The 57,671-nt window shown below is 41.9% G+C and carries 37 protein-coding genes and 3 tRNA genes (2 of these 40 running past the window's edge); 8 read left to right on the top strand and 32 right to left on the bottom strand.

Annotated elements, in window-relative coordinates:
* The 18 genes from KXD93_RS03100 to KXD93_RS03015 form a co-directional block, all read right to left on the bottom strand.
* Positions 1 to 463 carry the start of a SusC/RagA family TonB-linked outer membrane protein gene (locus KXD93_RS03100; RefSeq protein ID WP_258135397.1) on the bottom strand. Its footprint begins 2,984 nt before the window's first position, so the window shows 463 of its 3,447 coding nt (coding positions 1-463); its start codon is at positions 461 to 463; its stop codon lies off the left edge, out of view.
* A gap of 26 nt (positions 464 to 489) precedes the next feature.
* The gene (locus KXD93_RS03095) at positions 490 to 1,527 is read right to left on the bottom strand and encodes a FecR family protein (protein WP_258135396.1); all 1,038 of its coding nucleotides are present in this window, start codon (positions 1,525 to 1,527) and stop codon (positions 490 to 492) included.
* Positions 1,528 to 1,598: 71 nt separating this feature from the next.
* Positions 1,599 to 2,225, bottom strand: coding sequence for an RNA polymerase sigma factor (locus KXD93_RS03090; RefSeq protein ID WP_258135395.1), 627 nt, complete (start codon positions 2,223 to 2,225; stop codon positions 1,599 to 1,601).
* A gap of 133 nt (positions 2,226 to 2,358) precedes the next feature.
* Positions 2,359 to 3,483: a bile acid:sodium symporter family protein gene (locus KXD93_RS03085; protein WP_258135394.1), complete on the bottom strand. Its 1,125-nt coding sequence runs from the start codon at positions 3,481 to 3,483 to the stop codon at positions 2,359 to 2,361.
* 25 nt (positions 3,484 to 3,508) lie between these two features.
* Positions 3,509 to 4,438 (bottom strand): RraA family protein, encoded by a 930-nt coding sequence (locus tag KXD93_RS03080; protein ID WP_258135393.1) that lies wholly within the window; start codon positions 4,436 to 4,438, stop codon positions 3,509 to 3,511.
* Between the two features lie 31 nt (positions 4,439 to 4,469).
* Positions 4,470 to 5,762, bottom strand: coding sequence for an amidohydrolase/deacetylase family metallohydrolase (locus KXD93_RS03075; protein ID WP_258135392.1), 1,293 nt, complete (start codon positions 5,760 to 5,762; stop codon positions 4,470 to 4,472).
* A 74-nt stretch (positions 5,763 to 5,836) separates the two neighbouring features.
* Entirely contained in the window at positions 5,837 to 7,048 is a 1,212-nt protein-coding gene (locus KXD93_RS03070; RefSeq protein WP_258135391.1) for an aminotransferase class V-fold PLP-dependent enzyme, read from the bottom strand.
* Between the two features lie 11 nt (positions 7,049 to 7,059).
* Positions 7,060 to 7,521 (bottom strand): RidA family protein, encoded by a 462-nt coding sequence (locus KXD93_RS03065; RefSeq protein WP_258135390.1) that lies wholly within the window; start codon positions 7,519 to 7,521, stop codon positions 7,060 to 7,062.
* A 49-nt stretch (positions 7,522 to 7,570) separates the two neighbouring features.
* Positions 7,571 to 8,011, bottom strand: a complete 441-nt coding sequence (locus tag KXD93_RS03060) for a c-type cytochrome (protein ID WP_258135389.1) — start codon at positions 8,009 to 8,011, stop codon at positions 7,571 to 7,573.
* A gap of 10 nt (positions 8,012 to 8,021) precedes the next feature.
* A complete protein-coding gene (locus tag KXD93_RS03055; protein ID WP_258135388.1) occupies positions 8,022 to 8,948 on the bottom strand; it encodes an SMP-30/gluconolactonase/LRE family protein in 927 nt (308 codons plus the stop codon).
* Complete coding sequence (locus KXD93_RS03050) at positions 8,941 to 10,755, bottom strand: PQQ-dependent sugar dehydrogenase (RefSeq protein ID WP_258135387.1); 1,815 nt, start codon at positions 10,753 to 10,755, stop codon at positions 8,941 to 8,943. The genes KXD93_RS03055 and KXD93_RS03050 overlap by 8 nt, the downstream gene beginning before the upstream one ends.
* 611 nt (positions 10,756 to 11,366) lie before the next feature.
* Complete coding sequence (locus KXD93_RS03045) at positions 11,367 to 14,621, bottom strand: GH92 family glycosyl hydrolase (protein WP_258135386.1); 3,255 nt, start codon at positions 14,619 to 14,621, stop codon at positions 11,367 to 11,369.
* A 60-nt stretch (positions 14,622 to 14,681) separates the two neighbouring features.
* Positions 14,682 to 15,809, bottom strand: coding sequence for an acyltransferase family protein (locus tag KXD93_RS03040; protein WP_258135385.1), 1,128 nt, complete (start codon positions 15,807 to 15,809; stop codon positions 14,682 to 14,684).
* A gap of 129 nt (positions 15,810 to 15,938) precedes the next feature.
* The gene (locus KXD93_RS03035; protein WP_258135384.1) at positions 15,939 to 18,899 is read right to left on the bottom strand and encodes a beta-galactosidase; all 2,961 of its coding nucleotides are present in this window, start codon (positions 18,897 to 18,899) and stop codon (positions 15,939 to 15,941) included.
* Positions 18,900 to 18,909: 10 nt separating this feature from the next.
* Complete coding sequence (locus KXD93_RS03030; protein ID WP_258135383.1) at positions 18,910 to 21,108, bottom strand: alpha-N-acetylglucosaminidase; 2,199 nt, start codon at positions 21,106 to 21,108, stop codon at positions 18,910 to 18,912.
* Positions 21,109 to 21,486: 378 nt separating this feature from the next.
* Positions 21,487 to 22,962 carry a RagB/SusD family nutrient uptake outer membrane protein gene (locus KXD93_RS03025; RefSeq protein WP_258135382.1) on the bottom strand — a complete coding sequence of 492 codons (1,476 nt, stop codon included), beginning with the start codon at positions 22,960 to 22,962 and terminating at the stop codon, positions 21,487 to 21,489.
* A 4-nt stretch (positions 22,963 to 22,966) separates the two neighbouring features.
* On the bottom strand, positions 22,967 to 26,335 hold the full coding sequence (locus KXD93_RS03020) for a TonB-dependent receptor (protein ID WP_258135381.1): 3,369 nt from the start codon (positions 26,333 to 26,335) through the stop codon (positions 22,967 to 22,969).
* Between the two features lie 176 nt (positions 26,336 to 26,511).
* Positions 26,512 to 27,609: a FecR family protein gene (locus KXD93_RS03015; RefSeq protein ID WP_258135380.1), complete on the bottom strand. Its 1,098-nt coding sequence runs from the start codon at positions 27,607 to 27,609 to the stop codon at positions 26,512 to 26,514.
* 190 nt (positions 27,610 to 27,799) lie between these two features.
* Here KXD93_RS03015 and KXD93_RS03010 point away from each other — a divergent pair, with 190 nt between their 5' ends.
* On the top strand, positions 27,800 to 31,288 hold the full coding sequence (locus tag KXD93_RS03010; protein ID WP_258135379.1) for an ABC transporter permease: 3,489 nt from the start codon (positions 27,800 to 27,802) through the stop codon (positions 31,286 to 31,288).
* A 150-nt stretch (positions 31,289 to 31,438) separates the two neighbouring features.
* Here the strand turns inward: KXD93_RS03010 and KXD93_RS03005 are convergent, their stop codons facing one another.
* From KXD93_RS03005 to KXD93_RS02980, 6 genes are all read right to left on the bottom strand, one after another.
* The gene (locus tag KXD93_RS03005) at positions 31,439 to 31,978 is read right to left on the bottom strand and encodes an RNA polymerase sigma-70 factor (RefSeq protein WP_258135378.1); all 540 of its coding nucleotides are present in this window, start codon (positions 31,976 to 31,978) and stop codon (positions 31,439 to 31,441) included.
* Between the two features lie 403 nt (positions 31,979 to 32,381).
* Positions 32,382 to 32,455, bottom strand: a tRNA-Pro gene (locus KXD93_RS03000).
* 561 nt (positions 32,456 to 33,016) lie between these two features.
* Positions 33,017 to 33,586, bottom strand: a complete 570-nt coding sequence (locus KXD93_RS02995) for a hypothetical protein (protein ID WP_258135377.1) — start codon at positions 33,584 to 33,586, stop codon at positions 33,017 to 33,019.
* Positions 33,587 to 33,654: 68 nt separating this feature from the next.
* Positions 33,655 to 34,356: a ribose 5-phosphate isomerase A gene (gene rpiA / locus KXD93_RS02990; protein ID WP_258135376.1), complete on the bottom strand. Its 702-nt coding sequence runs from the start codon at positions 34,354 to 34,356 to the stop codon at positions 33,655 to 33,657.
* A 104-nt stretch (positions 34,357 to 34,460) separates the two neighbouring features.
* Positions 34,461 to 35,687 carry an RNA polymerase sigma factor gene (locus KXD93_RS02985; RefSeq protein ID WP_258135375.1) on the bottom strand — a complete coding sequence of 409 codons (1,227 nt, stop codon included), beginning with the start codon at positions 35,685 to 35,687 and terminating at the stop codon, positions 34,461 to 34,463.
* Between the two features lie 45 nt (positions 35,688 to 35,732).
* Positions 35,733 to 36,086, bottom strand: a complete 354-nt coding sequence (locus tag KXD93_RS02980) for a YciI family protein (protein WP_258135374.1) — start codon at positions 36,084 to 36,086, stop codon at positions 35,733 to 35,735.
* A 29-nt stretch (positions 36,087 to 36,115) separates the two neighbouring features.
* Between KXD93_RS02980 and KXD93_RS02975 the strand changes: the two genes are divergently transcribed.
* Positions 36,116 to 36,283, top strand: a complete 168-nt coding sequence (locus tag KXD93_RS02975; RefSeq protein WP_258135373.1) for a hypothetical protein — start codon at positions 36,116 to 36,118, stop codon at positions 36,281 to 36,283.
* A 61-nt stretch (positions 36,284 to 36,344) separates the two neighbouring features.
* Here KXD93_RS02975 and KXD93_RS02970 read toward each other — a convergent pair whose 3' ends face one another.
* Positions 36,345 to 39,722 carry a DEAD/DEAH box helicase gene (locus KXD93_RS02970; RefSeq protein WP_258135372.1) on the bottom strand — a complete coding sequence of 1,126 codons (3,378 nt, stop codon included), beginning with the start codon at positions 39,720 to 39,722 and terminating at the stop codon, positions 36,345 to 36,347.
* Positions 39,723 to 40,281: 559 nt separating this feature from the next.
* On the opposite strand from KXD93_RS02970, the gene KXD93_RS02965 reads away from it, so the two are divergent.
* Positions 40,282 to 41,685 (top strand): glycosyl hydrolase family 18 protein, encoded by a 1,404-nt coding sequence (locus KXD93_RS02965; RefSeq protein WP_258135371.1) that lies wholly within the window; start codon positions 40,282 to 40,284, stop codon positions 41,683 to 41,685.
* A gap of 252 nt (positions 41,686 to 41,937) precedes the next feature.
* Here the strand turns inward: KXD93_RS02965 and KXD93_RS02960 are convergent, their stop codons facing one another.
* From KXD93_RS02960 to KXD93_RS02945, 4 genes are all read right to left on the bottom strand, one after another.
* Positions 41,938 to 43,569: a hypothetical protein gene (locus KXD93_RS02960; protein WP_258135370.1), complete on the bottom strand. Its 1,632-nt coding sequence runs from the start codon at positions 43,567 to 43,569 to the stop codon at positions 41,938 to 41,940.
* Positions 43,570 to 43,712: 143 nt separating this feature from the next.
* Positions 43,713 to 43,796: transfer RNA gene (locus tag KXD93_RS02955), tRNA-Ser, on the bottom strand.
* A gap of 53 nt (positions 43,797 to 43,849) precedes the next feature.
* Positions 43,850 to 45,088 (bottom strand): glutamyl-tRNA reductase, encoded by a 1,239-nt coding sequence (gene hemA, locus KXD93_RS02950; RefSeq protein WP_258135369.1) that lies wholly within the window; start codon positions 45,086 to 45,088, stop codon positions 43,850 to 43,852.
* Between the two features lie 263 nt (positions 45,089 to 45,351).
* Positions 45,352 to 45,439, bottom strand: a tRNA-Ser gene (locus tag KXD93_RS02945).
* 233 nt (positions 45,440 to 45,672) lie between these two features.
* On the opposite strand from KXD93_RS02945, the gene KXD93_RS02940 reads away from it, so the two are divergent.
* The 5 genes from KXD93_RS02940 to KXD93_RS02920 all read left to right on the top strand — a co-directional run bounded on the left by KXD93_RS02940 (position 45,673) and on the right by KXD93_RS02920 (position 52,379).
* Positions 45,673 to 46,407 (top strand): ImuA family protein, encoded by a 735-nt coding sequence (locus KXD93_RS02940; RefSeq protein WP_258135368.1) that lies wholly within the window; start codon positions 45,673 to 45,675, stop codon positions 46,405 to 46,407.
* A gap of 2 nt (positions 46,408 to 46,409) precedes the next feature.
* A complete protein-coding gene (locus KXD93_RS02935; RefSeq protein ID WP_258135367.1) occupies positions 46,410 to 47,915 on the top strand; it encodes a Y-family DNA polymerase in 1,506 nt (501 codons plus the stop codon).
* A 3-nt stretch (positions 47,916 to 47,918) separates the two neighbouring features.
* On the top strand, positions 47,919 to 51,143 hold the full coding sequence (locus tag KXD93_RS02930; RefSeq protein ID WP_258135366.1) for an error-prone DNA polymerase: 3,225 nt from the start codon (positions 47,919 to 47,921) through the stop codon (positions 51,141 to 51,143).
* 87 nt (positions 51,144 to 51,230) lie between these two features.
* Positions 51,231 to 51,527: a hypothetical protein gene (locus KXD93_RS02925; RefSeq protein WP_258135365.1), complete on the top strand. Its 297-nt coding sequence runs from the start codon at positions 51,231 to 51,233 to the stop codon at positions 51,525 to 51,527.
* Positions 51,528 to 51,938: 411 nt separating this feature from the next.
* Positions 51,939 to 52,379 carry a response regulator gene (locus tag KXD93_RS02920; protein ID WP_258135364.1) on the top strand — a complete coding sequence of 147 codons (441 nt, stop codon included), beginning with the start codon at positions 51,939 to 51,941 and terminating at the stop codon, positions 52,377 to 52,379.
* Positions 52,380 to 52,516: 137 nt separating this feature from the next.
* Here the strand turns inward: KXD93_RS02920 and KXD93_RS02915 are convergent, their stop codons facing one another.
* The 3 genes in view from KXD93_RS02915 to KXD93_RS02905 are tightly spaced (at most 7 nt apart) and all read right to left on the bottom strand, a layout consistent with a single transcriptional unit that may run on beyond the window.
* On the bottom strand, positions 52,517 to 54,016 hold the full coding sequence (locus KXD93_RS02915; RefSeq protein ID WP_258135363.1) for a response regulator: 1,500 nt from the start codon (positions 54,014 to 54,016) through the stop codon (positions 52,517 to 52,519).
* A 1-nt stretch (position 54,017) separates the two neighbouring features.
* Complete coding sequence (locus tag KXD93_RS02910) at positions 54,018 to 55,160, bottom strand: FIST signal transduction protein (RefSeq protein WP_258135362.1); 1,143 nt, start codon at positions 55,158 to 55,160, stop codon at positions 54,018 to 54,020.
* A 7-nt stretch (positions 55,161 to 55,167) separates the two neighbouring features.
* Positions 55,168 to 57,671, bottom strand: partial view of a PAS domain S-box protein gene (locus tag KXD93_RS02905; RefSeq protein WP_258135361.1) — the 3' portion only. Its footprint extends 973 nt past the window's final position; the window shows 2,504 of its 3,477 coding nt (coding positions 974-3,477); its start codon lies off the right edge, out of view; it ends in the stop codon at positions 55,168 to 55,170.

The following is a 57,671-nucleotide window of genomic DNA, read 5'->3' as shown; positions in this document are numbered from 1 at the left end:
CGTCGCTAATTGGTTCATTACTGGCTGCATCCACAACCTTTCCGGTAACAACAACTAAAGCCGCAACACGGTTATCAGACGACTCCTTTAAAGAAAAAATAGAGATCTGGTTGTCATTGATCTTGCGGTATTCCAGCTGAAAAACTGACAACAGTTGTTTCAGGTTGTCGTCAAGATTAAACATGCGGGCATTAGTGACCAAACTGGCCGGTACAAATTTGTTGTCAAGCAGTCCTTCGTGGTAAGCAATCTGGATTTTGAATTGCTTTTTAAGATTGTCGAGCGCATCCTTTAACAACACTTTGTTTTCGCCGACCTGTTGCACTGTAAGGTTCCTGGCCTTTAAATGAAAGCTGTTGTTGCTGGCGAGGGCTGTTTGGCCAAAGCCGTAAACTGACTGGCCGAGCAAAGCCAACAAGAAACAGCAACATTTTAAGAAAGCTGATAAGTCAAGTTTTTGCATAATTAGTTTGTTTAAAGGTTAGTTTGTTAGTTTTCTGTGATGGTAATATTTTTATCAGTATGCGTAATTTTTACTGATAATGTGGTGGCAATGGTTTCCAGCAACTCGTCAACGTTTGATACACTTATCTCTCCCTCAATTTTCAGATCGCCAAGTTTAGGGTTCTGAATTTCAATATGATAGCCGTAATCATCGGTCATTACCTCACTGATCTGGGCTAGGGTAGCATTATTAAATAGAAGTTGATGGCTGGTCCACTCTGTAAGCTTTTCGGGCACAGCAAGCTTTTTCTGCTCTACCACGTGTTTTTGGGCATATTCCACGTAATCGCCTTTTTTCATAACAAGCAATTGATTGCTGCTTGATACTTTGTCAAGATATTCCAAACGGATTTTACCGCTAATCAAGCCGACATTGGTTTTGTTATGGCGTGTACGTACGTTAAAGGACGTACCTAATACCTCAATATTAATATCGTTGCAGTGAACAATAAATCTTTCGGTAGCTTTTATATGAGCTGGATTTTTGTTGATGTGCCTCACATTAAAAAAGCCTTCTCCGCTAATCCAAACTTCCCTCGCCTTTTTATTCCAGTTGTTTACATAACTCAATTTAGAGTTCCCATTTAGAATAACTATTGAGTTATCGGGCAGTGTAATAGTGCGCACCTCGCCAAAGGCAGTGGCAATCACAGTGGTTGTATTATGGTTAAGTACCCATATTGTAATAGCTACAGATGAAACCAACAGCACCATTGCTGCAATACGCATAAATGTATTTAACCGGAATACTTTTTGCTTTGGAGCGCGCTGCAATTGAAGAGAGGCCTCAATATTTCCCCAGATTTTTTGCTGGCTACCTTCATTTGTAAAAACATCCTGTTGGCGATAAGCGCGTATGATTTTTGAAGCTTCATCAATCGCTTCCTGTTGTGCCGGATACATGGCAGTAACCGAGCGCCAAAAATTTATATCATTTTCTGATGGGTTAATTACAAAGCGAACAAAATCGTCGTCATCTAAAAAATCCGGAACGGTGTAGGTACTGTATTTCGCAATCTTCATGTATATAAGTTTCTTATTTAAAACCTATATACATGGCTACCCCTAAATTATCCCTTTGAAAATGAAAAAAATTATTTTGTGTGAATATTTGTGCTTAAACAAGAATAAAGACTTAAGAAAATAACCAGTTTGGATGTTTTTAATGCGGTCTGCAGATTATTAAAAGCCTTATAAATGAGCTTATATGCCGAGCTGGTATTTATCTCCATGATATCGGCAATTTCTTCATAGCCTAAGCCTTCGTAAAAGCGGAGGAAAATAATTTCCTGCTGCCTCGCCGGTAAATCTTTAATAACCGATCTTAGCTTATATTGCAGCTCACGCTCCTCTTCGTCAGCCATGATACGGTGGTCAAAAGAAATTTCAAAGGAAAAATTATAATTCGGCTCTTCCTCAAGGTCAACAAACCGCGATTGAGATTGTAATTTGCGGAAGATTATATTTCGCAGCGACTTGTACAGGTAATTTTTTACGGATACGGGATTACCTAACGAAGCCCTGTTTGTCCATAATTTAATAAACAAATCATGTATAGCGTCCTCAATAATATTTACGTCTCTTGTAAATTTATAACCGTAATTATTGAGCATTTTAAAGTAATTGTTGTATAATTTCCTGTATGCCTCCCAATCACCTTCTTTAAAGGCAATCCATATTGCAGTGTTATCTTCGTTAAAACTCACAATACTTTCACGCATAATTTAATTAATACTACATACTTCTTAAAAAAATTGAAAATAGTATATTTTATTAAATATAACAATAATTTTACATAGGATTCAATATTATGTGTCGCATTAATGCAATACATAATATTGAATCAAAAGATTTTTACCTGGTTAATTCCCCTTTTAATACTGAAGAGTCATGTTCTTCCACTTTAAGCGGTTTGCGGTGCCAGTAATTAGCCAGCAATGATCCCGTAATATTCATTAGTGGGCCAAACACAGCTGGAGCAAGGCCTACCGTAGCAATTTTACCCATTCCCTTTGCTATACCCGATGCAAGCCCTCCGTTTTGCATTCCCACTTCTATGGCCATTGTACGGCAATCACGCTCGGGCATTTTGAATAAACGCCCGGCCCAGTAGCCCAATGTGTAGCCGGTTAAATTATGGATCAGCACCAGTAATACCAGCAAAAAGCCAATGTGCAGCAGGCTATCTCTGCCTGCGGCCGTAATTACCACAATAATGGCGGCTATCCCGAACATTGATACCAGCGGCATCAATGTCTCTACCCATGAAGCTTTTTTTAGTAAGTATTTATTGAAAACAATACCTGCACCAATAGGGATGATCACCATTTTTGTGATGTCCCACATCATGCTCAGCATATCTATTTTAATAAACGTACCGCCCAGAAGTTTCATAAGGAGCGGCGTAAAAAATGGCGCCAACATGGTTGATACAGCGGTTATGGTGATGGACAATGCCAGGTTAGCTTTAGCCAGGTATGAGATCACGTTTGAAGCCATACCGTTTGGCGAGCAACCTATCAGGATTATACCGGCGGCAATTTCGGGTGGGAAACCGCTTAATTTGGCTAATGTAAAACCAAGCAGCGGCATGATAATAAAATGGCTTCCAACGCCTATAAACACGCCTTTTGGCATTTTAATAACCCCAGCAAAATCGCCAATGCTCATAGATGTGCCCATTCCAAACATAATAAGTTGTATGAGCGGTGTAATAAGCCCGGCCAGTTTAAAACCATTTACCTGGACAAAATACTGCGGATAATATAAGGCAGTCGTCACCGCTGCAAAAATGATAAGCGTATACGAAAAACCTTTTGTGAGTTCTGACCCTCGGGAGGCAAGGGATAACATTACAAAAAAAGCAATGACAACGGGCCCTGCATGGCCGATGCCTTCCTGGAAGGCCCACCAGGCGGCACCAAGAAGGCAAAGTACCGCAATGCCCGCAACACCCTTATAGATATTAATACTTTTCAACTGTTTAAATTTAGGTCTGGGTTTATTACCAGGTACGTTTTTCCATAAAGGCATCTAATTGTGCCCTTGTTATTCTTACTTCATTAGGGTTTTGGTCGAGCCATTTCATGAAGGTGTCCTTGATCTTGTCGGTCCATTGGCTGTCAATTTCGCCAGTGGCAAATGTGCCCGCTTTAAGCATAGCGTGACTGAATTTATCGCGGAGGTCAATAAATTCGGCGACAGCTATCACTTTTTCGGCTAAATGGGCAGGGATAAAAAGCACACCTTCTTTTTCTGAGATTACCAAATCGCCCGGTAGCACAACAGCTCGGCCTATTCGAATAGGCGTATTAAGCCCCATCAATACCATCTCTTCTAAATAGGAAGGATCAAAATCGCGTACAAAGGCATTAAACCCCTTGATATCCCTTAACCCACTCAAATCGCGCGCAGAGCCGTCAAAGATTACCCCGTTACCTGATTTACTGAATATCGAGTTTCCAAGGTTGTCACCTATTAACGTTCCTCCCCTTATCTTCCCGAAGCCATCAGCAACATAGACGTCCCCCTTAGTCAAAACATCTATAGGCCACGAATTGGTGTTGCCCTTTCGGCCCTGCTTTACACCTCGGTCTTTAATGTTTTTTTCGATGTCCGGTCGGCTTGGCATAAACATGGCGGTAACCGCACGACCGACAACCGGCACTGTATCATTCACCAATTTCCAGCCGCCTTCAAACTGGTTATTGTAGCCTTCGTTTTTTAACACTGTCCAGGCTTCCTCAATGCCAATTTTTTTTGCTCTTTCAATCAGGGCATCCGGTATTTTCGGCCTACCGTCAGCAAAGCGTTCGCCTTTCCATTCTGATGTATAAAATATCAGTTCATCTCTCGAAATGGTTTGCGCCTTAGCGGAACCAAAGCTGCCAATGCCCGTAATAAGCGCTAATGTTAAAAGTTTATAGTATTTCATAATTTATATTCAAAACAAAATGTACCTAAAGTTAATGGGTTTCTGACTTTAACGCTGCCGCCTTGCTTTTGGAAACCTTTTTAGGGGGATAAACAGGTGTTGCCAACCCGTCAAGATCGTAAACAATGTTACCGGCCCTTATGGTAAGCTCACACTCCAGTTTCTTATCGGTAGTTACCTTATACCCTGTATAATCAAACAAACCGAATTTGCCTTCGCGAACGTTTAATATCGCTATATCGGCGCCAGCACCTACGGATAAGTTACCCAACTCCTCATGTTTTATTTCTTTCGCCGGGTTTGAAGTACTGGCCTGTATTACGTCATGCAGGGACATGCCCATTGCTAAAAATTTCGTCATGCAGGTAAGCATATCCTTCATGGCGTCATTCATGCTGCCAACATGCAGATCAGTGCTGATAGAATTGGGAAAGAAACCTTCCTTTATTGCAGGCAATGCTTGTGAATAAGCAAAGCTGATACCGCCATAACCTACGTCAAAAATTATCCCGCGTTTCCGGGCTTCATTAACAAAAGGCTTTATTTTATTGGTCTGCAGGTCTACAAGATACTCACGGCTGCCTAACTGGCCAAAACAATGGGTGAAAATATCGCCTGGACGCAGGTGTTTTATAAACAGCTCTTCAATTGACAGCGGCGGATTGCTTCCGCCGAAATCTATCATCACCGGGATGCCGCCTGCAAGCGTACCGGCTTCTACCGCACGATCGGTTGGTGTCCAGTCGTGCCCTTCGAAATGGGCCAACTTAATGCCTACTACAATATCCCTGTATCTTTTTGCAACCAGGGCAGTCATCTTCGCGTCCATGTCGTTAACGTTTTGCTCGTAGCCGCCGCGCATACCCTCGCCAACAATATTTAAAAGCGCCAATACCCGGGTTTTTGAAACATCAATGGTTTGGCTTTTAAACGTTGGGAAGGTTCTCCAGCCCGAACTGCCGGCGTCCACAACAGTAGTTACGCCATTCCTGAAAGTAAATCCGTCAGGAGATATGCCCAGGTTCCCGTCTTCATATTGATGATCCGGCTGCGTACCATAAAAATCATGCGTATGAATATCTATCAGTCCGGGCGTAACATACATCCCCTTTGCGTCAACCACCTGGATCCCCTGTTTTGGGTCGATATCCTTCGACACGAGGGCTATCTTACCATCAGCAATGGCAAGATCCATAACTGCATCGATGTTGTTTTTAGGGTCGATAACGTGTCCGCCCTTGATCACAATATCATATGATTGCGCCATACACACCTGGCCGACCGTTCCTAAAAAGGTCAGCAATAAGAAGTACTTTTTTAGCATTTTAAAATATAGGTTAATTCACTATAAAATATCACGGGTTATAACCCTGGTGCACCAGTAAGTTCAAGCTGTTTTTAAACAGCCTGTTGCAATATTGATTTTACTCTTTTTGCTACAACATCAACCTGGTCGGGCCTTAAAAGCACAACGCCGATAGTCAGGTGCTCGTGTCTTCCGCCGGCAACAATACTTGGCGTGCCGCTTTTCAGGGCTGTTACCACCTCTTCAGGTTTAATTTTAATTTTAGTTTGGTCCCAGGTTACATTTAAGCTCGGAAAGGCATTGGCTGGTCCCGGGTCAACTGCAACTTCGGTTTTAACACTTGGCAGGCTTTCCAGCATTGAGCCAATGGTTTTGGTGCGTTGGATCCAATCTTCCCACTCCTTTTTATGATCTCTTTCCAGGTAAGCCTTCAGGGCAGCGTACATGCCAAACATTTCTTCCTTATTAACTTTCATCGGCCTGCCGATAGGTGCTTCATTAGGGCTGTGATTAAGGCGGGCTGCGGTTATCAAATCCTTACGTCCAAACAACAGACCGGCACTTTGAGGTCCACGGATCATTTTACCACCCGAAAAAGTTACCAGGTCAAAACCGATCTTCTGATATTTAAAAAGATTTTCAACAGGCGGTACATCCGCAGCTGCATCTAAAAGTGTTGGGATCTTATGCTTTTTGGCAACTGCCACAAAATCTTCGTGCGAAATACTGCTTTTACCTGCTGCGTTAAAAAATAGCGCCATTACCGTGCGCTCATTAATGGCCTTCTCCATTTCGGCGGCACCGTCAACCTCGATAATTTTGGCGCCGGTTGTAGTTACAGCCTGGTCAAAAAGGTAGCGATGTGTTTTCTGCATAATTACTTCAGGCCGCGGCCCTGGCAGATTTGGTAACAGCTTGATCTTTTCAGGATCGGTACCGGTTATGGCAGCGGCAGTACTCAGCAAAATGGCGCATGCTGCACCTGAGGTAACCATGGCTGATTCCACATGAAGCATTTCTGCAATTTTAGCGCCTACTTTGTCCTGCACTTCGTACATATTGGCAAAATCATGCGCGGTTGAATTAATCGCCTCCAATACTTCCGGAAGCATTAATGAACCTGATAAAAAAGTCATGGTTACCGATGCATTAATCACCGGTGTAACGCCGAGCTCTTTAAACAAATCGCGCTCTGTTGTTTTTGGTGGGTGTGTGGTAGTCGCTCCAATTGCGGCGGCCTTGCTCACCAACCCGCTCGCTAATGGCAATAAGGTGAGGCCTTTTAATATATCTCTGCGTTTCATTTTTATAGCTGTTATATGTAAGCAATACAATCCATTTCTACCAGCGAGTTACCCGGTACACCTCCCTTGGCCACTGCAACAGTGGTACGCACGGGTGGATTTTTACCAAAGCGGCCTTTGTAAACCTCGTTCATACCCTGGTAGTCAGCTATATCATTCAGGAATACTCCTACTTTTAGTACTTTTTCCATTGATGAGCCGGCTTTTATCAATTCTTTTTCCAGCTCCTTCAATACAATTTCGGTGTGTGCCTTAATTTCAAACGGCTCAACATGCGCTCCTTTACCAGCTATAAAAACCATATTACCAAGCTTAGTTGATCCGGAAAATAAAGGCACATCCTGTAATGTTGTTACATTGTTAACAACCTTTTCCTCAGCAGGCGCTCCTATAGCATCTTTGCTTATTCCGAATACAGATAATCCAACTGCCGAGGCCAGCATTTTTTTTAAAATTGATCTTCTCTTTTCCATGTTGTTTTAGTTTTAGTTTGTATGATGTTTGTTTTATTGCTATTCCAGGTTATTTCGAGTTGAGAGGAGGACTTTTTGAATTTAATGTGAGAATATATTTTACAATTTTATTGGCATCTTCCGGTGTAATTGTAGGATGCGGAGCCATCGGAACAGGCCCCCATACCCCCTTGCCCCCACTAATTACCCTTTGCGAAAGCAGATTAACCGTATTTTGATCCTGGGGATATTTTTCCGCAACTGCAATGTATGCCGGGCCAACTAATTTGGTGTCTATTTTATGGCAGGCAAGGCAGTCGGATTTAGCAATAAGGGCCTTACCGTCTTCAAGTTCCGCCGGAGTTGCAAATGGCGGCGGAGGGGGGATTTCTTTAGCAGCGGCCGGTGTTACCTTCTTTTTTATAATACCTTTTTTCTTTACCTGTGCCGATGAATGGCTGGCGAAAGCAATAAACGTAACGTATAAAATCGCAGTTATTAATTTGTTCATCTTCATATTATTATTTCTGTTCTTTGGTCATCTTCCATTCACGTCCTGGTTCATCAACCCTAAAAGTCTCCAGGTTACCCTGGTCCTGCAGGGTAACGTACATTGTTTTACCATCGGTGCCCCCAAAAGCAACATTGGTTGGCCGTTTACCAATCAGTGTTATTTCTCTTATGATTTTTCCGTCGGGCGAAACTTTCGCTATCGTTCCCTTACCAAATCGTGCCTGGTAAATGTTGCCTTTTATATCGCATCTTAATCCGTCCATTCCAAAATCTGTAAACTCCGTCACAAGCCGTTTATGGCTTATTGTGCCTTTGGATGAAAGGTCATAAGCCCAAATTTTGCGCTTTTCATTTACATATAAAGTGTGATTGTCGGGGCTTACATCAATCCCGTTAACGGTTGCCATGGTGTCTAAAAGTGTCACTTTACCATCCGTGTCAATGCGCCAGATCTTACCTGTTCCAGCCTTCCAGTTTGGGTCGCTAGCATAAAGCCTGTCTTTATTATCAATGGCAATATCGTTTGGCTGGCTCATGCCATCCTCATGGGCAAAAACACGTTGCTGTTTGGTGGCCATATTAACCTTAATGATATTATGGCCGGTATAGTCCGCGATCAACATATTGCCATGACTGTCAAACCTGATCCCGTTACCAACACTTCCTTTAGGCAGTTCAATAAATATGCTGGCTTTTCCGTCAGGTGTCATTTTACCAATGGTGCCATCATGATCAAAGTTTACAGCATAAACGTTACCATCTTTATCAACGCCGGGCCCTTCTACCCCGGTAGTGAAGCTTTTAACGGGTGTAAACAGCGACGACTTAAATAGTGTGGTATCTGCGGATTGCGCATTTGAATTTATTGCAATAAACATTGCAGGCAGCAATAACCACCCGGATTTGAAGGCTGAATAAAAAATTGATTTAGTCATGTGTTTGTATTGGTGTTTTTTTCCTTACAGCACTAACTTGCGCCGGTGTCACAATTTCAGGAATATTAGCAAAATTCGATTTGATGTAGGTGAGTACTTCAGCTATCTGGTCATCAGTTAAAAAGCTGCCATGTGCAGGCATTACTTCGTTGTACGATTGGCCTTTTACCATTACAGGCCCCTTAAGGCCATTAAGCACCACGTTTATCAGCCTGTTTGTATTATAATTTACCCATTCTGACTGCGCCAGCGGAGGGAAGCGGTTTCCGTCGCCTTTGCCATCACTTTGATGGCATGCTATGCAATAGGTGGTGTATACTGCCGATGTCGACGGCATATTCTTAAACAGGTTGTCTTTGATCTCATCAGGTGTTTTGATATTAGATGCCGTCATCTTGCGTTTTTCCATCGCTGCCAGTTGATCTGTCCCGAAAGTTTTTTTATTGCCCCGGTACATAATACGCCAGATCTTTCCTTTTTCGGTATCGCTAACATACAACGAACCATCAGGCCCCTCGGCCAAACCCATCGGGCGGTATACCGCGTTACTTACATTTAAAATTGGATCAACGCCGGCAAAACCATCTGCAAATACCTCCCACGGGCCCGAAGGCTTGCCGTCTTTAAACGGAACAAATGCAATAATATAACCAGCCTGCGGATAAGGGGCACGATCGGTAGAACCATGAAAGGCAACAAAAGCGCCGTTTTTATAATGGGCCGGAAATTGCTTTCCTTTATAAAATAGCAAGTCATTGGGCGCAAAATGAGCAGGGAAGGCCAATATAGGCCTGGTTAGTTTTGCTCCATCACCTTCTTTAGTGCCATCGCCGCCAAATTCAGGATTAAGCAGTTTTTTGTCCTTGATCTGGTCGTAATAATAATAAGGCCAGCCGCCATCAAGACCTTCATTTACCTTAAAAAACTCTTCTGCAGGCTGCATTGCACTTTGCCATGGTGAATAAAGATCAGGCCACAGCATTCGGAGATCATCGCGGCCATGACTAACCGTATAAAGCGACTTGCTTTTCGGATCCCAATCCAAAGCGACCAGGCTTCTTAATCCTGTTGCAAATTTTACCCCGTCAGATTGATGCTGGTTGGTTTTATCGGCATCAAACATCCAGATGCCGCCATGGTCTATTAGCCATGGATTACCTTTATCGGGCGAAGCCGGGTCTCCAACACCTGGGGAGCCCGGTAAGCGATTTTTTTCCTGCCCGGCGTTTGAACCTGCGCCCCATCCCACAAAAATGTGCCCCTTATTATCAAAGGCTAGAGGCTTGGTCTGGTGCTCGTGATAAGGCGGCTTATCAATTACAATAGTATCCATCTTACTGTCCGGAACTAACTGTCCTTTTTTTAGCTTCATCCTGTAAACCATCAGCTCTGAGCTGAAATACAGGTAGCCGTTGTGGATACGCATAGCTGTGCCGTAAGTGTGGCCGTCATATTTGCCGAACGGAGTTATTACATCTGCCTTACCATCGCCATTGGTATCCCGCAGCGCAATATTACCGTAGCCTCCGTTTGCGCGATGGTTTCTTGCCTTTATATAAATATCTCCGTTTGAATTAACCGCTATATGCCTTGCCTGCCCCTTTAGGCTATCAACAACAACCAGAGCCTTAAAACCATCGGGTAAAAAAAGCCCACCATTATCTGCATCAGCATTCAACCGGGTATTATTCAGCGAAAAACCCATCAGGCCAAGCAATGCACCAGCAATAATAAACTTCGATGAATGCGAATGAAAGTAACGTAAAGCATTAGTCATAGCTTTCCGGGCGCTGTTTGTAAACTTCATTTAGATAAAAAATATATATAAACAATAATTGGTCTAACAGAAATTGAACTTTTTCTTAATACTGTGATCCTGTTAGATTAAAAAAATCTAACAACTTCATCTTTTTCAATAAATATTAAAAACAAAGCCAAGCAAAGTGCATGCTCGTACTGTTACGCTGACCGGTGTATGTCGGGTTTACCGGTGGCAGACATTATATTTGCTATTGGTTTCATTCGCGACTTTAATTAATATTTAAAATCTAAATACTAATAACTAAAGAAGCGATAATTTCAAATTGCAGCAGCAAGGTAATAGAAAATATTTGTTTTTTATAAAAAAAATACCCTACAACAACACTACATATGATTTTTGAAGCTAAATTTCTCCAATTTTTTTAATCTGTAAACAAATTATCCTATAAGGGATCATAAGAACCGTGACCGGACACCCGTGACGATGGATTTCAAAGCGTTTTATTGCCTGCGATTTCAAGTAGATGTTATTGAATTTTCACGAACTCCGCCTCACCGAATATAGTGGTTGTTAGGGTATACAATTTACTACATATGTAATTCAACTACTTCGCTTGCAAAAATCAGCTAAATCAGTAAATCACCTGAAATCATCGATCAAAAGTCCCCCTGCTCTGCAACAAAAATTGCGTGTATTTCTTCGGCTGTTAAGGGTGCCTTAAATACTTTCACCTTATCCATATAGCCATGATAAATCCTTTCTGATGGAAATTCTTCATTACGGCCTAACGTCCATTTGTTACTTACCGATAAGTTTGCCGTGATTTCCATCATAGTATGGCCGGCTAATACACCATCAATATATAAACTAAGTGTTTTTCCTGTACACACGCCAGCTATATGGTGCCAATTATTGTTCCAGCCGGCGGGCAAATTAACTGTGCAGTCTCCCCTGCCCCATCCTCCTGCAAAAAAAGTAAGTGTCTGATGATCGGTCACCTGTAAAACGTGGCTGTCGCCTTTGGTTATCAGATCCACCAGCCCCCGTTCCTTTCCTGTTGGATAGATCCATCCCATCATGGTGATGGTTTCGTCCATATTATCCAGGCTGGGAGCATTATTAACTTCAACGAAAGTATGCTCATCAAATCCTAGTCTTTCACTGGTTTTAGGCTTTTCAGCGATCATCAGGTGGCCGTCGTTTTGATATCCCGATTTGTCTTTTAGCAAATTATCCGTTGAATAATTTATTGGCGATAGATCGAGCAAAAGTGATTCAGTATTATCCTTATACACCTTGTAGCTTGCCATTTGATCATCTGCCGAAATCTTTTGAAATCCTTTTGATGCAGCCACGAACACATGTTTAATTTGCTTCTTTTCACCAGGTTCCAGTATCACCGTGTCGGTAAAGAGTAAGGTGTCGTTTTTTGTTACCGGGATGTTAAAACTCCATTTTATCCCACCGATATTTTGGATGGTATAAGTTAACTGTTGCTGCTCATTGATCTTTACCATGGATCGGGCAGACAGATCAGTAACTTTAAATAATCGGTTGGATGATCCTTCCGGTATCAGTACATTAACTACAATTGGCACCTGCCCTTCCAGCATGATCTCCGTTTTGCCTACCGGATAAAGGCGGCAAACCAACGAATCCTTTTTGACAGCACCCGAAGGCACCAGGCAGTTTTTGCTGACGTATGGTTTTCCGTTTACCAATAGGGTCACAATTTTAACTCCGGTGGCATCCGTATTGGCTATAAGGAAATGTACGGTAAGTGATTCATTCGGTACAACTGATTTTTTTGACACCGAATAATTCAGGATCTTAAACGCGGGGCTTTTCTTTGTTTCGGATAGTACTACCGGATCTTTATCGAGCGGCCAGTTACTTTCCCGGCTTCCCATGGTAAACGACATTTCTCCGCCATCAGTTAATTCGGAATGAGGGATGACCAGTTGTTTCCATGAACGGCCATTTACGGTTAATGACTGTACATAATTATTTGATAACGATGAATTCCCGCTGCGTATACTAAACGCCTTACCATTTGGCAGATGCAGTATTACTTTACTAAACAATGGTGCACCAATAGCATAAACCGGCCGGCCCGGACATACCGGATAAATACCCATAGCGCTAAAAACATACCAACTGGAGGTTGAGCCCAGATCGTCATTACCGGGTAAGCCACCGGGACTAGCAATAAAGCGGTTCAGCATAATTTGCCTCACCCATTTTTGCGTTAACGCCGGCTTGCTTGCCTGGTTAAAAAGGTAAGGTAAATGAAAAACTGTTTCGTTATCAAAAAGGATAACCTCATTTTCCAGCGCTGAGTCAAGTCTGTGCGCAAATTGTCGGTTGCCGCCTGTAAGGTTGATTAAATCCTTTGCATTTTGAGGAACAAAGTAAGAATACACCCACTTATCGCCCTCCTTATAGCCAGACATCCCTGGCTGCAGTTTAAATTCTTCATTATTTCTGGGCAATAGCAGCAATTCGTCATTGTTTAACAGATTGCGGTAGTTATTGCCCCGTTTTGCTAAAAGCTGGTATTCTTTATCATTACCAATAACATCTTTGGCAAATTGCGACAACGCCCAATCATCGTAAGCGTATTCTACTGTACGGGTAACGGATTCTGAACGGGTAAATGGGATATAACCTATTTGATTATAAACCTCCATATCCGTCTGGATGAATGGCGGTTCCAAAATACTCTTCTTCATAGCTTTATATGCCAACTCTTTATCAAAGCCTGTAATCCCCTTAAGGTAACTGTCCACAATAATAGGAATGGTGTGGTTACCCGTCATTGATTCGATTGGCAGGTGACCGGTTTGAGTATAGATATCAAGCATGGATAAAATCACATCTTTTTGCTTATCGGGGTAAAGCAGGGTAAGCAAAGGATGCAGGGAGCGGAAGGTATCCCATGGAGAAAAAGCTCCATATTCATTTCCCCCGCTTTTCTGATGCACCTTTGCATCGGCCCCGATGTACTGACCATCGGCATCATCAACTACCCATGGAATTAACAGGGAATGATAAAGCGCTGTGTAAAAAACAGTTTTGTTTCGCTCGTTGCCATCTGTTACATCAATAACGGCTAATTTCTTAAGCCAGTCGTCACTTGTATGTTTACGGATCTGTTCAAATGACAATGCGCCGATTTCTTTATCGATGTTGTTTTGGGCGCTTGCATACCCAACCGGCGATGCGCTCAATTTAAGTTCGATAACTTTTTCACCTTTTGTGGCCGATGCAAAAGTGAAGATCCAACCGTCATTAACCTGCCTTTTATCTATGTAAGCCTCAGTAAAATTGATAACTGTGTTGCCGTTTGAAGCCTGCAATACTTTTGGGGATACTGTTTTGATCTCCTTTGCATCGCCAATAAAGATATCAGGCTTTGAGCCCGCGGCAAATGTAAAACGGAATAACCCTGTCCTTGCCGTTGTTGTTGCTTCGGCAATAGTATGGTCATCATCAAAAATTACTTTATAATACCCGGGATTCGCGGTTTCGTGTGTATGTGAAAATTTCCGGCTGTACGTGTGAGCATCAAACCCTATGTTCGTTTTAACCGGCATCACATAAAAATGCCCGGATGAGCCCTCGGGAAAGCCACTCATGTGCCTGTAACAACTGAAATAACAAATGGCGCTATCTTCGTAATCATAGCCTTTTGCAAACCGTGTTTCCGGACTTAACTGTATAAACCCGGATGGCGCAACTGCCCCGGGATAAGTACCGCCCTCGCTGCCCCATTTGGTTATAACGCTGCTTTTGGCCGTACCGATAAACGGATTTACATATTGCAGATGGTTTGCGTGTTGCGCCGAAACGCTGCCGTAAGAAAACAACGCTAAAACAGTGGCAAAGGCAAACTTAAAACGAGTTTTCAAATCAAATTCATTAATAAATTACCAAAAAACCTTTAGTATTAAATTCGTCGTTGGATTTAATTATATTTTAATATAGATCTTTCTTTTATCCATCAGGAAGCCAACAAACCAGCAAAGCAGCATATAGCATATTGCAAAAACAAGTGTGCCAAATGCGCCGGGGAATATTTGCTGATAAAATACATTATTGATCCAGTCATAAAAGCTCAGGTTCGGCCTTACCCAGATTAGCTGAAGGCAGGTTAACAACAATTCCGACAGCAGATAAATGGCCAATGAATTACGGCCAAATACCAGGAAGAAGTTTGTCCCCCATTTTATATTTTTTAATTCGATTGCATATACCAGCATCCCTAATAATGCCAGGTCGATGCCCACGGTAAGCAATACGAACGAGCTTGTCCACAGCTTTTTTGCAATAGGGAAAAACTGCGCCCAAAACAAAGCGCCACAAATAAGCAACACACCAAATATCAATAATTTAGCAACCGACTCGTAATTCCTTCCCTTCCGCTGGATGTATGCACCGGCCAGGTATCCGCCTATAACATTTACTATCCCTGTTAGGGTACTTAACAAACCTTCCGGGTCAAAGGCTATCGGGCCTCCTTTATCATGGTACAAATGGTCGTTCCCTAAAATTAAAATATCCAGTCGCGTGCCGGCATTACCCAGCATGGTGTATTCTTTCCCGGCCTCTCCAAACAGTAGTAAAAACATCCAGTAACCCATTAAAAGGCAAACCGAAATAATAATAGCTGCTTTTTTTGAGCAATAATGAACAATTAATGCTCCGAAAAAATAGCAAAGCGCAATCCGCTGCAATACCCCCATAATCCTTGTATGACTAAGCGGGTTAAATACCCATGTTTCATTTTCGCGGTGAAAAAACGGGAACCAATACATCAGGTATCCCAGTAAAAAAATTATAACCGTGCGCTTAAAGATCTTACCCAAAAACTCACCATTACTTTGGAACTTGTTTTTTGAAAAACTTAATGCATTACCCACGGCAAAAAGAAAGGACGGAAAAACCAAATCTGTAGGTGTAAAACCAAACCAGAAAGCATGATCAAGCGGCACCCACTGAACAGCGCCCGAACCCGGGGCGTTTACAATGATCATGAAACAAATGGTCATCCCCCTGAAAATATCAAGGGTTATAAATCTGTTGTTGGATAATGCCATAGCACTTAAATTCTAATTTTTTAATTAATGTTACCTGCTTGTAAGTCAAGAGTCTTTAGTCGGAAGTCCTAAGTCGAGTTCTTGCCTTTTCTGACTTGGAACTCAAGACTTTCGACTCAAGACTATTCGTCAATTTTTTAGTGACGTGACTAGTTTATAAGTTACCCTGCCGGCAGCCTGTTCCGACAGGATGCGCACATTATCCGGCCGTTTACCATCCTCATCATAAATTACCAGCTTATTGATACCCGGCTTTAGCCAGCATTCGGGAATGTACATACCTATATCGTTACCTATTTTTTCGGGGTAGCGGCCCAGGTTATGTCCGTTAACCCATACGGAACCATAGCTGAGCCCGTTGGTGTGTACCCGCCAGATGAGGTGTTGCCCCTTAATTACCGGCACAGTAAATTGTGAGCGATAAAATTGCGGCCCGCCAAGCGAACTATTTTTGACAAGTTTAGCCCATACAATAGTTTCATCGGGGTTATCGGGTCCGCCGCGCATTTTCCACCCTGTTAGTATAGTGCCATCGCCAATACTGTTTATTTTTACCGGCTGATCAATCCCGCCTTCGTTGGAGTAATTTTCTATAAACACCGACAGTGTCATTGGCTTTTTAAGGATGGTCGGATCATTAACCTCAACGCTAAACGGCGTGTTCCATCCTTCGTGATGACTAAGCTGTTCGCCATTAATAAATACAGTAGCATTTTCGTCAACACTCCTGAAATTCAATATTAGTTTTGTAAGATCTTCTCTCTGTGCAGGGATAATAGTTTGAAACCAGCCGAAACCTTCCTTCTGGCCAAAGGCGTCAGCGCCGATGGTATATTTTTTCCATTGAGCTGTATCAAAAACCGGCGGCCCTTGTTTTACATCGTCAACCTTTGCTGCTTTTATAAAATACCAATTAGTCAGGGTGCTGATAAACGGTCCGCCATTTTTCAGCACTGCATTGCCTGATAAGCCCTTTTTATCTACATCATCAATAGGCCCCAGGTAGGCTGCAAGCTTGTCGCGACCATCATGGGCAGTAAAAATGGCAAGGGTGTGTTCACCTTTTTTTACATTAAGGGATACTTCACCATCGCGGATTTTCCATTTAGCGGCGCGTTTTCCGTCTATAAAAGCAGTTGCGTTATCGCCGCCATCAACCTGCATGGTGTATTTTCCGGTTTCAGGTATGCTAAGCTTTGTGCGGTACCAGGCATAAGGCGATAAATCACCATCTGCTCCCATTTGTAACGGCGATTTACTTTTAAACCATTTTTTATCCTCATAACCGGATGCGGCTGCAACAGCGGCATTTTTAATTTCCCATGGTGATAATTTTATGGCTGCTTTAGCGCTTAACGTTTTTTGATTCTCATTCAGCAGCAATGTGGAACCTTTCTCAAAGTAGACCCTGGCAGGGCCCTCTTTTTTTGATGTTAAAGGATACTCAGCATCAGCGAGGATCTTTCCATTCTTAAACTCAACTTTTCCTAAATAGGATGCGCCGCTGATGATCAGATCTGATGAAGGTGTTTCCGTCACCCATGTTTTATCCATGGCTGATCTGTTCATGGCCAATACCCGGATGTTTTGTTTGCCTGTTGTAAAGGAATATTCAGCAAGTACTCCGCTCCCATTCATTGTGCCGTTAACATCAACCTTGTTGCCGGCTATTTTAATATTTGTGGCGTTTTGCGCAATAACAGCTTTACCAGCCACCAAAAAAAGTAAAGAAACGGGTTCATCCTGTTCTGCTTCAACCAAAATTGTGGTAGTATTTCCTTGCTTAACAATGCCATAAATTCTTGTAAATGCCCAATCAATGGTTACATCTTTATTAATATAAAAGTTATGCACGAGCGGATAAATTTCACCGGGACCAATGCTGATCCTGATGTTTGAATTGATCTCGTTTATCTTAAGATTTGCTTTTAGAGTAGTAGCCCCAGGGTTATCCAAAAAAACAAGATCTCCAGCTTTGCCTGAACGTGCGGTTACTTTTAGGGTCGGATCAGCCGTAATATTTTTAAATGAAGCGGTTGCGTCCGTACTGTTTTCAAGGATCTCCTCAAAGCTGCGCGAAAACCAGGCTGCACGCTTAAAAGTATAATAAAGCGGCCGAAGATCACCGGCCTGGCCAACCGCGGCGCCATAATCATATGATGCTGCATCTTCATCGTTATTGGTGTAGCCAAAGTTCGATCCGCCATGCGCCATATAGTAATTGTAGCCGTTACCGCCATGCGCTATTATCTTCCAGGTGCGCCGGTCGTATACCCCTGCATCAGTTGGTTTTGCGCCATATTGAGAATACCATACACTCCAAAATTCGGTTGAAAACCAGGGATTAAGCCGGCTAGGGTCATCCAGTGCACCATCTCCGGCTGGGTCGCTTGAATGGTGCAGGCCGCTAAAAAAGTAAGGAACCTGCAGCCCTAAGCTCAATGCCTTGCTTTGCAAACGCTTAAAGTAGTTATCAGGCATAATGGTGCCCCATCCGTTCGGATGTTCGTTTTCTAACTGCACCATTATTACCGGGCCGCCCTTATTAATTTGGTTATTGAATACTATTGGCAGCAGCTTATCAAAAAAACGATCTGCATATTGCTCAAATGTCGCGTTGTCCTCCCGTACCCTGAGTCCTTTTTTAAACTTGAGCCATATGGGGTAACCACCATTATCCCATTCGGCGCAATAATAAGGACCAACTCTTACAATGGCGTACATGCCCAATTTTTTCACCTGTACTAAAAATGCACCCAGGTCATGATCGCCGCTGAAATCAAATTTTCCTTCCTGCGGCTCGTGGAAATTCCACATCGTGTAGATCTCTGCACAATTAAAACCTGCCCGTTTTAAACGCAAAAGCCTGTCGTACCAAAGCTGATGCGGAACACGGGCATATTCCAAACCGGCAGAAACCAGGAAAGTACGTTTACCATTAACCAAAAATCCTTTGCTGTCAAAGTCAATATAAGGTTTGGCGGTTGGCGATGCCGGGAAAATATGATCATTAGCCGATTGACTATATACAGCCACATTGCAAGCCAATAAAACCAGTACCGTCAAAAACAAGCGGAGCCTCTTGATCATCTGTTCCGGATTAATAAGATTGTTGTTGTATAACGGTGTTATATTTTGCAAACATTAGCTTAGCCTGCTCAATGGCATTGCCTCGAATAACATCCGGGTAGGCATTATCATGTTTATTTACCCATTGCCATTCCCAGTCTTTTACCTGTTTGTCAAATACTTTATCATCAAAGGGTGTATTGGAGGCCATTGCTTTATCAAGCTGTGAAAAATACAGTTCCCAGCGTGGTTTATAATAGCCTTTTATCAGCCCGGCCCATTGCCGGTTGGAATATTCCCGCAGTCCGCTTTCTTTATCGCCCCACAAAGTCACCAAATCCCTTGCATTAAATTCGTAAAGATTTTTCTCTGCGTCAGTAATGCCATTTGCCCGGGCTTCGTTGATCCATTTACCCAATAAAAAGTCTTTGCGGGTACTCAGCAAATCATCTATATCATCCATCAGCTGTGAAAATGCGGCGCTGTACTTTTTAAAGCCTTCTTTATCGCCGCTTTTGTAAGCGGCAGCCATTTTTTGCTGTAATGGTGTGGCATAATTGGCGAGCACCTGCCGGGTTACGTCAACCAGATCATACTGAAAACCGTCGCTTTGTTTCAGGCTGTCAGCAGCAGTTATCAGGAAGCCCCAGGCTTTTATTAGTTCTTTAGGGTCGTAGTTTAGTTTGGTTAATACCCTGTCAATAGTGGGCAGCATTGTTGGTCTCGCCACAATGATTGATTCGGGGCCGCCCTCTGTAAGGCCGCCGCTATACACGGTATTTAATAAAATATGCCAGGCCTCATTCGCGCGGGAGTCCTTTTGACCATAGCGCCTGCGGGCATAATCTTTTACCCATTCATCCGCATCAATGGGCGTATTTCTCCAAACATTTTCCAGCATTAATTCAAACAATGCCGGGTTTTGTTCTATCCCTTCAGGTGCAAGGCCAATTCCCATCATGTTTTTTGATTCCGGGTCGTGAAGTGCAATAGCTGGGTCAGCAGCCACATGGCGCATCCGCCCAAACAAGCTGATGTTACCCCCAAAGTTTTGCAGCATGTTCCAGATCCACGGCTTGCCATAATAAGCATCGGTACGGTTCCAAACAGGATGAGCATCACTGTACAGATCAAGAATAATCATTTGATCGTTAGGGATGGCATTCAGCAAAGCCTTGATCTGCTGGGGTTGCCAGAACTTATTATTGTAGTGAAACATCCAGCCCTGCATAACCCAAACAGCCTTAGGGTCAGCTACGGTCATTGACCTGAACACTTTTTTACTCATCCCATCCAGGTAGGTTGAGTCATTGGTGGGTGGTACATTTTCATTAAACGTATCGGCAGAATAAAGGTGATCACTTCCAAATTCTTTTGTTTGCGCTTCGATATACTTCTTGCCAATAGTTTCAAACATTTCATCATCCGGATCAAGAATATATACATCGGGAAAACCCGCGTCCCAGTTGGTCTTTTTAACTTTTGCCTTCGGAAACCTGTCTTTAAAAGATAGGGGCACGTGCCCTGTAAATGAGGACAGTACGGGTTTCATCCCGAATGATCGCTCACGCTCCAGGATCTTTTTCTGCAATGCTTTATGGCTATCCATCCAGTGCAGCGGTAAAGGACCACCCCATGCGTCAATATTCCCCATCCAAAACCAGGAGAAATATGCAGGTCCGCTAAAAAATGCAGCCAGTTCCTTGTCGGTAAAGCCCATACTTTTATATACATCTTGCCAAACAGCTTCTTCGCCTGTAATGGCAAGTGGTGTATTGATTCCATTCAAGGCCATCCAGTCAATCTCTTTCTGCCAGCGCTCCCAGTTCCACCAGGCCATTGAATAATTAAACGTGCAATAGTTGAGGTAATAACGGTATTGGTATGGGGTTGATTTGTGTACCTTACTTAAAACCACAGGCAAACTTGCCGGCAGTTTTAAATTGGTGCCATTCCACCCGATATCGCAAAAGCAGTAATTTTTAAGATAATAGTTTAAAGCTGCCGCCACAGATAAGCCATTGCTGCCCCGTAAAACTATTTTACCATCGCGGCTGTCAAGTTCAAATGCATCCTTGCCGTTATCCTGGCTTATGGCTTCTACAATGAAAGATGCCGACCTGCCAGGAATAACCCGTTCAATAAAATCATGGGAACCTTTCTGATCAACCTGGGCATAAGCGTTTAAACCAAATACACTAATAATAAAAATTAACAAGCAATTTCTCATCTATATCTAATCCTTTAATTAAGAACTTTAATGGCAAATAAAAGCCGGTAGTCAGCATAATCCTATTAATAAATGTGGGAGTTCGACATAAGCAAACGGTCACCTCAGCCTAAATCCTTCCCTCCGCGTGTAGCCATAGTTTTAGATGAGGCGAAGCGCAAGTTTGTGTATCCACGCTGACAAGCGTTCCATTTTTATAAGTGGAACACCCGGAATAAAGTGAAACACACTGATTATCAAATATTTAGCTATTTATCAAGAGTTGCTTAGCTATAAGTATCTTATAATCAGAATGTTCCACCAATTTTTATATCAAACTCACGTATTTATTAATAGTGTAATGTGGGCCACCGGCAATTTAAATTAAATCATTGTTTTTTAAAAGTTCGGATTTTGCACCAAAACTCCCTTACTTTTATCAATTTCTACCTGTGGTAGTGGGAAATAATAATTTTTAGGGCGGATAAATGTAACCGTTTTTGACTGATCAATAGGCGCCTTTGAAACCGCCAGGTTGTATATTGCTGCAATATCAACAATTTTAGCTTTATCCCAGCGCATCAGGTCCTGGTGGCGTTCGCCTTCTCCGGCCAGCTCCACACGGCGTTCATGAATCAATTGTGTCATACCGGCACCAGAAACGGGCGGCAATAAAGGTGATGCCCGGTGCCTTATTTGGTTGATTAGCGCGTCACCTGCGCCGGCACCCTGTGTACGGATCAGGGCCTCTGCTACTAAAAGGTAAATATCAGCCGACCGCATTAACGGAACGGCAAAGGTATGATCAACACCACCACCATCTGCCGCTGAATTAAATACAGCATACTTTTTAAAGGCAAAGCCGGTTGCCGACAGATCGGCAGTAAATGTGGTTAGTCCGTTACCATCACCTAAATCAACCTTATCGCCAACACTTAATAAGGTTGCAGCTTTACGCGGATCATTCGCCTCAAATTCATTTGCCAAGCCTTGTAAAGGCTGGCTAAAACCATACCCACCCCATGGCCTTGGAATGTAATAAACCGTAAAATCGTTTTGAACAACGTTTTGCACTGCCTGGATAGAGAATAACAGCTCGGTGCTGTTCTCATTGGCACGGGTAAAGTTATCAGCGTAATTAGCAGCCAGTGCATAGTGCGAATTTGAGATTACCTTTTGGCCCGCAGCTATTGCCTCGGGGAATTTTTCCCAGTACATGTAAAGCTTGGTCAAAAACCCAAGTGCCGTTCCTTTGCTTACGCGGCCACGGTCTGCGGCGCTATAGCTTTCAGGTAACAGGTCAACCGCTTTCAGCAGGTCGCTTTCAATTTGTTTCCGGACATCTTCAATCGGCGATTTAGGCACGTTAAATAATTGTTTAGCATAATCTTCATCGGTAATGATTGGCGCATCGCCATGAATGATCATCATGCGCCAGTAACCAAAGGCTCTTAGAAAATAGGCCTCGCCCATGCTGCGATTTTTAACATCCACAGAAATAGCAGTGATCTTAGGGATGTTGATGATACAATTGGTAGAACGGTTGATCTCTTCGTACCTCCATTTATAAGGGTACCTGATAGCCGCGTTTGATGCATCATAAGTTAAATTTTCAATACCCTCATCTTCACCATGATCACCAGACCGCCAATAATCGTCAGAAGGAGTATCGAAGGTTGCTTCGGCGTGGCCTATGTAATCTTCTTCCTCTAAAAGGCTGTATATTCCGTTAACGGCATTAACCGCGTCAACTTCGTTCCTGAAATAATTATCAGAAGTATAAACCCCCTGCTGCTTTAAATTGAGTGCTTTTTTACAGCTGCTGTTAAATAAGGCCAGCGCTAATGCTATATATAATATTTTGTTCGATTTCATGATTTTATAGTTTAACTGTTAAACCGAATGTAATTGTCCTTACTGATGGATATTGGGCCACATCAACCCCCCTTTGCTTATTGCCATCTGTATAACCCAATTCCGGCGTATAGCCCTTGTATTTGGTTATGATAAAGACATTCTGACCAGAGGCATACAGCCTTACACTTTTTAGTGCCGCTTTTTTAGACCATGTTAGCGGCAAAGTATAGCCTAAAGTGGCATTTTTAAGGCTGAAATAGTTACCACTTTCCACAAACAGATCGGAAGTGCGGTAGTTGTCATTCGCGCGGTCAAGCGACATTCTTGGAATAGTGTTGCTTGTGCCAGCACCTGTCCAGCGGCCCAAATCTTCGGCATACAGGTTAAATGGGTAAGTCGGGTCGATACCCTGCATCCTGTCGGCATTATATAAGCTTACACCAAATACACCTGTAAAGTTTGCAGACAAATCAAAGCCTTTATATGACAAACTACCTTGTATACCTGCAGTAACGTTTGGATTAGGGTTACCCAGGTTGGTACGGTCGTTATCATCAATTAAACCATCACCATTTATATCAAGGAAACGAACATCGCCCGGCTTAATGCTCTCCTTCCTTGAATCGTTCTTAAGGGCCGGATCGTTGTCAATTTCGGCCTGGGTTTGGTATAAACCACTGGTTTTGAATCCGTAAAAAGAAGCTATCGGCTGCCCTTCATAAGTTCTCGAAATATCCTGACTTGAGCGTCCGTAAACAACCGAACCAATATATGCGCCCGCGCCGTAAAGTTTGGTCACTTTATTTTTGATGAATGAGGCATTTGCACCAATTGTATACTTTACTTTGTCGCCACCCTGGTAGTTTACCTCCACTTCAATACCGTGATTATTCATGTTGGCTATATTTTTATCAGGAATTGTTACACTCCCCACAGTAGATACTTCTGATGAAGGAACAAGCATCTTTTTAGTATCCTTATTAAAATAGGTCAAAGTTGTGTTTAACTTGTTATTTAGGAAACCCGCATCAAGACTTATATTAGTCATTGCAGTGCGCTCCCAGGTTATATCAGGATTGGCAATGCTGCTTACCGCGGCGCCGCTTACACCAGCGCCACCAAAAGCATAACCATTGTTTTCATAAGTACTGCCAATCTTAATTAAGCTTAGGAATTGATATGGATTGACATTTTGATTCCCGAGTTCACCGTAGCCTCCTGTTAATTTAAGATTGTTTATCCAGGTTATATTTTTAATAAATTGCTCGTTCGAAAGCCTCCAGCCTATTGAAAAGGCCGGGAAATAACCCCATTGTTTACCAGGGGGGAATTTTGAAGATCCATCTGCACGGAAAGTTACAGTAGCCAAAAATCTGCCATCATAATCATAGAACAGCCTGGCGAAACCCGACTGAAGAGATGTTGGTTGCGGTATTATATTTGAGTTTTGCTGGATGGTACCCTGATTAAGTACCCTTTGATCAGGATCTGTATCATCATAGCCAATCCTTTTCGCGGTAAAGCCGTAATCTTTAAAATTCTGATAAGAATAACCGCCTGTAAAGGTCACGTGGCTTTTGCCAAATACCTTATCATAAGTAAGAAAAGACTCCAGCAGTTGTGACGATATTTCCTCTTCACTTTGTGTTAAGGTAGATGTTGTATTTTGTCTGGCCTGGTTAACGTCGGCAACATTAAAGTTATAATTACGTATTAACGAGCCGTCAAACGCGTAGTTAACGCGCAGTTTCAGTTCTTTTAAAAATGAAATCTCCGCAAAGGCATTAGCAAGCGCCCTATACTTTTTAGTGTATTTATCAGTTTCCTGTATAGTAGCATAAGGGCTGTTAATATCGCCTAACTGATTACCAAAGGCTTTTGATGTACCAAAAGTACCATCAGGGTTTACCAACGGTATAGCCGGGTTAAAACGGAGTGCCGAAAATATAAGCCCTGCCTGAGAATCGTTATTGTTAAAGCCATTCTGATTACCATAAGTTAATTGAATGTTTTCGCCCAGTTTTAACCACGAGGTTATTTTATGCTCCGAATTAACCCTGGTGCTGTAACGCTTAAAATTAGTTTTGTCGATGATACCATCCTCGTTATAAATCGACTGTGAAAAATAATAGTTGGATGCATCATTTCCACCCTGTATGGTAATGTCGCCATTGGTTACATGGCCTGTACCCATAATAGCGCGCTGCCAGTCTGTTCTTTGGGTGGCATAATAAGTATTAGTCCATGGTGCATCAATAGCTGCGCCATCGTTGGTATAGCGCTCCCTTTTCAGTTTGTACAGATCGGGCGCGGTAAGCAGATCGATATATTTTGTTGAGTTAGATAAACCACTGTAAAAATTAACCGATGTTGAAAGTTTTTGATTATAAGTACCTTTTTTAGTAGTTACCAAAACCACCCCATTAGCAGCCCGGGTACCGTAAATAGCACCAGAAGAGGCATCCTTTAAAATGTCGATTGATGCGATATCGTTGGGGTTGATATCGCTTAAAGCATCCGGATTGGTGGTAGGTACTCCATCAATTACAATAAGCGGGTTAGCATCATTAATAGTACCAGTGCCACGGATGCGGATACTTGGCGCAGCTCCCGGCGAACCATCGTTCCGTACAATGCTTACACCGCTTGCACGACCATCCAAAGCCTGGGCGGCAGATGCTACCGGCAGGTTTTGAATATCAGCGCCTTTAACACTGGCTACAGAACCGGTTACATCAACTTTTTTACTTGTTCCGTAACCCACAATTACAACCTCACTGAGTGACGAAGGTAAAGCGGTCATGGTAATGGCTAAGCTTGCTTTGCCATTAATTTGAACAATTTTCTTCTCGTAACCGATGTAGGTTAGCTCCAAAACACCATTTTCAGGCGCCGCAATTGAAAACTCACCGTTTACATCAGTAGTTACCCCTAAATTGGTACCCTGCAGCTTTACACTTACACCAATAAGCGCTTCGCCGTTTTTGTCAACAACCTTTCCTTTTACGGTAATCTGGGCGTTAATATCCTCCTGGTTATATATAATAACCACATGGTCATCTGCTATTTTATATGGAAGCTTGTTCTCCATAATAGCATCTAAAATTTGATTGATGGTAGCGTCTTTTACCTGCAAATTTACCTTGCCCAGTTTTTTGATGCTGGCGTAATTGTAAAAGAAACGGTAATCGCTTTGTTTCTGAATTTTGGTAAGTATGTTACTTACTTCGCTTTGCTTAATGTCGAGCGAGAATTTTTGCTGGGAGTAAACACTTGCTGAAACTTGCAGGCAGGTAACCAGTGTTATTAAAAATGCTGCTTTCATTAGCAAAATGAATTTAAAGCATGGTTGTGCATATATAAACGCAAATGCCTTTATTAGTTTTTTCATTACATTTGTTATTGAAAATTAAGGAATGGAGTAAGCTGTCTGAAAACTTTTACTCCTGTTATTTATGTCCCGATTTTTTAAGGGGAAGAGTACCACCTCTTCCCTTGTTTATTCAGCACTTCAGGAATCTGATAAGTAAGTTTTTTTCATAATAATTATAAGTTTAAGTGAATAAATTAATTGATTGCTTTTTCTGTATGTGCTAAGTAAATAGCCCGTCCATCTACTCTGAATTTAAATGGCGTTGTCATTTTTATAATTTGTAGTGCCTGTTCTAACGATTCATTTTCCAATACACCGCTTATTTGTTCGTTTTTAAGCGATGGTTCTTCAAATATCATTTGCACATTATATTTCCGTTCCAGTTGTTTGGCTACTTCTTCAAAACTTTCGTTGGTAAATACCAACCGGTTATCAAGCCAGGCGGTTTCTTTAATATCTTCTGCTTTAATCTGCGGCAATGCTGTAACCTGGTATTCTATCTTTGCTTCCTTTGCGTTTACGAGGGGTGTATTTATTGCGCCCGATAAATTATTGGCGACAATGAGCTTTTCATTGGGCAGCAGTATTATATTTTTTTCAGGTTTGTTTTTTAATTCAACCTGCACCCTGCCCGTCAACAGCGTTGTTTCAATATTTTTGTCATTACGATAAGCCTTTACATTAAATACTGTTCCGAGTACTTTTACGGTCAGCATATTAGTATGCACCAGGAATGGCTTTTTAGCATTTTTGGTCACCTCAAAAAAGCCTTCGCCTTCCAGGTTTACTTCGCGTGTTATTTTTGAGAATGTCTCGGGATAAGAAAACGTACTGCCCGCATTCAGCTTCACCTTTGTGCCATCTGGCAATACTATCCCGGTAGTTTTTCCGTATGGCACATAAACATGGTGAATAATCACATTTGCCAAAGGACTGGCAGGCAGTTGCCGGCGGGTGTAAAAAAATACACCACTTATAGTGAGTATCAATACGGCAGCAGCTACCCACTTCCAATAGGTTAGGGATCTTACATTATTTTTTTCGAGGGTTACTGGCTGCTCCCCCGAATTTTTGATCTTATGCCAAAGCTCTTCAATCCCTTCGTTAAGGTCCTTTTGTTTTACGGTGGAATCAGGTTGCTTTAGATCGCTTTTTAAGGCATCGGCAACCTTTTGCATTTTTCTATATTCAGGAAAGCGGTCAAGAAATGCTTCGAGCTCTTCCAACTCTTTTTCACTGGCAGTTTTGCCAATACTCTTCGCCATAAGCTCGATAAACCTGGATTTTCCCATAGTAATTTGGTGTTCTGCTGTAAGGACACAGCTTAGTGAAGATTTTCCTAAAAAGAATTTAAAAAAATAAAGTATTTAATTATGCTGCCATTATTCACAATTAATGGTGCACTTTTATGATGAGTTACCGTCGAAACCGAACAATATTTGTCCGGTTTTGTAACAGTGGGGGATTTAATTTGGGGGATCATTGGTTTATATATCAGCGAATTACGAAAATGGAACAGCTATTGACAGCATTTTTGAAGTGAAGCCCTATCTATTTCATATCGATCTTTGGGATGCAGCGTGCTTTGGGATGCTGTTTATGTGCTTTACATTTAGCCTGCTTTTGGGACTGGCCAGGCGGCGGGAGCGGTCAGCTAATCGTTTTTTGGCGCTGGCCCTGGTGGTCGCTATGTTGGGATCAGCCAGGGTCGTGGCCATCAGTATTGGGCTACGGGCTGATTGGTCTTGGCCATTTTCGCTGGCTTTTGGTCCCCTGCTTTTTTTTTATGTCCGTAAGCTCACCCGGCCCGAACAGCCATTTGAGCGTAGAGATTTGCTGCATTTTAGTCTGCTTTTACTGGGTTTCATGCCCTGGCTGGTATTTATCTCCGTGCTCATTTACTTGGTCTGGTGTCGGCATTTGCTCGCTCATTTTTATCACAGCAGGCAATTTACCAGCGGCGACCGTTCCATTCATGATTTCAGATGGCTGAAAAACTGGCTGACTGTTTTCGGCCTGTTCTGGCTGGGCTGGATCCCGGTTGCCCTGCTGGGGGCAGGCGCTGAACCTTTATACTTCCTGTTGATGGTGCCGTTGGTTTGGCTGGCAGCCCGCGTTTTTCTAAGGGAGGATACCTTACCGGTCTTGCGGTCACTTGTACCCGCGGCGGTAAAGGAAAGCGCCGCCTGGCTCAAAAATGAGGTTAAAGTAAATCGCTATTATGAAGACCCGGCACTGACCTTGGGCTCGCTGGCAGGCAAGTTGGAACTGACCACGCACGAATTATCAAGGATTATTAATACCGCCTTCAAAAAAAGCTTCAACGATTTTATCAATACCTACCGTGTTCAGGCGGTGATTCGGAAAATGCAGGACCCGGACTATGACCATATCACCTTGTTAGGCATCGCCTACGAATCAGGGTTTAACTCCAAACCTACGTTCAATCGTATCTTCAAACAAGTGACCGGCAGAAGTCCCGTGGAATATAAAAAAGAGGTCTTACCTTATAACTTGAGACGCTATCCCGGATCTGTCGCGGTAATTTCGAACCATCAAACCACGAAATCAAACCGCAATTTTATGCTTAAAAATTATTTCAGGATCGCCTGTCGCAATTTATTAAAAGATAGACAGTTCAGCTTGCTTAACCTGCTTGGCTTAGCTACCGGCCTGGCTTGCATATTACTGATCGCCTTATGGGTAAATGATGAATGGCAGGTCGATAAATTCAATGCTAATGACAGCCGGCTCTACCAGGTTTTAAAAAAGGCCCCGGATGGTACGGGTTCGGCTACGGTTAGTGAATTCACGCAGGGTTTATTGTATCAAAGTCTCTTGCGGGAACTGCCGGAAATCGAATCTGCTGCGTGCCTCAGAAAGGAGCGTGAGCCTGGTATCATCCTGACTAAAGACCGGCAACTAAAGGCCATGCCGGTGTTTGCCAGTACCGGTTTTTTTAAGGTATTCTCTTATCCACTGATCAGCGGGAACGGCGCCACAGCGCTGGCTGACGTTTCGGGCGTGTTGCTCTCCGATCAACTGGCCTTAAAGCTGTTTCATACCACGGCGGTTACCGGAAAAACCATCAAATGGCAATTCCAGGATAATGTAGATTTCAGCAATGTCTACACCATTAGAGGCGTATTCCAGGCGCCGCCTGCCAATGCCAGCGATCAGTTCGACCTGGTGTTCCCTTTTGAATTATATGCGCAAAAGATGCGCGGGACGCCGGGAGACATTACATCCTGGGGCAGCAATATGGTGCTGACGGACGTGGTACTGAAACCGGGGACCAATGTGGATGCCTTTAACCAAAAGATCCGGAATTTTAGCAAAAACAAGCTGAAGGGAGATACTTCCTATGAGGGCGACCTTTTTTTGCAGCGTTATTCAGACCGGTACCTGTATAACAATTATGTGAACGGTGTACCCAGCGGCGGACGCATCGAATATGTGCGCTTATTTTTCACGATCGCCCTGCTGATCTTAGTGATCGCCTGCATCAACTTCATGAACCTGGCGACGGCCAAAGCTGCCCGCCGGATGAAAGAAGTTGGGATTCAGAAAGTAATGGGCGCCAGCCGCTTGTCGTTGGTATTTCAATACCTCATCGAATCCTTGCTGATGACTTCCGGGGCATTCATCATGGCCGTATTGATCGCGATGTTCCTGTTGCCGGCTTTCCGGGTGATCACGGGGAAGGACCTCCAGCTGCACTTTAGCGCCGGGTTTATCTTTCCGGCCATCGGTCTGCTCGTCCTGGTGGGGCTGTTTGCAGGTAGTTACCCGGCTTTATATTTATCCGGATTTAACCCCATCCGGGTATTAAAAGGCCAGTTGAAAACATCCTGGGCGGAAGCCTTTGTCCGAAAAGGATTGGTGATCTTTCAGTTCGGTATTTCGGTGATTCTGATCGTTTGTGTCCTGGTCGTGCGGCAGCAAATGGCGCTCGTGCAGTCGATCAACTTAGGTTATGATAAAAACAATATCATCCGTTTTGGTGGTGATGATGACCATAAAGCGCAGGCGGGCTTTTTAGCCGAAGTCAAAAATATTCCTGGTGTTCTCAATGCTACGGATATGGAAGGTGACCTGCTGGGCAGTGCTGGCCATTCCGGCGGCGGCATCAGCTGGCCGGGCAAAGATCCGAATCTCAAGCTGGAGTATTACGGCAACAGCGTTGATCATGATTTCCTGGAGACGATGGGTCTGCAACTGGCCGGGGGCCGGACCTTTTCCCGCCAGTTTTCCGATAGCGCCAGTGTCATATTTAACGAGACGGCTATCCGGGCGATGGGCATCAAAGACCCGACAGGAAAAATGGTAAGTCTCTGGGGGAAGCCGATGCGGATCGTCGGGGTGGTAAAAGATTACCATTTTGAGTCGCTGTATAAAAAGATCGGCCCGGCGTTCTTTACCTTTTCTCCAGACAATAAAAATATCCTGGTGCGGATCGATCCGCGCCGGCAGCAACAGGCGCTGGCAGCGGTGCAAAACCTGTATCGCCGTTATCACCCGGGCCTTGATTTTGATTACAGTTTCCTGGATGACAGCTACCATAGGTTATATGCGTCAGAGCAGCGGGTGGCGGTGCTGACCAGGTATTTCGCCGGCATGGCGATCCTGATCTCCTGCCTGGGTTTATTCGGGCTGGCGGCATTCACGGCACAGAAACGACAAAAAGAGATCGGTATCCGTAAAGTGATCGGCGCATCTGTCGATCAGGTGGTGGCTATGCTCTCCCGGGACTTTCTATTGCTGGTAACCCTGGCGCTGGCCATCGCGATGCCGGTCGCCTGGTGGGCTTGCCACAAGTGGTTACAAAGCTTTGCCTATCGTGTTGAACTGAGCCCGCTGGTATTCGTCCTTACGGCTTTGGTCACTGTTGTGATTACCTTGCTGACCATCAGCTTTCAATCTATCAAAGCAGCGCTGGCCAACCCGGTAAAAAGTTTGAGAGCGGAGTAACGAATGGAAACAATTTGATAGTATAGAGATATGGAGTTATTCTATGAACATCATTTATTCAATTGCGACACTATAGTCTATTCGGGGCATTAATTTTAAGATTAATTGTGAATAATGACATATGCCGGTATGGTGCATATTTTAATATAACTACTGTGTACGCAATGCTTGGTCAAGCTTTTTAAGAGCAATGGTAAGCTGGGCAAATACCGTTTTATTTGAAAGGTCAAGTATAGCTGCCACTTCATTGCATGACAGATCATCCTCCTTTACCATTTTAAAGATCAGCCTGCACCTCGGCGGCAATTCATTAACAGCGTTTAAAACCTTGTTTTTTAACTCTTTACTGATAAGGAGCTGGGCAGGATCAACAGATAACTGGAAATAATATGCTGCTGTTACGTTTATTTCCCTTGTTCTTTTTGATGAGATGCTTCGTAGGTGATTTAAGCATGCATTTTTTACGGCGACATATAAATAAACCTGTAAGTTCTTTATAGAATCAAGCTTTTTACGTCCTATCCAAATCTTAAGGAAAACATCGTTTACAATTTCCTCTCCTACTTCCCTGTCGTCTAAAAATGAATAAGTAAACTGGCACAATTTAACTACATAGTGTTTATATAGCTCATTGAACGCAGATTCATCGTCATTAAACTGAATTCGATGAATAAGTTCATGGGTAATCACAGTCCAGTGTATTTCTTAACAATTATCAGGGTGCTCACGGTGAAATCTGCTGCAATATAACATACTTAGTGTAAAGAAAATATTACAAATTAAAATATGCTTGTTTGCTTGGTGCAAACTGAGCGATTATCAGATCCCTCAGCCAAATGATGGGGGCGGGTATCCAGTATCAGTTATATATTTACAATAGGGCCAACCGCGGCGAAACCATCCGTAAATCCTTCACATGCATTAATGGTTGACTTTTTGAAGAGAACAAATACAACAAGATAGTCTACCCAAGATGAGGGACACTCTGGGTCAATCGGCTATTTATTGATATTTTGGGAAAGGCTTTAAAACACAAAACCCCGTAAATTAGATAATTTACAGGGTTTTGATGTTCTTTGGTATCGCTATCTCGTCGGGATGGCAGGATTCGAACCTGCGGCCTCCACATCCCAAATGTGGCGCGATACCGGGCTACGCTACATCCCGAAAGGGAACGCAAAGGTAAGATTTATACTTGCTGATGCAAATGTTTTTTTAATAAAATTTAAACTTTTTTTTATTTCAATATTGCCCCACTGTTGGCTTGATTTTAGACCCACTATTTCTCAATAAGTTAGCTAATAAATTGCGGGGTTTGTAATAAAAGTTCAGGCAATAAAAAAATTCAAATCGTTATTGAATCTTACACATTAGTGGTCACAGACCAGTTAATAATAACAAAAGCAACGCATAGCGTACAGATTAATCCAAGGATAACCAAGATCCAAAAAATAAAATTTCTCATTAGGGAATTATAAAGCTAGTTAAAGTTTTGAACGATAAACCAGTAGCAAAATATCAAATCATTGAAATATTATGTAATTATAATTAATTAAATTAATTTTTTAGCAAAAAAATAATTATAAATAACAATCTTTCAAAGCTGCTCGAAATCTCTCAAATCAACGTATCTAATATAGCATATTTTATCCCCGCAAATTATTAAATGTAAAAACAACAGGTAACTTATTTATTAGCAGTTATTTACAGGCAATAATCAATGTTATTTTATTGTTCGGTGCTGTATAATTGCCATATAAACAGCAACTCATAAATGAGAAAGAAGATCACCAGGAACGCATGAAATTTTTTATTATTCGTTTTAATAGCGACAAGGCATAAGGCTATGTGGCTTATTATCCTTACCGGATACTCCCACCTAGCTAAAAGAAAATATTCCTGCCCTTTAATTAAAGTATCGATCACGTCGGCTACAAAGCTTACGGCCAAAACGCCAAAAAACCAGCTCTTCTTTTTGTAGAAGTAATCCTGGTAACTATTGTAATCTTTTAAATCATCCGGAAAAAGTAATGCACATAACACAAAAAATATCGTTATGTAGATAATTACGAAAAAGTACTCGGCAAAAACCCAGTTGGTATTGTTCTTTAACTGGTACTCCCACCACCAAAAGTGAATCAACGTTAAAAACACAAACAATGCCCATAACAAGTGGACCCAATATGGTTTTTCGCGGCCGGGATGCTGGATAAGTTTAACCGTGCCCTTAAGCAAATGAGCAATGCTTAAGCTCAAAATAATTGAAAGTATGGTTTTAATATGCTGAAAAACTTCCATAACAAGGTTTGATAGAGCAGATGCTCATCGCTAATTTAGGAAATAGATTATAAAACTCCTATCGGCAATTACTTCGCCACCAGGATTTCAACATTATAACCTATAAATAACCCGCTGTCTATCACACCTGTAATTGATTTTATCCGCTGCTCATAGTCAGGCCTAATGTCCTCAAAGCGCACATCAAGTAAAAAGTTCCCATTTTCAGTTATAATGGGGCCATCCTTTCCCTTTGCCATTCGGAGTGCAATATCGGTAACATTAAGTTTCCGTAAAGCTGATTCTACATAGGTGAGTGAACCGGGAAATATTTCAACAGGTACAGGGAAATTGGTTCCAAGTTTTTTCACCAGTTTACTTTCATCCACAAGGATATAAGTTTTTGAGCCGGAGCAGATCAGCAATTTCTCTTTAAATAAAGCTCCGCCCCTGCCCTTAATTAAACTATTATCCGGATCCACTTCATCAGCGCCATCAAAGCACCAAATTGGTTTATCGGTTAATAAGCTGGTTACCGGGATACCCAGGTTTTCACACGTCATCCCAATTTCCAATGAAGCCGGGATCATTTGTATTGCGAGGCCTTCCTCTTTAATTCGTTTTGCAATCGCATATAAGGCCATATAAACCGTGGAACCGGAGCCAGCGCCGATAACGTCCCCATTGTTTATTTTCTCGGCTATTTGCTGAGCGACTTTTTCTTTGGCTTCCCTGTTAATTATGGTGTCGGACCATTGCAAATGATCTAATAAACTGCTGTTCCACTTCATATATTTCCTGTAGATGATAAAAACGAATTTAGTTTTTTATTTTCTTAGGATTTATAAAGATTTTGAATTTTACTTTTTATAGGTGAATGGGGTGATTAGCGGCTCTATAAATTATTGAGTTTCCTTTGAATAGCCTGCTTTTCTGGCGATGTTCTGGCGAGTGCAAGCGCCTGCTGAAAATTTTGTTTAGCCTTTGTATTGTCAATGCCCCTATAAAGCTCACCAAGCAGGGCGAAGTAAAAATGATTATCGGTGAGATTTAGCTTTTCTGCAACTGCAATTGCTTCTGGTTTTCCGTTTGCCTTTGAAAGTGCATAGGTACGGTTCAGGGCCGCTACAGGCGAATATTCTATCTGTAGCAATCCGTTATAAAGCTGCAGGATATTCTCCCATTTCTCTTTTGTGTCGGCCTGCTGTGTATTCCAAAAGGCTATACTGGCCTCGAGGTGATATTTTGATAATACATCACCGGTTGTTGAGCAGTTTAAAAAGTAGCCGCCACGGCTTATCAATTCTGCATTCCACAAGCTTGAATCCTGCTCATCATACAAAATAATTTCGCCATTCCTGTTCAACCGTGCGTCTATCCGCGAGGTATGAAAACACATCAGCGCAAGCAACGCATTTGCCGGCGGCTTATTGGTGCTCTCATTTTCAATTAGCATATAACAAAGCCGCATGGCTTCGAGGCAAAGCTCCTTGCGGATAATTTGATTTTTATTGGAAGAATAATACCCCTCGTTAAACAGCAGGTAAATAGTAGTCAAAACCATCTCCAACCGCTCATCAATTTCCGATTGCGTTGGAAGTTCTATTTTAATCTGATGCTCCCGCAGTTTCTCCCTGGCCCGGAATAATCTTTTATTGATGGTCTCCTTATTTACCAGGAATGCATCTGCAATTTCATCTATACCAAAGCCGCATAAGATGCGCAGTGATAAGCCAACCTGTGCCTCTGGTGATATTACAGGATTGCAGATAGCAAACATCATCAGCAATTGACTGTCATTAATGTTTTGGGGTGATAAGTCGATCTCAAATTCATACAATTCCAATGAATTTTCTTTTACTTCAACGGCAACTTTGCCTTCAAAAACAAGTTCCCGCTGCAGGTAATTCTTCGTTTTATTTTTTGCAACGTTATAAAGCCATGCTACCGGATTTTGTGGGATCCCATTCATTGGCCAGGTTTGTGCTGCTGTAACAAAGGTGTCGCTGGCAATGTCCTCAGCAATTTCGACCTGGGCAAAACCAAAACGGCGACAAAGTACAGCGACTATTTTTCTGTACTCCTGCCTGAATAAATGTGGTAATAACTCCTGCTGCTCCATAAATAAGTTAAGCTCCCGCAAATTACATGCAGGAGCTTACAATTTTTAATGAGTTCCGTCGCGTTTGGCAAGTTTTCTTACTTCCACGGTGTTTCCTTCGCCTTGTAAAACAGGGCACCCTTTGGCAAACTCGGCAGCTTCATCTGCCGATTCGGCTTTAACCATAATGTAGCCGCCTATAGTTTCCTTTATCTCTCCAAAGGGACCGTTGGTAACCATTTTATTGTGATGCACCACGCGGGCATCATCAAACAACAGGCCATTACCGCCAACAAACTTGTTTTGCGACGCAATGCCACCTATCCAGTCCATTGTTTGCTTCATCCAGATTTGTATTTGTTCGGGTGATGCCACTTTCGTCCCATCTTCGTGCCTGAAGATTAAAATAAATTCGTCCATTGTTTTTAGGATTAATTGTAATTAAATATATGAATTACACAGATAACAATCGACAGCAGCAGGATTGGACACAAGGTTTAAAGAAATTCTCTATATTCGGCGATAAAGCGTTCCATTTTTACACATGGAACACCCGGAACGCTGTGAAACATGCTGATTATCAGCGTTTCCAAAAAAAAACGGCTTTGCAATTTTGATGATTAATCCTGAAAAAAGTTTACACCCGCTTACACCGCCATCCGTTATGTCGAACTCACCTTAACTTAATAAATTCAGCAGGTCTGTTTTTGAAAGCGCATTAAAAAATGATGAATCGGTTTTAATCAGGCTGTTGGCCAGGTCTGTTTTTGCTTCCTGCATCAGCATGATCTTTTCCTCCACTGTAGCAGGGCAAATTAATCGCACCGCCACTATGTTCTTATCCTGCCCGATGCGGTGACAACGGTCTATTGCCTGGTTTTCAACCGCCGGGTTCCACCACGGGTCAACAAGGTATACATAATCAGCCTCGGTCAGGTTTAAGCCAGTGCCACCGGCCTTTAGGCTGATAAGGAAAACCCGTACATCCGGGTTGTTCTGAAATTCCTCAATCACGGCCTGGCGGTTACGGGTTTGCCCCGTTAAGTAGGTAAAGGCTATTTGCCGGCTGATTAATTCTTTTTTTATCAAATCAAGCATCGAAACAAATTGAGAGAACACCAGGATCTTATGGTGATGCTTTTTGCCTTCTATCTCTTCAATCAACATATCAATTTTTGACGATGCGTTGCCTGGCATCTTCTCCCCTTTTATCAGCAACGGTGAATCGCAGATCTGGCGGAGCTTGGTTATCCCCTTCAATACATTCATCGACTTCTTCTTTATCTCATCACCTGTAGTTGCCGAAATAAAATCCCTGAACTCCTTTTCATAAGCATCATAAATACTGCGCTGCTCAGGCTTCATATCGCAATAAAGCACCATTTCAGTTTTTTCCGGGAGATCGGTGGCTACTTCCTGTTTGGTGCGCCTTAATACGAACGGCTTAATCTTGTTTTGAAGTTCCGTTGCCCGTTTGCTGCTTTTAAACAGGTCTATTGGCGACGAATAGATCTGCTTAAAATACAATTTACTGCCAAGCAAACCCGGGCAGGCAAATGAAAGCTGACCGTACAGATCAAAGGTATTATTCTCAATGGGCGTACCCGTCAATACAATTTTATTGCGCGATTTTAGTAACCGCGTAGCTTTGTACCGCTGTGATTCCGGGTTTTTGATTTGCTGCGATTCGTCAAGGAAAATATAATTAAACTCATACTCCTTCAGAAAAACAATATCAGCAAGCAAAGTGCCATATGAGGTAAGCACGACTTCATACTTATCAAAATCCCTGATGTTTTTTATCCGATCAGCGCCGTAGATGGTACGTACTAAAATCGATGGCGCAAATTTTTCTATCTCCTGCTGCCAGTTATAGATCAGTGATGTTGGCACTACAACCAAATTGGTGTTATGGCTCACCTTTGCCCTCTGCGAAAGTATAAATGCGATAACCTGCACGGTTTTACCCAAACCCATATCGTCGGCCAGGCAACCGCCAAAATTGAAATCATCCAGGAAATTCAGCCAGCTAAGGCCTTGTTGTTGGTAAGAGCGCAGGGCTCCGTTAAAACCAGCAGGAGTATCAATAGGTTTGATCGACTCAAAATTATCAAGCCGCCTGTGGTAAACGCTGATGTCCTGCTTTACCTTATCATCCAGCATTTCAGCGTCAAACAATTGTTCTATTACTGTGAAATTGCTCCTGGAGATTTGGAGTGTTTCATCATCAGTTATTTCACCAGAATTAAAGTAGTCGTTGAATTTTTCTAACCAATAAGTCGGCAGGATTCCGGTTGAGCCATCATCAAGCTGTACGTACTTGGATTTATTTTTAACAGCCCGGTAGATTTGTTTTAAGGCCGCTTTTTGTTTACCGTATTTGGAATTTATAACAACGTTAAACCAGTTGAACCCGCTAAGCACCTTGATACTTATCTTAACCTTATTCGGATTGAGCTTATTTCCCTCCAGTTCGTTAAAACCGAGGATAGTTATATTTTGATTCTGCCATTCATCGAAAACACCTAAAAACCAGTCCTCATCTAAGAAACGTTTTTTATGCAGGTAGAAATAATGCAGGTCATTGGTTAGCTGTTCTTCAAAATAAGGATGCTGCTTTACCAGCAATGCGGTAAAATCAACTTCACGCGCATCATCCCGGTAAACTAAAAATTCCTTTCCTTTATTATCAACAGAATAGATCTGTTTTTTAGTTCGTACAGAGATTTCTACCTCGCCATACCGCATCACCGGGATGATCATTACATGCGTACCAAAGTCAGAAAGATAAATTATCCTTTCCGTTTCATTAGTAAAGCCTTGCTGCTTTAACTGCACAGGTGTTGCCGGCGGGATGTGCTGATAGTTTACACTTACCTTATCCTCCAGCTTTGTTAACAACTGATTTTTAAACTCGTTAAATTTAGACGCGTGAACCAATAAATTGTCCTGCTTCTTGGTCAGCAATTCAATCACATTCAGTTGCTGAAGGTTATTAACAAGATAAAGATCATCGCCTACTGAAACAAAATAGGTAAATTTTAACTGCAGGTCTTTTACGTCACAGGTTTTACCGTCGATCATTAAAGTACCGGAGAGTTCAAAAAACTGATCCTTTGGATTTACTGATAGTTTTACATCATCCTTAAGCACATCCACTTTTACCGGAAAAACCGAAGCGGCCGTGATCTTTTCAGACACTTCGCTATCATGCGAATAAAAATCATAATCAACAGGATTTTTAATTATGGCCCTTAGTGCAGTGATATCGGCCTCGGTTGCCGTTTTATTGATATGATTTTGAAATTTGTGGATGCCGGTAAAAAACTTCAATTGCTGCGGATCTTCCGTGTCCCAAATAAAATCAAGTGGCGGAATGGCTGTTAGCGGATTTTTTATCTTGCCATCCACACTCATTTTTGCCTTATATAATTCAACAAACAGGTATTTGTAATACTTGTGCTGTTTCAGTACAACGCAAATACTGCTCTCTTCACCATCTGTGGGTTCAACATCGGCAACAATAACACCTTTTAACTGGTTTATACTTTCCCTGGTTACCGGCAATAGGGCGGCTAAATGGGGGGCTATTGTTAGTTGGTTATTTGCATAGGTGATCTTAAAAAACGAGTCGAGATCCGGCTCATTTTCCAGGCCATAGTCGGAAGCAAATCGCTTCAATTTTTGATGGCGCATCTTGTCGTCAAAAAAGATCTTAAACTCATCTCTTTTAATAACAGCTGATAAAACGCCTGCCTGGTGTTCGCATAACAAGTTCTTATCCGCATTGCATTCACAGGTCAGGGTTAAATAATCTCCGTCCTGTTGCAAGGCAACTTCCGGGAAAACTGTTTTTAGATATTTATTGGTAAAAACGCCACTGTTAACTTCCAGTTGTAAAGGATAGATATGCCGGCTATCCGTATGATCGGGATAAATGCCTGCATAACTGTGCTGGGCAATGCCGGTTTGCGTCAACGTATCGATCGTGACACCCTTTAAAACCACCGCATAATTTTCCGAACTTTTCCCTTTGTCTTCGCTTTGCTTGCTCAATAGAATTTCCTGGCCTGTAAGGAGGTAAATATCCGAAACAATTACTGATAATTGAAACCCAATAAAATCCGGACTTCCATTCCATGGATTTATTAAATTATATAAACAACTGATTATTAATTGTTTATTTCGATTATTTCCACTTGGGGCTTTTCGTATAATAAAATCTATTTTTCCGGCACCCCTACATTACCACTTCAAACGCAAATTTCATATTAATTAAAACTGCGCTATTGTGGATTAAGCGTATCAGCAAAAAAAAGTAAATTTTTATTTTGAGGTATTCCCCGAAATAAACAAGGTTTTATGTCTTGTCCATACTTGCGGTTTATCCGTATTGACTTTATCATAACATATTTATAATCAATTATTTATAAATAAATCATATATATTTACTTTCATAAAACGACGCCATTGCCAATTATTGAGTCACCTCGAAATAGCATTCAGAATAATAGAAGTCAACAAATAGCATGGTTTTTAAACTTCTTTCTACTGACAAAAGATTAACCATTAATAAACAACTAACCTAATATCATTAACCTTTAATTACTATTTTATGAAAGCAAAATTTAACCTTTACCTGTTTTCCGGCGTCCTTGCCACATTGTTCGCCTTATCATCCTGTCACAAAGAAGATAAAGCCGATTATGCACCGAAAACTGTTGACTTATCCGCAAAAAACACGCAAACACCCATGCCTGTTACCGCCGCTACTTTCAAGGTGGTTGGCTACCTACCCAGCTGGGAGGGCGATGTCAGCAGCATCCAGTTCAGCAAGCTTACCCACATTAACTATGCATTTTTAACACCAACTACCAGCGGCGGCCTCAACCCTTTGGATAACCTGGCTAAATTTACCAGCCTGGTATCTGCAGCACATACCAACAATGTTAAAGTAATGATCTCTGTTGGCGGCGGTGGTGGTGGCGATGCATTTCACACCATTGTAGCCAGCTCAAGCCTGCGTACGGCCTTTGTCAATAACATGGTAGGATTTGTAAATCAATATAACGTAGATGGCGTTGACGTTGATTGGGAATTCCCCTCGGCAGGTACCGAAGCCAATAATTTTTTACTGATGATGCAGCAGTTGGCTACGGCAATGCACAACAGCGGCAGGTTATGTACAATAGCCGTTATTTCAACGGGTGCAACTTACATTACCAGTGGTATGTTTACCACGCTCGACTGGCTCAACATCATGGATTATGACGATAATAACTTTCAACATTCTACCTATCAATCTGCAGTTGATTGTTTGAATTACTGGAGCGGACGTGGCCTGCCTTTGGAAAAAACCATTTTAGGTGTGCCCTTTTACGGTCGCGATAACCGTTATGATTACCTGACTGTTAACTATAATGTGATCTTGTCCGAAGGCGGCAGTCCTAATTCTGATACTTTTCAAACTATTGGCTATAACGGTATTCCTACCATCACCAGTAAAACCAACTTATCGTTCGACAGGGGAATTGGCGGTATGATGATATGGGAGCTGGCCGGCGACGCTACAGGCGCTAATTCACTACTGTCGGCAATTCACACAGCGATAGTTGCGCATTCCGGCGGCTCAACAAACCCTCCTATCGGTCAAACTATCACTTTAAAGGGATTTAATAACGAATATGTAAGCGGAGAAAATGGTACCCAGGCCATGAATTGCAACCGCCCCACAGCATCAGCATGGGAAACCTTTACTGTAGTTGATGCCGGCGCCGGTAAAATTGCATTGCGCAGCATGGGTAAATACGTATCGTCTGAAAATGGCACGCAAGCCATCACCTGTAACCGCACCACCTTCAGCGATTGGGAAAAATTTGATTGGGTGCCCACAACAGATGGCAAGATCACGCTAAGAGGAAACAACGGCAAATTCATTTCAAGCGAAAACGGCACACAAGCCATGACCTGCAACCGTACAACAGCATCGGGATGGGAAGCTTTTGGAATTAATCAATAAAATAATATTATTCTACTAAAACCGGGGGCTGATGCATGGATTTTGCATCAGCCATCGGTTTATTGCTTACGATGGAATTTGTAACCAAGGTTCAGATTATAATTAATGAAATTATTTCCGCCTCTACTGCTTATACTTACGGACAACCCCCATATTTAACTAAAAAAGCGGAGATCAAGGGGCTCGATTTGAACACTTACAGGAGATTTTGCGAATATCAAAGGATATCTATAAAGAAAAAATGAATAGTAGTTACAAAATTTTGAAATCTTCTGGACGTAATCCAAACGATGTTTCAAAATTTTTAGACGCCCATTCTTTCATTTCTTCATGAGTATATTTGGAAGATAGCCATTCATAATTAAATTTAAATGGGCCATCTTCAATAATCCATTGTCTCACCATATCATAAACAGAATTCCATGCAAAAAAGCCATTAAGAGTTTCGTCAACTTGTTGATCGGTATAGCCTTTTATAGCTGAATGGTATATATCACCATTTACATCGTCTATAAATAGAGCTTTGTGTTTTTCAAACAATTGAAAGGCTTCAAATAAATCCAAGTCCTTTTTCTTAATTTCAATAAAATTCATCCCCGGCCAACAAAATATTTGAGGGTACTTATGCTTGTCTTCCTGAAATCTTAGAAACTTCGAAAAAAACAACCTAATTGGAAGGTTTTTAGATGGAAATTTATAATTGACCTCTTCCTTCAGTAAACTTATAATTGATTGTTCACTATACATCCAACGTAGAACAAAAGCGGCACTTTCATGGGGTGAAAAACAATTTATTGAGTTTGCCAGTAAGTTACTAATTGTAATATATTCTTCTTTTGAATAATCTTGAATCGCAAATTTTAAGCTGCTGTATCTATCTCGTACTTCTTTGCACAAAGTATAAAAACGGTGTCCGGGATCATTTGAAACTATAAATGATTCATAGTTTGTTACATTGAAAGGGAAGCCATTAGTTGGATTTATAGCAATATCACATATCAATAAAAATAAGCCAACTAAAGGATCATTTGGCTTTACTGGCGTTTGTTCATTAAGAATACTTAGAAAAATATTAAATGCCTCTACATATATACCACTAAGCATCCCTGCTTTCGCAAAGTCATTTAAATCGTACTTATATCCTTGCGCTCCGTAAAGATATTGTAATTGGGAAAATCTTGCCTGTCCTTCATAGATAGCCCTTATTCCTATTGGTGGTATTGCGATAGGAGAACCATAATAATAACCTTGTACTTTTTTTTCTCGTAGTTTTTTAAACCCATCTTCCCATTCTTTTATTTTAGGTAAAAAAGAGAATTCTTCATCGAATGTACTTCCCAATGTCCAAATGGACGAGGCCCACATAAGATCATACGAATGTCCCCAACATTCAAAATATGGATTATTAACAATAGTGTTTATTCTTTTAGGATCAAAAGCTATTTGACCTGCAAATTCTATGTCATGCCAATAATTTAATATTTTATTGACATGAATATTGTTATTGGGTTGTTGCCTATCATATTTCGCAATTGACTTAAATGCTCCATTTTCATTTAACAGGCTTTTCAAGTCGGAATGAACGATATGAGCTTGGGCAGGAAATTTTAAACTTGAAATAAAACCAAAGTTTGACCCAACATGCTGCCACCAGTGAATAGTTTCATGTAAATATGTTGAAAAGGCCTGCGTTTGATTATCAGAAAGCGATCCGGAAGTATGTATGCCAGGGATAACATTATTTAATTCATGTTGAATATCCTTTCTTAACCTTAAAACGAATTGCATAGGGTTATAAACCCCTCTTGATTTGGTGCCATTAATTGGCGACGACAATAATTCATCAAACAATTCAGAAGAAAACAGTAAATCTGGATTTAGCATAATAATTTCTAATGATCTTATTTGGACATTCAAATCAATACAAAACGAGCTCTATACAACTATGTATGACGAATTAATATCTTAAAAATTTTACAAATAAAAAAGGGGAAAATGTTTTAATTTAAATACTTTTCCCTTACCAGCGGAGAGGAAGGGATTTCCTCCCCGGTACCTTGCAGTACACCTGATTTCGAATCAGGCACATTCGATTACTCTGACACCTCTCCGGAGCTCTTTTTAAATAAGCGTGCAAATATATCTAAATGTATTGGAGAAAATTTCAACCCTCTACCGACACCATAAATTCATTGATAGCTTCAAGGTAATAACAGCCAGGCTGGTTTTGACTCTTCATTTTTCCTGCGACTATGTTTATCACTTGTTGTATCTTCTTTTCAGCAGCAATTACCGGGCATTTGTTTGGATCGCCTTTTAATTCTGAAAAATGCTGCGCATAAATATAACTCAGCTTTGATTTAATAGCGTTAAGTGCCGGAGCGTTTCTACGCATAAGGCACCAGTCTGAAAAACATTCAATATTCTTATCAATAATTTCTTTCGCCTTTGGAATCTCCAGTTTGCGCTTTTGTAAGGTTTCGTCATTAATCTTCGAAATAGCATCAATATTTACCAGGGTTATATTCAAAAGCTCAGCGGCATTTGCCTCCACATTGCATGGAATGGAAAGATCAATGATTAGCTTTTTACTTTTACCCTCCAGCTGTGATTTTAGAATAACCGGCTCGGCGGCGTTGGACGCAACCAGTATGATGTCCGAACTCTCAACGTGCTCCGCCAATTGGCTTATGTTTGCATGTTGCAACCCTAGTTCGGCTGCCAACTCCGCTGCTTTTTCTTCCGACCGGTTAATGAGGGTAACATTTTTTGCTCCGAGATAATCAACCAGGTTTTTGCAAGTATTACGACCAATTTTTCCAATGCCGATAACCAGTATTTTTTTATCAGCACAAGTTTTAATATTTTCTTTTATATACTCAACCGCAGCGTACGAAACGGAAACCGTACCGACGCTTAACGTTGTTTCATTGCGTATTTGCTTTGATGATTGCAATACACTATTCACCAATCGTTCCAAAAAGCAATTTAAAAAATTGTACGATTTTGCCAATTTTACCGCTTGCTTTAACTGGCCGGTTATTTCATAATCGCCTAAAATCTGAGAGTCTAACCCGGCGCCAACATTGAATAAATGTTTGACTGCATCTATCCCATTTTTAACATAACCTAAACTTGTAAATACGGCTGCATTCCCGGTTGTTTGGGTGCATAACAAATCAACTAATTGACAGGCGTGATCGGCGAAGCCGTAGATTTCTGTCCGGTTACACGTAGAAATGATAAATAATGAATCAACGTTATGAAAAGGTGCAAGATTTAGAATATTTACATATTGATCATTGTTGATAGCAAAGGTTCCTCTTATGGTAGTTTCTGCCTTTTTGTAATTTATGCCCGCAACAAAGAATTTTGAAAGTTCATCCGGTAATTTAGGATTCATCTGCCCGTTTAGTTATATTGAAAATTATTAACTCCGGTGTAAAGATTCAGATAACTGTACTGATTTATGCTGATAGACATCATGGAGAAAAGTGACCTTCGTCACAATTAGACAAACAGGTACTGATGAGCAGGAAATCTATAAAATGAATCAGCGAATTATGTACTTTTCTGTTGCGATTTAGCGATTAAAATTTCTTTTATCCCAAAACAAAAACCCGCAAATCATTTGATTGCGGGCTTTACTGTTTTATATGTTAAACTTGGCGGAGAGGGAGGGATTCAAACCCCCGGTACCTTGCAGTACACCTGATTTCGAATCAGGCACATTCGATCACTCTGACACCTCTCCGGGTCATATTTTAAATGAGGGTGCAAATATATTGAAATGCTTAACAGTGGAAAATAAAATTCTATTATTTAAAGTTTCTTCCCTTTGCATTGCCAGGTAAAGCCTGGGTTACCTGCTCCCGGCAGGAATAGGTGCGCTTTGCTCATCATTATTCATAAACAAAATGAAAAATATTTTGCTATTCTTGCGTAAATGCTAAAAATATTAGCATAGCTTTGTAGGTGGAATTAGCTATGTTGGATACCAGGAAGGATATTATCAGTCGGTTGCAAAAAGATATTTTGCTGTGGCAGGGCTTTACCCCGCCCCCATCTGGTAAACCGAAGGATCTTGGATTAGGGCCGATAGAAGCTGCCTTTCCGAATGGGGTATTTCCAACCGGAAATATTCATGAAATGATGTGCACTACGCCTGAACAGGCTGCCGCAACCGGGGGTATGATGGCCGGGTTGATAGCGATATTAATGCGCCGGGGCGGCACCTGCATTTGGATAAGCACTTCAAGAAAACTTTTCCCGCCGTCTTTAAAAGCGTTTAACGTTGAGCCCGACAGGATAATATTTATTGATGTAGCAAAGGAAAAAGATGCGCTTTGGGCAATGGAGGAGGCTTTAAAATGTGAGGGGCTCGCTGCCGTGGTGGCTGAAATTAAGGAAATTAGCTTTGCACAATCCCGAAGGCTACAGCTAGCTGTTGAAGGCAGTAAGGTAACGGGGTTCATTTTACGTAACGATCCCCGGAAACCGGGTATCAACACCTGTGTGGCACGCTGGCAGGTGAACCCCTTACCCAGCAAGATAGAAGACGGATTGCCCGGCATTGGGTATCCGTGCTGGCAAATTGATTTGCTGCGTGTACGCAATGGCAATCCCGGAAGATGGGAGCTGGAATGGATTGACGGCTGCTTTGTACCGGTTGAAAAAGAAGAAGAACCAATATATCATTTACATGAGCGAAAGGCAGGTTAATTATGCAAAAAAGGTTCATATCACTTTGGTTCCGTCATTTAACTACGGACTGGCTGACGCTCCGCCGGCCTGAATTAAAGGATCTGCCCTTTGTTTTTGCAGCGCCAATCCATAACCGCATTATCATAACTGCTGCAAATAGCCTGGCACAGGAACAGGGCATATTCAATGGAATGGCGGCAGCGGACGCCAAGGCAATAGTTCCTGATCTAAAGATAATTGACGAGATCCCCGGCCAGTCCTTCAAGCTTTTAAAGGCATTGGGCGAATGGTGCATCCGCTATTCGCCCTTAATAGCCATCGATATGCCTGATGGGTTGATAATGGATATATCCGGGTGTCCACACCTGTGGGGCGGCGAGCGGAATTATCTAAAGGAGATAGTCACCCGGTTACGAAGTAAGGGCTATGATGTAAGAGGCGCTATAGCCGATACTGCCGGCGCAGCCTGGGCTGTTGCCCGCTTTGGAAAAGTAAAACCTATTATTGAACCAGGTGCACAGGCGAGCGCCTTATTATTATTACCCCCTGTAGCCTTGCGTTTGGAGCCGTTAATTTTGGAAAGATTACAAAAGCTCGGTTTTTATAAAATTAAGGATTTTATGAATATCGGCCGTTCTGTGCTTCGCCGGCGTTTTGGAGAGGGCTTTTTGTTAAGGCTTAACCAGGCCTTAGGCAACGAGGATGAACCCTTGCAACTATTACAGCCTGTTGAAGCCTATTCAGAAAGGCTGCCATGCCTTGAAGCGATCCGCACGGCTATTGGTATTGAGATAGCTATAAAAACATTGCTGGAGCAATTATGCAAACGCCTGCACGGTGAAGGAAAAGGGATACGCACTGCAATTTTAAAAGGTTATCGTGTAGATGGTCATGTAATACAGGCCACTATCGGCACCAACAGTCCATCAAATAATGTAAATCATTTATTCAAACTTTTTGAATTGAAAATCTCTTCGCTTGAACCGGCATTGGGGATTGAGCTTTTCACTTTGGATGCGCCTAAAGTTGAGGATGTGGAACCTGGGCAGGAAATACTTTGGTCGCCGGAAGATTGTTCGCTTGAAGATACAGGTTTAGCCCAACTGCTTGACAGGCTTGCCAATAAAATCGGCGCCGCCAATATTCACCGTTACTTGCCCCAGGAACACCATTGGCCCGAACGTTCTTTTAAGCCGGCTATCTCGTTAAAAGAAAAACCAACAACAGCCTGGCGTACAGACAGGCCCCGCCCCTCTTTGTTATTGAACAGACCGGAGCCGGTAGAAGTAACGTTCTTAGTGCCTGATTATCCGCCGGCACTTTTTATCTATCAAAATAAAATCCACCATGTTAAAAAAGCAGACGGTCCCGAACGGATAGAACGTGAATGGTGGCTGGAAGAAGGCGAACACCGCGATTATTACCAGGTGGAAGATGAAAAAGGGCAGCGTTATTGGTTGTTCAGGTTGGGGCACTATGAGGGTGGCAGACCCAAACAATGGTTTATTCATGGTTTTTTTGCTTAGTATATGATACGTTATGCCGAATTACAGGTAACCAGCAATTTCAGCTTTCTTCGCGGTGGTTCACACCCCGAAGAATTGGTAGAACAAGCTGCAAAATACGGTTACACCGCTATCGCCATTACCGACAGGAATACTGTAGCAGGCGTGGTACGTGCGCACCAGGCTGCAAAAGCGATGGATCCCAAGATCAAGTTTATTCCTGCCTGCCGGCTTGATTTGATTGATGGCCCGAGCCTGTTGGCCTACCCTACTGACATAACCGCCTGGGGCCAGTTATGTGCTTTACTATCAACAGGAAACCTCAGAACAGAAAAAGGCAAATGCGAGCTTTATAAAAATGACGTTTTTAACCATGCCGAAGGAATTAAGTTTGTTGTTGTGCCGCCCGATTTGTTAAATAACAGGTTTGATTTTGATGATGCGTTTAAACAGGATCTGAAGGAATATCACAAAGTAATTGGCAGCAATTTGTACGTAGCAGCCAGTAAATCATACAATGGTGATGATGACAAGCGGCTTCACCGCTTATCGCAATTGGAGGTACCAATGGTTGCTACCAATGATGTTCATTACCATGAAGCACAACGCCGTGAATTACAGGATGTGGTCACTTGTGTGCGTGAGAAATGTACGATAGTGAATGCTGGTTTTAAACTCCATGCAAATGCCGAAAGATATTTAAAACCCATGGATGAAATGGAACGGCTATTTTCCAGATATCCTGAAGGAATTGCATGTGCACAAGAAATAGCCGATGCCTGTAATTTCTCATTGGATACATTAAAATATCTTGAACCGGAATGGGTGAGCCCGGATGGGCGTACGGCCGATGAACACCTTGCCGAGCATACCTGGGCCGGAGCAAAAAAAAGACTGGGCAATCCTATTTCAAAAGAAATAAGTGATCAGATCAAGTTTGAGCTTGCATTCTTTTCTCGTCGTAAACTGGCGCCCTATTTTTTACGGATCTATGAGTACACCAATAAAGCCGAAGAACTGGGCATACTACACCAGGGAAGAGGTTCGGCAGCAAACTGTACCGTTTGTTTTTGTTTGGGGATAACACCTGTTAATCCTGAAAAATCGAGGTTGCTTTTTTCGAGATTTATGTCTGATGCCCGGGATGAATGGCCCGATGTAGATGTTGATTTTGAACATGAGCGCAGGGAAGAGATCATCCAGTGGATCTATGAAACCTACGGCCGTGAGCATGCCGCTATTGTTGCCACGGTAACCCAGGAAAGGCATAAAGGCGCTATCCGCGATGTGGGGAAGGCGATGGGCTTATCGGAAGATACTATTAAACGTTTAGCCGGGGCCATATGGGACTTTTCGGAAGAAACATTTGACAGGCAGCGCATTATTGAGCAGGGATTAAACCCCGATGATCCGCAATTATTTAAAGTACTGCGTCTTACCGAACAACTGATAGGCTTCCCCCGACAGTTAGGGCAGCATACCGGCGGGTTTGTGATCACCCAGTGTAAACTTTCTGACTTGTGTCCGGTGATGAATGCCCGTATGGTCGACCGTACCCAATTGGAATGGAACAAAGACGACCTTGAAGCTTTAGGAATTTTAAAGGTAGATGTACTTGCATTGGGTATGCTCACCTGTATCCGCAAGGGGTTTGATCTTGCCCGGAAACATTATGGCCTCAACCTTACGCTTGAAAACGTTCCGCAGGATGACCCAGCAGTATATGATATGATCTGCCATGCAGATACGCTGGGTGTTTTCCAGATTGAAAGTCGTGCGCAAATGTCAATGTTGCCGCGGTTAAAACCAAGGTGTTTTTACGACCTGGTGATCGAAGTGGCAATAGTACGCCCAGGCCCTATCCAGGGCGATATGGTGCATCCTTATTTAAGAAGAAGGGACGGAATAGAAAAACAGGAGTATCCGAAGGACGAATTAAGACCTATTTTAGAACGAACAAAAGGCGTCCCGCTTTTCCAGGAACAGGCCATGGAAATAGCTATGGTTGCCGCTGAATTTACAGCAGGAGAAGCTGATCAGTTGCGCCGAAGTATGGCAACTTTTAAGGCAAAAGGACTGGTAAGCCAATTCCAGGAAAAACTGGTAGCAGGTATGACCGCCAAAGGATATACTGAAGAATTTGCCAAACGTGTATTTAAACAGTTGGAAGGTTTTGGCAGCTACGGTTTCCCGGAAAGCCATGCGTATAGCTTCGCCCATTTGGTTTATATTTCATCATGGCTTAAATGCCATTATCCCGATGTTTTTGCCGCTGCGTTGCTCAATAGTCAGCCAATGGGTTTTTACCAGCCTGCACAAATTGTAATAGACGCCGAAAAACATGGCGTGGTTATGCACCCTGTAGATGTAAATCATTCCATGTGGGATAATACGCTCGAAGAAAAGCAAGGTAAATATTGTACACTGCGATTAGGCTTCCGGCAGGTAAAGGGGCTCAATGAAGGTGATATGCAGGCATTAATTGACAAACGCGGAAAGGGCTATACAAGCATCAGCCAGCTTAGCGACGCGGGTGTGCCGCAGGCCGTAATTGAAACATTGACTGATGCGGATGCTTTTCGCTCATTAAACCTTGACCGCCGTGAAGCATTATGGGAAGTACCGGCGCTTAACGACAAACCTATAGGCCTGTTTGCAGGCCAGCCATCGGAAAGCGCTAAAGAAGTTCAAATACAATTACCTTTTATGACAGCGGCAGAACATGTGGTGCAGGATTATGCAGCTACCGGACTATCATTGAAGGCCCACCCGGTAAGTTTTGTACGCGAACAATTGAAAATGCTTAGGGTAACAGCAACTGCTGATCTTAATAAATATAAAAATGGCGATTTTATAAAAGTAGCCGGTTTAGTTACTGTTCGGCAAAGGCCCGGCACGGCTAAAGGAGTTGTCTTTATTACTATAGAAGATGAAACCGGCTTCAGTAACCTTGTGGTTTGGGAAAATATGTTTGATAAATACCGCAAAGAAATTGTACAGGCACGCTTGCTTATGGTAGCAGGTAAGCTGCAGATTGAAGGTGAGGTGATCCATGTTGTAGTGAATAAGTGCTTCAACTTATCCGGTTTATTGCGCCAGCTTACCCCTGCTAACAATGAAGACCTGCCTGTGCTTACTTTAGCCCGTGCTGATGAAACCACCTCCCCTGCTCATGGAGGATCAAACAAAGGAGAGCAACAACTTACGAGGCAAAAAGAAATTTTTCATAAAGGGAGGAATTTTAAGTAAAAACCGAAGTTTTTACTAATATTTTTAGTATTTAATGTAAATTATTTCCACATTTGTTTTATCATTTTTAATTGGACAGGTTATTTTATGATTACTACTAATTTACTTAAGGAAGCGAGGGCATGGGTAAAGCGCAGAAGAGGCCCGGATGAGATCGTACGTGTAGTGCCTGATATAGAAGATTATGGTAAACCGCCTATATATAAATTATATGTTGCCTATGGCATCAATACAAAGGATCTGCCAGATGAAAAAAATCCGGATTACCTGGGTAAGATCCTGTTTGATATACAGGGCTACTGGATCTATGATGGTGAAGAGCTTACCGTAACCGAGCAGGAACAACTGGCGAAGTTTATTATTAATTACGTTGAGGATATTTAGAGAATCAAAAACACAAAAGCCTGTAGTTAGATGTACAGGTTTTTATTATCGAGGTGAGAAAGGGAATTTGAACCTATTCACAATCAACCGCCTGTCCAACCAAACTTGTCTTTATTACTCCTGATTTTCTTCTCCTTGAAAGCCTTTTTGATTACCCCGGCGTAAAAACGTCACCGGCAAAAATACCCTCGATAAGGTAAATGAAGCCATACGGTAAACCGAAAAAAGCTGCTCCTCCGGTACCGGCCAGAAGCGGTAGCAAATGTCCCTCTCAGTTGTTACAATTCTAAAAAGTGGAGAACAGAATCCGCAGATTGGAATTTTTCCATCAGTATCCTAAATAACTGACTCATTAATAGCTAATTAAATAATTGGCATCACATTGGCATATAGAATTAAAAACAAATTGAAATGGAAATAAACAATAATATCCGGATATTTTTAGTCGATGACGATTCGTATTGCATGAATATTTATAAACAATACCTTAATAGCCTTGGCTACTTCGATGTAACCAGTTTTGAAAATGGCCCGGATTGTTTAAATAGCCTCGGGTTAAAACCCGATGTTATTTTCCTGGATCATGGTATGGATTACCTAACTGGTTTAGAGGTATTAAAAAGAATAAGAGCTTATAACCCTTATATTTTTGTAGTTTTTCTATCAGGGCAGTCAAATATTATAACTGCGGTAAAAGCTTTAAAGTTGGGGGCAACTGAGTATATCGTTAAGGGGGTATATGACCTTGATAATATAAAAAAGGTGTTAAATACAATCAATAAGGCTATAAGCGTTAAGAGGAAAGAAATTGAGAATCAATACATCGAAAGATTATTGCACACAGCTAAATAAGCAGCCAAACTCAACTGGTACAACAATAGCCATCATTTTATTATAAAATTAAACCTTACAGGTTGCCTGTAAGGCCTGTTAAAATGCTTTTTGAAAAAGACACTTTAAGATCAATTGCATTTTAAAACAAGATATATTTAATATAAGTGCTTTTTGAGTTTTATGATCAGCTCGTCCGGGTTAAAAGGCTTTACAATGTAATCCTGCATTCCTGCTTCTAATACCCTGTCGCGTACGTTACTGGTGGCCGAAGCTGTTATTGCTACAATTGGAGTTTCCAGGTTAAACTCCCTTATTTTAGTAGTAGCAGTATAGCCATCCATTACGGGCATTTGCAGATCCATCAATACGATGTCGTAGTTTGTATCCTTCATCATTTGTACTGCAATCTCGCCGTTGTCAGCTACCTCTACAGTTGCATTCCAGCCCTCCAGCAATTGGGTTGCATATAAAACATTAAACAAAGTATCCTCCACCAGCAATAAACGTTTATTTTTTAAATCAAAGCCGGCTATATCATTTTCAAGCTGGTTTATTTGCGCAGCGTCAACAGTATTTAACTCCAATGTAAAATGGAACTTTGAGCCTTTTCCTAATTCCGATTCAACTATGATATCGCTGTTAAATAGTCCCAGTATCTTGCGTGTTATGGCCAGGCCCAAACCTGTACCGCCATACTGCCTCGTAATTGATGTTGAGGCCTGCATAAATGGTATAAAAATATTCAGCAGGTTTTCTTTGGCTATCCCTACCCCTGTATCATGAACAGAAAATTGAAGCAAGGCCCTGTCGGTCTTTAACTTCTGCAAATCAACACGTACTGAAATAAACCCGCGATGGGTAAACTTAATAGCGTTCGACACCAGGTTATTTAAAATTTGTCCAAGCCTTAGAGCATCGCCCATAAAATAATCAGGCAATCTTTCATCAAGGATTAATGATACCCTGTTTTCCCGCTCATTGGCACTATTGCTGTTGGCAGAAACAATATCCTTTACCAGTTTTTTAATGCTAAACGGAGATTCCTCCAAATCAAGCTTCCCTGCCTCTATTTTATTAAAATCGAGTATGTCATTAATTAATACCAGTAAATTATCCGAAGAGGTCTTTAAAGTTTCAAGGTTGTCAACCTGGTCAGCCCGCGGGTTATTTTTAAGCAACAGGTGCCCCATACCGATCACCGCATTTAGCGGCGTACGTATCTCGTGGCTTATTATCGAAAGAAATTCTGATTTGGCAAGACTAGCCTTTTCGGCTTCTTCCTTAGCTATCAGTAATTGCAATTCAACTTCCTTGCGCCTGGTTATTTCTTCGTTTAACAGATCGACGATCTCGAGCAGGTCATTATCATTACCATCAAACAGTTCGCCATTATCGGCATTTATATTATTAAAGGTTTCCTTAAGCTTTTTTATGGACAGCCTTCTTAATTCAACTTCTTCCTTAAGTCGCAGGTTAATGTCTCCAAATTCCTCCTGGCTTACCATAAAGGCATGATCAGACAATTCTTTATCCCGGTCGTAAGCTGCATATGAATCACTTACCGCGTCAATAAAGCGGATGAAATGTTTATTCGCAATCAAATCGGGGGTAGCGTACTTTTTAAGTTGTCGGTTTAATAGCTTATGGTTAGGCATGCTAAGTAATTTCTTCGTTAAAGGTAGTAATTGTCATGGTTTGATTGTGCAATTCGCACTTTGCATTTGTTTTTAAAGGAGATATTTCCCCATATGAGTAAAATCCCGACAATAATGTACCCTCTCCAAATATTTCCTTAACTGCTTCAATTTCTTCATCAATTCGTTTACCAAGTATCAGTTTACGGCCCACGCAGCTAATAAGTAATGCCAGCTTAGGTTTAGCCGGAAACTGTATAAGTGCTTTTGATGCTGCATTTGTTGCCGCATCAATTAACTTATCAAAATTGGCCTTCATAAACCTGATGTAGGATCCTTCCGGGATATCACCTGCAAATACCATACTCTGTTCATCATTATCTATTGATAAGATAGTACGTACAACCGCATTTTCAGTACCCTCTGGCCGTACATAAAGTGGAAAAAGCAGCGCAGATCCTGGCAATTCATCGGCATATTTACCAAGGTATTGTTTATAAAGCTCAAGTGCGCTTTTATTATCTATTTCATAAAGCCGGTTTGAAACTGAACGGGTAACCTTTTTTTCGGGACCAAATATTTCCCAACCACCCAACGAAGCGTGACCAATCTTTAAGCTTTTGCCATAAAAGCCGACAGCAACAATATTTCCTTTCTTCGGCTTTTCATTGCAGCCCACAACAGTATAATTAAATTTATCCCCATCTCCTGCCAAGCCGCCGGTAACCGGTATATTACCCTTATTAACCTGTTCAATACCTCTAACCAGCTCGCTGCCGTTTACCAGCCCCCCGTCAGATATTACCATTACATAGCTTAGTTCCGGATCATTTAGCTTATCAAAAAGATTTTTACCCGCTTCAAAACTATTAAGCTCGTCCTTTATATTTAAGCTTACCGTTTTAACTGACGTATCTTCAAACTCTATTATAACAATGGTTACCGTGTCGTCTAAAACAGTGTCATCATAAATTTCTCCGGAAGTTGAACATAATACGATGTTTGCTTCAGGATAGCTATTACGTAGTGTTGAATATATATCCTGCTCCAGTAAAACATCCTTACCGCCAAAGCCTAGTATAAGCAAATTGCCATTCCCGGTAATTTCATCGCCTGCCAGGCAGGTGAATACCCCCCCACAGTATAATTTTTGTGCTACTTTCATATTTGTTTTATCCGGGATATTCCGTTTTTAATTTATTAATTACATTCACAATTGTGATTTTTAGTATCTCGAGCTTTTTGGACAGCATTGAATTTAAAACATTCTCTTGCCCCGAATTTTCAATATCCCGTATCAGTTGTTTTAGCGATACGATGTTTAAATTATCAATACTGGGTTTCATCTGATGGGCAGCCCTGCTTATTTTATCCAAATCATTTACAAGGAATGCGGCTTCCATTTCTTTTATCATTATTGGTGTTTGTTCGCAAAATATGTTCACCATTTTTTGCACAAATACCTCATTCCCCTTGCTTATTGCCTTTAGGGACGATAAATCATACAATTGTTCTTCGCTCATAATCTCAGGTGTTAAATGCGTGGAAGAATGTGGCTGTTTAATCCATTTATCCAGCATATTTAAAAAATCTTCTTCGTTAATTGGTTTAGTTATGTAATCATCCATACCTGCTGCTATGCACTTTTCCCGTTCACCTTTAATCGCCTCGGCTGTAAGCGCTATAATCGGGCTGTTATAACCGCTTTTACGGATTATACGTGTTGCGTCAAAGCCATTGATACCCGGCATTTGTATATCCATTAAAACTACGTCAAAACTGCGGCTTTTTATCAGTTCGATGGCATTGCTGCCGTTTACAGATTCGGTAACCAGCGCGCCGTAATTTTGCAGTATAATTGAGGCCACCAGGCGATTTAATTCATTGTCATCTGTTACCAATATTTTTTTATCCTTTAAAAAATCAGGGCGGAATTGAACATCGGCTTTCTCTGCCAGGTCTTCGCTTCGGCCTTTTTTTAACTTTACGATGAACGTGATCTTAGTACCTTCATTTTTCTTACTTTCCGCATAGATCTCGCCTTCCATCAATTCTACCAGGTCCTTGCAAATACTCATGCCCAGCCCGGTTCCGCCATACCGCCGGCTAACGGATCTTGACTCCTGGCTAAACTTATCAAAAAGATGGGTTAAGTACGACTCATCCATCCCAACCCCGGTATCGGTAACATCAATTTGAATTAACTGCGATGAATAGTTGTCTTTTAGCAGCTTAAATGTTAAATCTATCGAGCCCTTTTCTGTGAATTTTATGGCATTGCCAATCAGGTTGAGCAACACCTGGTTTAAGCGGTAAGGATCACCGATTAAAACGGGCGAAATATTGGGGTCAAAGTATGAGTTATGAAGGATAAGACCTTTTTCCTCTGCTTTGTGTGCCAGTACCTGGATAACCCTGTTGGCCGATCTTTGTGGCTCAAAACCAATATTTTCGATATTCAGCTTGCCTGCCTCAATTTTCGAAAGGTCCAGGATATCATTAATTATCACCAGCAGGTTTTCTGAGGCGGAGTGAATAATATCAAGAAAGAATCGTTGATCAGGGATAAGGTTTGTTTTTGACAGTTGGTTACTCATGCCCATGATGGCATTCATGGGAGTCCGTATTTCATGGCTCATATTTGCCAGGAAAACTTCCTGGGTATGTGCTAAATTTTCGGCATTTTCCCTGGCCTCAATCAGTTCCGCTTCCTGTTTCTTTTGGTCGGTAATATCAAGGTGGATACCGATAGACCCCATCAATTCGCCCTTGTCGTTGTATCGTGGCGCTCCGCTTATGAGCCACCATTTTTCTTCCCCTTTTTTATTTAATAATTTTACCTGGTATGCATCGGCAATCCCAGCCCTGCGCAATTTTTGTTTTTCTTTAAATACGTCCCCTTCATCAGTATTTGCCAGTAATAATACTGTAGCGTTTTTATCAAGCAACTCGTCCAGGGTGTAACCGCTCATTTCACAAAAAGTATTATTGGCAAAAGTTATCCGTTCGTCATTATCAACCTCCACTAACCCCAAATTCATATTGGCTATTATATTGCGGTACTTAGCCTCGTTAATCCTCAGGGTTTCTTCAATGTTTTTTCTTTCCGTAATATCCTGCATAAACCCGGTAAATACTTTTGCGCCACTTTGAGATACATAGGAAAATGATGAATGAACGGCATGCCATTTAGTGCCCATGCCAGGAATTGTTAATTGCGATTCATCATAAAATGGTTCAAGCGTATCCCTGCTATGTTCATTCTTTTTAATGATCCGGTCCCTGTCTTCGGGCTGCACATATTTTAAGTAATCTTTAAAATCGTCAGCCTTTATACCAAATATGCGTTCAATAGCCGGGCTTATATACCTTAACCCTTCGGTTCCGTCGGCCCTGAATTCATATTCGTAAATTACACCGGGGATATTTTCGGAAAGTGATTTAAATTGTTTAACACGTTGCTCAAGCTCAGTTTCTGTCCGTTTTATTTCCGAGATATCGGTATGCGTGCCGGTTATTCTTAAAGGTTTGCCCTTTAAATCATATTCAATTACAGCGCCCCTGTCCAATATCCATTTAATGGAACCATCGGTATTAATTACCCGATATTCCATACTATGCGAATCAATTGCGCCAGCCTGGTAATTTGAATAGGTTGTTTTAAGCGTGCTTAAGT

It is taken from the genome of Mucilaginibacter phenanthrenivorans, assembly GCF_024721155.1.
Lineage (GTDB): Bacteria > Bacteroidota > Bacteroidia > Sphingobacteriales > Sphingobacteriaceae > Mucilaginibacter > Mucilaginibacter phenanthrenivorans.
This window is presented reverse-complemented; position numbering and strand designations above follow the sequence as displayed.

Excerpts from the sequence above, each read along its gene's own strand:
- KXD93_RS03095 (WP_258135396.1), bottom strand. The coding sequence starts at position 1,527 with ATGAAGATTGCGAAATACAGTACCTACACCGTTCCGGATTTTTTAGAT.
- KXD93_RS03090 (WP_258135395.1), bottom strand. The coding sequence starts at position 2,225 with ATGCGTGAAAGTATTGTGAGTTTTAACGAAGATAACACTGCAATATGG.
- KXD93_RS03080 (WP_258135393.1), bottom strand. The coding sequence starts at position 4,438 with ATGAAATACTATAAACTTTTAACATTAGCGCTTATTACGGGCATTGGC.
- KXD93_RS03075 (WP_258135392.1), bottom strand. The coding sequence starts at position 5,762 with ATGCTAAAAAAGTACTTCTTATTGCTGACCTTTTTAGGAACGGTCGGC.
- KXD93_RS03070 (WP_258135391.1), bottom strand. The coding sequence starts at position 7,048 with ATGAAACGCAGAGATATATTAAAAGGCCTCACCTTATTGCCATTAGCG.
- KXD93_RS03065 (WP_258135390.1), bottom strand. The coding sequence starts at position 7,521 with ATGGAAAAGAGAAGATCAATTTTAAAAAAAATGCTGGCCTCGGCAGTT.
- KXD93_RS03060 (WP_258135389.1), bottom strand. The coding sequence starts at position 8,011 with ATGAACAAATTAATAACTGCGATTTTATACGTTACGTTTATTGCTTTC.
- KXD93_RS03055 (WP_258135388.1), bottom strand. The coding sequence starts at position 8,948 with ATGACTAAATCAATTTTTTATTCAGCCTTCAAATCCGGGTGGTTATTG.
- KXD93_RS03050 (WP_258135387.1), bottom strand. The coding sequence starts at position 10,755 with ATGAAGTTTACAAACAGCGCCCGGAAAGCTATGACTAATGCTTTACGT.
- KXD93_RS03040 (WP_258135385.1), bottom strand. The coding sequence starts at position 15,809 with ATGGCATTATCCAACAACAGATTTATAACCCTTGATATTTTCAGGGGG.
- KXD93_RS03035 (WP_258135384.1), bottom strand. The coding sequence starts at position 18,899 with ATGATCAAGAGGCTCCGCTTGTTTTTGACGGTACTGGTTTTATTGGCT.
- KXD93_RS03030 (WP_258135383.1), bottom strand. The coding sequence starts at position 21,108 with ATGAGAAATTGCTTGTTAATTTTTATTATTAGTGTATTTGGTTTAAAC.
- KXD93_RS03025 (WP_258135382.1), bottom strand. The coding sequence starts at position 22,962 with ATGAAATCGAACAAAATATTATATATAGCATTAGCGCTGGCCTTATTT.
- KXD93_RS03020 (WP_258135381.1), bottom strand. The coding sequence starts at position 26,335 with ATGAAAAAACTAATAAAGGCATTTGCGTTTATATATGCACAACCATGC.
- KXD93_RS03015 (WP_258135380.1), bottom strand. The coding sequence starts at position 27,609 with ATGGGAAAATCCAGGTTTATCGAGCTTATGGCGAAGAGTATTGGCAAA.
- KXD93_RS02995 (WP_258135377.1), bottom strand. The coding sequence starts at position 33,586 with ATGGAAGTTTTTCAGCATATTAAAACCATACTTTCAATTATTTTGAGC.
- rpiA (WP_258135376.1), bottom strand. The coding sequence starts at position 34,356 with ATGAAGTGGAACAGCAGTTTATTAGATCATTTGCAATGGTCCGACACC.
- KXD93_RS02985 (WP_258135375.1), bottom strand. The coding sequence starts at position 35,687 with ATGGAGCAGCAGGAGTTATTACCACATTTATTCAGGCAGGAGTACAGA.
- KXD93_RS02980 (WP_258135374.1), bottom strand. The coding sequence starts at position 36,086 with ATGGACGAATTTATTTTAATCTTCAGGCACGAAGATGGGACGAAAGTG.
- KXD93_RS02975 (WP_258135373.1), top strand. The coding sequence starts at position 36,116 with ATGAATTACACAGATAACAATCGACAGCAGCAGGATTGGACACAAGGT.
- KXD93_RS02965 (WP_258135371.1), top strand. The coding sequence starts at position 40,282 with ATGAAAGCAAAATTTAACCTTTACCTGTTTTCCGGCGTCCTTGCCACA.
- KXD93_RS02960 (WP_258135370.1), bottom strand. The coding sequence starts at position 43,569 with ATGCTAAATCCAGATTTACTGTTTTCTTCTGAATTGTTTGATGAATTA.
- hemA (WP_258135369.1), bottom strand. The coding sequence starts at position 45,088 with ATGAATCCTAAATTACCGGATGAACTTTCAAAATTCTTTGTTGCGGGC.
- KXD93_RS02940 (WP_258135368.1), top strand. The coding sequence starts at position 45,673 with ATGTTGGATACCAGGAAGGATATTATCAGTCGGTTGCAAAAAGATATT.
- KXD93_RS02935 (WP_258135367.1), top strand. The coding sequence starts at position 46,410 with ATGCAAAAAAGGTTCATATCACTTTGGTTCCGTCATTTAACTACGGAC.
- KXD93_RS02930 (WP_258135366.1), top strand. The coding sequence starts at position 47,919 with ATGATACGTTATGCCGAATTACAGGTAACCAGCAATTTCAGCTTTCTT.
- KXD93_RS02925 (WP_258135365.1), top strand. The coding sequence starts at position 51,231 with ATGATTACTACTAATTTACTTAAGGAAGCGAGGGCATGGGTAAAGCGC.
- KXD93_RS02920 (WP_258135364.1), top strand. The coding sequence starts at position 51,939 with ATGGAAATAAACAATAATATCCGGATATTTTTAGTCGATGACGATTCG.
- KXD93_RS02915 (WP_258135363.1), bottom strand. The coding sequence starts at position 54,016 with ATGCCTAACCATAAGCTATTAAACCGACAACTTAAAAAGTACGCTACC.
- KXD93_RS02910 (WP_258135362.1), bottom strand. The coding sequence starts at position 55,160 with ATGAAAGTAGCACAAAAATTATACTGTGGGGGGGTATTCACCTGCCTG.